This window comes from Pseudomonas sp. Marseille-Q0931 (genome assembly GCF_940789645.1).
Taxonomy (GTDB): Bacteria; Pseudomonadota; Gammaproteobacteria; order Pseudomonadales; family Pseudomonadaceae; genus Aquipseudomonas.
Map to the genome: position 1 here is coordinate 1 of NZ_CALNWT010000017.1, position 54,566 is coordinate 54,566.

The 54,566-nt window shown below is 62.7% G+C and carries 60 protein-coding genes (1 of these 60 running past the window's edge); 43 read left to right on the forward strand and 17 right to left on the reverse strand.

All coding sequences use genetic code 11. The features are described 5' to 3' along the window. Positions 1-15: 15 nt before the first annotated feature. Positions 16-735, forward strand: coding sequence for a DNA-3-methyladenine glycosylase (locus P3C50_RS21340; protein WP_275547615.1), 720 nt, complete (start codon positions 16-18; stop codon positions 733-735). After that, positions 732-2,048, forward strand: coding sequence for a bifunctional DedA family/phosphatase PAP2 family protein (locus P3C50_RS21345; protein ID WP_275547519.1), 1,317 nt, complete (start codon positions 732-734; stop codon positions 2,046-2,048). The genes P3C50_RS21340 and P3C50_RS21345 overlap by 4 nt, the downstream gene beginning before the upstream one ends. A 9-nt stretch (positions 2,049-2,057) precedes the next feature. Here P3C50_RS21345 and P3C50_RS21350 read toward each other — a convergent pair whose 3' ends face one another. The 3 genes from P3C50_RS21350 to P3C50_RS21360 form a co-directional block, all read right to left on the reverse strand. Then, positions 2,058-2,642, reverse strand: a complete 585-nt coding sequence (locus P3C50_RS21350) for an LON peptidase substrate-binding domain-containing protein (RefSeq protein ID WP_275547520.1) — start codon at positions 2,640-2,642, stop codon at positions 2,058-2,060. Between the two features lie 61 nt (positions 2,643-2,703). Further along, complete coding sequence (locus tag P3C50_RS21355; RefSeq protein ID WP_197855514.1) at positions 2,704-3,420, reverse strand: LrgB family protein; 717 nt, start codon at positions 3,418-3,420, stop codon at positions 2,704-2,706. Next, on the reverse strand, positions 3,417-3,776 hold the full coding sequence (locus tag P3C50_RS21360) for a CidA/LrgA family protein (protein ID WP_197855515.1): 360 nt from the start codon (positions 3,774-3,776) through the stop codon (positions 3,417-3,419). The genes P3C50_RS21355 and P3C50_RS21360 overlap by 4 nt, the downstream gene beginning before the upstream one ends. A gap of 387 nt (positions 3,777-4,163) precedes the next feature. Between P3C50_RS21360 and P3C50_RS21365 the strand changes: the two genes are divergently transcribed. The 6 genes from P3C50_RS21365 to P3C50_RS21390 all read left to right on the forward strand — a co-directional run bounded on the left by P3C50_RS21365 (position 4,164) and on the right by P3C50_RS21390 (position 9,971). After that, positions 4,164-4,619: a MaoC family dehydratase gene (locus P3C50_RS21365; RefSeq protein WP_197855516.1), complete on the forward strand. Its 456-nt coding sequence runs from the start codon at positions 4,164-4,166 to the stop codon at positions 4,617-4,619. 136 nt (positions 4,620-4,755) lie between these two features. Further along, entirely contained in the window at positions 4,756-6,480 is a 1,725-nt protein-coding gene (locus P3C50_RS21370) for a C13 family peptidase (protein WP_275547521.1), read from the forward strand. Between the two features lie 30 nt (positions 6,481-6,510). Further along, positions 6,511-7,152, forward strand: a complete 642-nt coding sequence (locus P3C50_RS21375) for an oxidoreductase (protein WP_275547522.1) — start codon at positions 6,511-6,513, stop codon at positions 7,150-7,152. A gap of 16 nt (positions 7,153-7,168) precedes the next feature. Beyond that, complete coding sequence (locus tag P3C50_RS21380) at positions 7,169-7,513, forward strand: DUF5629 family protein (RefSeq protein ID WP_275547523.1); 345 nt, start codon at positions 7,169-7,171, stop codon at positions 7,511-7,513. A gap of 3 nt (positions 7,514-7,516) precedes the next feature. Further along, complete coding sequence (locus P3C50_RS21385; protein WP_275547524.1) at positions 7,517-8,128, forward strand: class I SAM-dependent methyltransferase; 612 nt, start codon at positions 7,517-7,519, stop codon at positions 8,126-8,128. A gap of 70 nt (positions 8,129-8,198) precedes the next feature. After that, positions 8,199-9,971, forward strand: a complete 1,773-nt coding sequence (locus P3C50_RS21390) for an acyl-CoA dehydrogenase C-terminal domain-containing protein (RefSeq protein WP_275547525.1) — start codon at positions 8,199-8,201, stop codon at positions 9,969-9,971. A 161-nt stretch (positions 9,972-10,132) separates the two neighbouring features. On the opposite strand, the gene P3C50_RS21395 is transcribed toward P3C50_RS21390, so the two are convergent. Beyond that, complete coding sequence (locus tag P3C50_RS21395; RefSeq protein WP_275547526.1) at positions 10,133-10,288, reverse strand: hypothetical protein; 156 nt, start codon at positions 10,286-10,288, stop codon at positions 10,133-10,135. Between P3C50_RS21395 and P3C50_RS21400 the strand changes: the two genes are divergently transcribed. Beyond that, positions 10,287-10,766, forward strand: coding sequence for a YbaK/EbsC family protein (locus P3C50_RS21400; RefSeq protein ID WP_275547527.1), 480 nt, complete (start codon positions 10,287-10,289; stop codon positions 10,764-10,766). The two genes, P3C50_RS21395 and P3C50_RS21400, sit on opposite strands and share 2 nt — an antisense overlap. A 444-nt stretch (positions 10,767-11,210) precedes the next feature. On the opposite strand, the gene P3C50_RS21405 is transcribed toward P3C50_RS21400, so the two are convergent. From P3C50_RS21405 to mpl, 4 genes are all read right to left on the reverse strand, one after another. Next, positions 11,211-11,498 (reverse strand): YceK/YidQ family lipoprotein, encoded by a 288-nt coding sequence (locus P3C50_RS21405; RefSeq protein ID WP_275547528.1) that lies wholly within the window; start codon positions 11,496-11,498, stop codon positions 11,211-11,213. Continuing rightward, on the reverse strand, positions 11,495-11,785 hold the full coding sequence (locus P3C50_RS21410) for a DUF2845 domain-containing protein (protein ID WP_275547529.1): 291 nt from the start codon (positions 11,783-11,785) through the stop codon (positions 11,495-11,497). The genes P3C50_RS21405 and P3C50_RS21410 overlap by 4 nt, the downstream gene beginning before the upstream one ends. An 8-nt stretch (positions 11,786-11,793) precedes the next feature. Next, on the reverse strand, positions 11,794-12,423 hold the full coding sequence (gene ubiX / locus P3C50_RS21415; RefSeq protein ID WP_148119056.1) for a flavin prenyltransferase UbiX: 630 nt from the start codon (positions 12,421-12,423) through the stop codon (positions 11,794-11,796). A 120-nt stretch (positions 12,424-12,543) separates the two neighbouring features. Further along, positions 12,544-13,896 (reverse strand): UDP-N-acetylmuramate:L-alanyl-gamma-D-glutamyl-meso-diaminopimelate ligase, encoded by a 1,353-nt coding sequence (gene mpl / locus P3C50_RS21420; RefSeq protein WP_275547530.1) that lies wholly within the window; start codon positions 13,894-13,896, stop codon positions 12,544-12,546. Positions 13,897-14,142: 246 nt separating this feature from the next. Here mpl and P3C50_RS21425 point away from each other — a divergent pair, with 246 nt between their 5' ends. The 21 genes from P3C50_RS21425 (at position 14,143) to P3C50_RS21525 (ending at position 31,204) form a co-directional block, all read left to right on the forward strand. Continuing rightward, a complete protein-coding gene (locus tag P3C50_RS21425; protein ID WP_275547531.1) occupies positions 14,143-14,598 on the forward strand; it encodes a GNAT family N-acetyltransferase in 456 nt (151 codons plus the stop codon). A 90-nt stretch (positions 14,599-14,688) separates the two neighbouring features. After that, on the forward strand, positions 14,689-15,516 hold the full coding sequence (locus tag P3C50_RS21430) for a zinc-dependent peptidase (RefSeq protein ID WP_275547532.1): 828 nt from the start codon (positions 14,689-14,691) through the stop codon (positions 15,514-15,516). Positions 15,517-15,593: 77 nt separating this feature from the next. Then, positions 15,594-16,121 (forward strand): inorganic diphosphatase, encoded by a 528-nt coding sequence (gene ppa, locus P3C50_RS21435; RefSeq protein WP_197855527.1) that lies wholly within the window; start codon positions 15,594-15,596, stop codon positions 16,119-16,121. Between the two features lie 216 nt (positions 16,122-16,337). Beyond that, on the forward strand, positions 16,338-17,588 hold the full coding sequence (locus tag P3C50_RS21440; protein WP_275547533.1) for a phage integrase central domain-containing protein: 1,251 nt from the start codon (positions 16,338-16,340) through the stop codon (positions 17,586-17,588). 46 nt (positions 17,589-17,634) lie between these two features. Then, positions 17,635-18,360 (forward strand): hypothetical protein, encoded by a 726-nt coding sequence (locus tag P3C50_RS21445; RefSeq protein WP_275547534.1) that lies wholly within the window; start codon positions 17,635-17,637, stop codon positions 18,358-18,360. Positions 18,361-18,490: 130 nt separating this feature from the next. After that, complete coding sequence (locus P3C50_RS21450; protein ID WP_275547535.1) at positions 18,491-18,694, forward strand: AlpA family phage regulatory protein; 204 nt, start codon at positions 18,491-18,493, stop codon at positions 18,692-18,694. 441 nt (positions 18,695-19,135) lie between these two features. Continuing rightward, positions 19,136-19,396, forward strand: coding sequence for a hypothetical protein (locus P3C50_RS21455; protein ID WP_275547536.1), 261 nt, complete (start codon positions 19,136-19,138; stop codon positions 19,394-19,396). Next, positions 19,389-19,694, forward strand: coding sequence for a hypothetical protein (locus P3C50_RS21460; protein ID WP_275547537.1), 306 nt, complete (start codon positions 19,389-19,391; stop codon positions 19,692-19,694). Before P3C50_RS21455 ends, P3C50_RS21460 begins: the two co-directional genes overlap by 8 nt. Next, positions 19,687-19,941: a hypothetical protein gene (locus P3C50_RS21465; RefSeq protein ID WP_275547538.1), complete on the forward strand. Its 255-nt coding sequence runs from the start codon at positions 19,687-19,689 to the stop codon at positions 19,939-19,941. The genes P3C50_RS21460 and P3C50_RS21465 overlap by 8 nt, the downstream gene beginning before the upstream one ends. After that, on the forward strand, positions 19,934-20,212 hold the full coding sequence (locus tag P3C50_RS21470; protein ID WP_275547539.1) for a hypothetical protein: 279 nt from the start codon (positions 19,934-19,936) through the stop codon (positions 20,210-20,212). The genes P3C50_RS21465 and P3C50_RS21470 overlap by 8 nt, the downstream gene beginning before the upstream one ends. Positions 20,213-20,217: 5 nt before the next feature. Further along, the gene (locus P3C50_RS21475) at positions 20,218-20,643 is read left to right on the forward strand and encodes a virulence-associated protein E (RefSeq protein ID WP_275547540.1); all 426 of its coding nucleotides are present in this window, start codon (positions 20,218-20,220) and stop codon (positions 20,641-20,643) included. Further along, positions 20,627-21,889 carry an ATP-binding protein gene (locus P3C50_RS21480; protein WP_275547541.1) on the forward strand — a complete coding sequence of 421 codons (1,263 nt, stop codon included), beginning with the start codon at positions 20,627-20,629 and terminating at the stop codon, positions 21,887-21,889. Before P3C50_RS21475 ends, P3C50_RS21480 begins: the two co-directional genes overlap by 17 nt. Further along, positions 21,889-22,191, forward strand: a complete 303-nt coding sequence (locus P3C50_RS21485; RefSeq protein ID WP_275547542.1) for a hypothetical protein — start codon at positions 21,889-21,891, stop codon at positions 22,189-22,191. Before P3C50_RS21480 ends, P3C50_RS21485 begins: the two co-directional genes overlap by 1 nt. Next, positions 22,188-22,811: a hypothetical protein gene (locus tag P3C50_RS21490; RefSeq protein WP_275547543.1), complete on the forward strand. Its 624-nt coding sequence runs from the start codon at positions 22,188-22,190 to the stop codon at positions 22,809-22,811. Before P3C50_RS21485 ends, P3C50_RS21490 begins: the two co-directional genes overlap by 4 nt. Positions 22,812-22,856: 45 nt before the next feature. Further along, positions 22,857-23,123, forward strand: a complete 267-nt coding sequence (locus P3C50_RS21495; protein ID WP_275547544.1) for an excisionase — start codon at positions 22,857-22,859, stop codon at positions 23,121-23,123. Between the two features lie 1,197 nt (positions 23,124-24,320). After that, positions 24,321-25,238, forward strand: a complete 918-nt coding sequence (locus P3C50_RS21500) for a hypothetical protein (RefSeq protein ID WP_275547545.1) — start codon at positions 24,321-24,323, stop codon at positions 25,236-25,238. A 29-nt stretch (positions 25,239-25,267) separates the two neighbouring features. Then, on the forward strand, positions 25,268-26,737 hold the full coding sequence (locus P3C50_RS21505; RefSeq protein WP_275547546.1) for a phage portal protein: 1,470 nt from the start codon (positions 25,268-25,270) through the stop codon (positions 26,735-26,737). Continuing rightward, complete coding sequence (locus tag P3C50_RS21510; protein WP_275547547.1) at positions 26,734-27,054, forward strand: hypothetical protein; 321 nt, start codon at positions 26,734-26,736, stop codon at positions 27,052-27,054. The genes P3C50_RS21505 and P3C50_RS21510 overlap by 4 nt, the downstream gene beginning before the upstream one ends. Before the next feature lie 108 nt (positions 27,055-27,162). Next, positions 27,163-29,943 (forward strand): tape measure protein, encoded by a 2,781-nt coding sequence (locus P3C50_RS21515; protein ID WP_275547548.1) that lies wholly within the window; start codon positions 27,163-27,165, stop codon positions 29,941-29,943. Positions 29,944-29,946: 3 nt separating this feature from the next. After that, positions 29,947-30,525: a hypothetical protein gene (locus P3C50_RS21520; protein ID WP_275547549.1), complete on the forward strand. Its 579-nt coding sequence runs from the start codon at positions 29,947-29,949 to the stop codon at positions 30,523-30,525. A 115-nt stretch (positions 30,526-30,640) separates the two neighbouring features. Then, entirely contained in the window at positions 30,641-31,204 is a 564-nt protein-coding gene (locus tag P3C50_RS21525; protein ID WP_275547550.1) for a DUF4124 domain-containing protein, read from the forward strand. A gap of 587 nt (positions 31,205-31,791) precedes the next feature. Here P3C50_RS21525 and P3C50_RS21530 read toward each other — a convergent pair. Further along, positions 31,792-32,739 carry a hypothetical protein gene (locus P3C50_RS21530; protein ID WP_275547551.1) on the reverse strand — a complete coding sequence of 316 codons (948 nt, stop codon included), beginning with the start codon at positions 32,737-32,739 and terminating at the stop codon, positions 31,792-31,794. A gap of 227 nt (positions 32,740-32,966) precedes the next feature. Between P3C50_RS21530 and P3C50_RS21535 the strand changes: the two genes are divergently transcribed. Next, on the forward strand, positions 32,967-33,188 hold the full coding sequence (locus P3C50_RS21535; RefSeq protein WP_275547552.1) for a hypothetical protein: 222 nt from the start codon (positions 32,967-32,969) through the stop codon (positions 33,186-33,188). 55 nt (positions 33,189-33,243) lie between these two features. On the opposite strand, the gene P3C50_RS21540 is transcribed toward P3C50_RS21535, so the two are convergent. After that, on the reverse strand, positions 33,244-33,468 hold the full coding sequence (locus P3C50_RS21540) for a hypothetical protein (protein ID WP_275547553.1): 225 nt from the start codon (positions 33,466-33,468) through the stop codon (positions 33,244-33,246). A 604-nt stretch (positions 33,469-34,072) separates the two neighbouring features. On the opposite strand from P3C50_RS21540, the gene aroQ reads away from it, so the two are divergent. Together aroQ and P3C50_RS21550 are read left to right on the forward strand one after the other, a co-directional pair. Next, positions 34,073-34,513 (forward strand): type II 3-dehydroquinate dehydratase, encoded by a 441-nt coding sequence (aroQ, locus tag P3C50_RS21545; RefSeq protein WP_275547554.1) that lies wholly within the window; start codon positions 34,073-34,075, stop codon positions 34,511-34,513. 4 nt (positions 34,514-34,517) lie between these two features. Further along, positions 34,518-35,369, forward strand: coding sequence for a shikimate dehydrogenase (locus P3C50_RS21550; RefSeq protein ID WP_275547555.1), 852 nt, complete (start codon positions 34,518-34,520; stop codon positions 35,367-35,369). A 61-nt stretch (positions 35,370-35,430) separates the two neighbouring features. Here the strand turns inward: P3C50_RS21550 and P3C50_RS21555 are convergent, their stop codons facing one another. The 6 genes from P3C50_RS21555 to P3C50_RS21580 all read right to left on the reverse strand — a co-directional run bounded on the left by P3C50_RS21555 (position 35,431) and on the right by P3C50_RS21580 (position 42,268). Then, a complete protein-coding gene (locus P3C50_RS21555; RefSeq protein WP_197855530.1) occupies positions 35,431-36,102 on the reverse strand; it encodes a TetR/AcrR family transcriptional regulator in 672 nt (223 codons plus the stop codon). A 97-nt stretch (positions 36,103-36,199) separates the two neighbouring features. Next, positions 36,200-38,107, reverse strand: a complete 1,908-nt coding sequence (gene quiC / locus P3C50_RS21560) for a 3-dehydroshikimate dehydratase QuiC (protein ID WP_275547556.1) — start codon at positions 38,105-38,107, stop codon at positions 36,200-36,202. Between the two features lie 191 nt (positions 38,108-38,298). Continuing rightward, positions 38,299-39,183: a DMT family transporter gene (locus tag P3C50_RS21565; RefSeq protein ID WP_275547557.1), complete on the reverse strand. Its 885-nt coding sequence runs from the start codon at positions 39,181-39,183 to the stop codon at positions 38,299-38,301. Between the two features lie 105 nt (positions 39,184-39,288). After that, positions 39,289-40,107, reverse strand: a complete 819-nt coding sequence (locus P3C50_RS21570; RefSeq protein WP_275547558.1) for a sugar phosphate isomerase/epimerase family protein — start codon at positions 40,105-40,107, stop codon at positions 39,289-39,291. Positions 40,108-40,120: 13 nt separating this feature from the next. Further along, positions 40,121-41,170, reverse strand: coding sequence for a Gfo/Idh/MocA family protein (locus P3C50_RS21575; protein ID WP_275547559.1), 1,050 nt, complete (start codon positions 41,168-41,170; stop codon positions 40,121-40,123). A gap of 321 nt (positions 41,171-41,491) precedes the next feature. Beyond that, the gene (locus tag P3C50_RS21580; RefSeq protein ID WP_197855535.1) at positions 41,492-42,268 is read right to left on the reverse strand and encodes an IclR family transcriptional regulator; all 777 of its coding nucleotides are present in this window, start codon (positions 42,266-42,268) and stop codon (positions 41,492-41,494) included. A gap of 297 nt (positions 42,269-42,565) precedes the next feature. On the opposite strand from P3C50_RS21580, the gene P3C50_RS21585 reads away from it, so the two are divergent. From P3C50_RS21585 to P3C50_RS21600, 4 genes are all read left to right on the forward strand, one after another. Continuing rightward, positions 42,566-42,769, forward strand: a complete 204-nt coding sequence (locus P3C50_RS21585) for a hypothetical protein (RefSeq protein ID WP_275547560.1) — start codon at positions 42,566-42,568, stop codon at positions 42,767-42,769. Between the two features lie 35 nt (positions 42,770-42,804). Then, positions 42,805-43,275, forward strand: coding sequence for a tripartite tricarboxylate transporter TctB family protein (locus P3C50_RS21590; RefSeq protein WP_275547561.1), 471 nt, complete (start codon positions 42,805-42,807; stop codon positions 43,273-43,275). A 13-nt stretch (positions 43,276-43,288) separates the two neighbouring features. Next, positions 43,289-44,803 (forward strand): tripartite tricarboxylate transporter permease, encoded by a 1,515-nt coding sequence (locus tag P3C50_RS21595; RefSeq protein ID WP_275547562.1) that lies wholly within the window; start codon positions 43,289-43,291, stop codon positions 44,801-44,803. Positions 44,804-44,870: 67 nt separating this feature from the next. Further along, positions 44,871-45,872 carry a tripartite tricarboxylate transporter substrate binding protein gene (locus P3C50_RS21600; RefSeq protein ID WP_197855539.1) on the forward strand — a complete coding sequence of 334 codons (1,002 nt, stop codon included), beginning with the start codon at positions 44,871-44,873 and terminating at the stop codon, positions 45,870-45,872. 93 nt (positions 45,873-45,965) lie between these two features. Here the strand turns inward: P3C50_RS21600 and P3C50_RS21605 are convergent, their stop codons facing one another. Next, positions 45,966-46,835, reverse strand: a complete 870-nt coding sequence (locus P3C50_RS21605; protein ID WP_275547563.1) for a helix-turn-helix domain-containing protein — start codon at positions 46,833-46,835, stop codon at positions 45,966-45,968. A gap of 118 nt (positions 46,836-46,953) precedes the next feature. Between P3C50_RS21605 and pobA the strand changes: the two genes are divergently transcribed. From pobA to P3C50_RS21635, 6 genes are all read left to right on the forward strand, one after another. Then, entirely contained in the window at positions 46,954-48,144 is a 1,191-nt protein-coding gene (gene pobA, locus P3C50_RS21610) for a 4-hydroxybenzoate 3-monooxygenase (protein WP_275547564.1), read from the forward strand. 205 nt (positions 48,145-48,349) lie between these two features. Further along, on the forward strand, positions 48,350-49,402 hold the full coding sequence (locus P3C50_RS21615; RefSeq protein ID WP_275547565.1) for a TRAP transporter substrate-binding protein: 1,053 nt from the start codon (positions 48,350-48,352) through the stop codon (positions 49,400-49,402). A gap of 58 nt (positions 49,403-49,460) precedes the next feature. After that, a complete protein-coding gene (locus P3C50_RS21620; RefSeq protein WP_197855543.1) occupies positions 49,461-49,991 on the forward strand; it encodes a TRAP transporter small permease in 531 nt (176 codons plus the stop codon). Next, a complete protein-coding gene (locus P3C50_RS21625) occupies positions 49,988-51,310 on the forward strand; it encodes a TRAP transporter large permease (protein WP_197855544.1) in 1,323 nt (440 codons plus the stop codon). The genes P3C50_RS21620 and P3C50_RS21625 overlap by 4 nt, the downstream gene beginning before the upstream one ends. Before the next feature lie 123 nt (positions 51,311-51,433). Next, a complete protein-coding gene (locus P3C50_RS21630) occupies positions 51,434-52,705 on the forward strand; it encodes an OprD family porin (protein ID WP_275547566.1) in 1,272 nt (423 codons plus the stop codon). A 107-nt stretch (positions 52,706-52,812) separates the two neighbouring features. Beyond that, positions 52,813-54,566, forward strand: partial view of a methyl-accepting chemotaxis protein gene (locus P3C50_RS21635; protein WP_275547567.1) — the 5' portion only. 172 nt of this gene lie beyond the right edge of the window; 1,754 of the gene's 1,926 nt are visible here — the first part of the coding sequence; it begins with the start codon at positions 52,813-52,815; its stop codon lies off the right edge, out of view.

Genomic DNA, 54,566 nt, shown 5'->3' on the forward strand with positions numbered 1-54,566 from the left:
AGCCCGATGCGACAGATGACGCCCGCCGCCCCCACCCTCAGTTTGCCCTGGCCGGATGCCAGGCCACTGCCCGACACCTTCTTCGACCGCGACGCGCAGTTGCTGGCGCGCGAGTTGCTGGGCAAGGTGATCCGCCACCGCATCGGCGCGCTTTGGCTGAGCGCACGGATCATCGAGACCGAGGCCTACTACCTGGTGGACAAGGGCAGCCACGCCTCGCTCGGCTACACCGAGAAGCGCAAGGCGCTGTTCGCCGATGGCGGGCACATCTATATGTACTACGCACGCGGCGGCGACTCGCTGAACTTCAGCGCGCATGGCCCTGGCAACGCGGTGCTGATCAAATCCGCCCACCCCTGGCTCGATGCGGTCAGCGGCGCCGACTCGCTCGCCGCGATGCAGCGCAACAATCCCGACAGCCTTGGCCAGCCGCGCACGCCCGAACGCCTGTGCGCCGGGCAGACGCTGCTGTGCAAGGCGCTCGGTCTGAAAGTAACGGACTGGGATGCGCGCCGCTTCGATCTGCAGCGATTGTTCGTCGAGGATGTCGGCGAACAGCCGCACTCGATCATCCAGTGCGCGCGCCTGGGCATTCCCAAGGGCCGCGACGAGCATCTGCCGTATCGCTTCGTCGACGCGCTGTACGCACGCCATTGCACGCGCAACCCTTTGCGCCGTGGACAGGTCGAAGGGCGTGACTATCGATTGTTGAGCGTTTCGGGAGCAGAAGGATGAGTGTCTGGCTGGATAACCTTTCCACCTGGCTGAGCGGCAACCCGCAATGGCTGGGCCTGGCGATCTTTCTCATCGCCCTGCTCGAATGCCTGGCCCTGGTGGGCATCGTGCTGCCCGGCGTGGTGATGCTGTTCAGCGTCGCCCTGCTCGCCGGCAGCGGCGTGCTGACGCTGTGGCAGACGCTGCTGCTGGCCTATGCCGGCGCGCTTTGCGGGGACATGATGTCCTACGCCCTGGGCAGAGGTTTCAAGCACAACATCAGCCGCTTGCCGGTACTGCGCCATCATCCGCAGTGGATCATGCGCGCCGAGCTCTACTTCCGTCATTACGGCGTGGCCAGTCTGCTGGTCGGTCGCTTCATCGGCCCACTGCGGCCCATGCTGCCGATGGTGGCCGGCATGCTCAACATGCCGTTGCCGCGCTTCATCCTGGTCAGCCTGGTGGCAGCGGCCGGCTGGGCGGTGGCCTATCTGTTACCGGGCTGGGCCACCGGCGCAGCCCTGCGCCTGCCGATGGCCGAAGGTTTCTGGACCGAGGCGGCGGTGCTGTTGGGCGGTATCGGCATCATCCTGCTGCTGACCGTTCAGGCCAGCCTGGCGGAAAAACCGCGGGCCACTCTACTGGGCGGCGGGCTCAGCCTGGCGCTGCTGGGGGCCATCGTCATCGGCTGGCCGCATCTCGATGCGCTGGACCAGGGTTTGATGACCCTCGTGCAGGAGCAGCGTCAGGCACATCTGGACCAATGGATCGGCACCCTGACCCGGCTGGGCGACTTCCATATTCAGTTTGTCGCGGCTGCGGTGCTGTGCACCCTGCTGTTCCTCGCGCGCCGTTGGCGCCACTTGCTGTTCGCCGGCTCGACACTGCTGGTCACGGCCCTCGGCAACACCACGCTCAAGCACGGCTTCGCCCGGGCACGCCCGGACGTGCTGAGCGAACCGCTGACCACCTTCAGTTTTCCCAGCGGCCACAGCTCGGCAGCCTTTGCTTTCTTCCTGGTGCTGGGGGTACTGGCCGGGCGCGGGCAATCGGCGCGCCTGCGCCTGGCCTGGCTGGTGGTGGCAAGTCTGCCGGCATTGGCGATCGCCTTGTCACGGGTCTACCTGGGCGTGCACTGGCCCAGCGACATCATCGCCGGCGCCTTGCTGGCCTCGGCCGTATGCGGCCTGAGCCTGAGTTTGTGCCAGCGCCAGGAGGTGCTGCCGGCACTGCCGGCGCGCCTGTGGTGGATCATCCTGCCGGCCTGTCTCGCGGTACTGGGGGGGATGGCGACCTGGCAGCTGTCCAACGCGCTGCTGCGCTACGCTTACTGACGCGTCGCTTCAGGCATCGCCCTGGAGCATTTCCAGCATGGCGTGCAGCTGTTCCAGGCACAGGGCTGGATCGTCGAGCTGAAGCAGCTGCAGCTTCTGCGCCGGTTCCAGCGGCAACAGGTAGGCCAGCTGATTGGCCAGTTGCTGCTGGCTGGTGACCACGCCCGGCATGGCCAGGCCCGCCACTAGCGGATGCTCGGCCAGCGCAGCGTGCAAAGCGGCAAGGTCGGCGTGCTCGGCCTGCAGCGGGCTATCTGGCGGCTCCTCCAGCCACTGCACGTCGGCGACGGTCAGCTGGTCAGGCAGAACCTGGGCGCGCTCGACGCGAAAGCGCCGCCCGCCTTCGACGCGAATACCCAGCAATCCGTTGCTGCGCTGTTGAAAGTCGCGCACCAGCGCCTCACAGCCGATGGCGGCGAAACGGCTGGCGGCTTCGCCCACCTCCTCGCCCTCGACGATGCACACCACGCCGAACCCCTCGCCCTGCTTCATGCAGCGGCCGATCATGTCCAGATAGCGCGCCTCGAATATCTGCAGGTCGAGCACGCAGCCGGGAAACAGTACGGTGTTGAGCGGAAACAGCGGGAGTTTCATGGTTTCACGGCCTGTTATCTACGCAAGGCTGCCGGGGCATCAGGGATGGTCAGGCAGGCTCTCACAGGAGCATGACAATCGCCAGAGGCAACAGCACGGCGGTGATCACCCCCATCAGGCTCATCGCCAGCGCGGCGAAGGCACCGCACTCGTCGCTCTCCTGCAGCGCGCGCGCCGTACCCACGGCGTGTGCGGTGATGCCCAGCGCCATGCCCTGCGCCGCCGGGTGGCGGACCCGGCACAGACGCAGAATGGATGGCCCGACAATGGCGCCGATGACCCCGGTGATCATCACGAACACCGCAGCCAACGCCGCGATACCGCCGATCTGATCGGCCACCAGCATGGCGATCGGCGAGGTCACCGACTTCGGTGCCATGCTCATCAGCATCAGTCGTTCGGCGCCGAACAACCAGGCCAGCCCTGCGCCAAGCACGGTGGCGAAGGTGCCGGCGACCAGCAGGGTGAGGATGATCGGCCAGAACAGCTGGCGAATCCGCCGCAGGTTGAGATACAGCGGCACGGCCAGGGCCACGGTGGCCGGACCGAGCAGCAGGGTCAGCGCCGCGACGCTGTTGCGATATTCGGCGAAACTCAGGCCACACAGCAGCAGAATGCCGATCACCGTGAGCATCGACACCAGCACTGGCTGCAGGAATACCCAGCGAGTGCGCTCGTAGGCTGCCATCGCCAGTTGATAGGCGCCCAGGGTAATGCCGATGCCGAACAGCGGGTGATGAGTCAGCGCCTGCCAGGCGCCCTGCCAATCCGGACTCATGCGTCCTCCCGGCGCTGCTGGCGCTCGATCAGTTTCTGCATCAGCCAGCCGGCGAAGGCCAGCGACACCAGCAGCGACAGCACCAGCGCACCGACCACGGCCCAGAAATCGGCGGCGATATCACTGGCATAGGCCATCACGCCCACTGCGGGCGGTACCAGAATCAGCGGCAGGTACTTGAGCAGGCTGCTGGAGGCGACGCTCAACGGCTCGCCTACTTCGCCACGCACGATGAGAAAGGCGAACAACAGCAGCATGCCGATGATCGGCCCCGGCAGCATCGGCAGCAGCAGGACGTTGAGAACGGTACCGAGCAACTGGCACAGCACCAGCCATGAAAGGCCGCGAAGCAGCATGTTTAAGGTCTCCAGAAGACGAGCGATGGCCGCACTTCCGCTCGCGAGTAGGCCGTTGAAAAACGTAGGCGAGGCAGTCAGTGCAAGGCAAAAACAGGCGAAAAAGCGGAGTTTACGAGCTGTAAATGAGCATTTTGAACCTGTTTTTAACGCAGCAATGACCACGCAGGTAGTTTTTCAGCGGCCTACTAGAGGGGATTCCGGGCATCTATTGGGGTATGTCGGCCATTATAGGCCGGCTGACCTCTGGATTGCTGCGTCAGGCTGGCCTATGCCGCGTCATTCAGTACCCGAGGCAGGCTTGACCTGCTGCTGCCCCCCATGCTGATCTAGACCTCAACGGTTTTACGCAAACAAAAACAACACACGCGTCCTCAAGGAGGAACTATGCCGTTCGTACCCGTAGCAGAGCTCAAGGACTATGTTGGCAAGGAACTCGGCAAGTCCGAGTGGCTGACCATCGACCAGGAGCGCATCAATCAGTTCGCCGAGTGTACCGGCGACCATCAGTTCATCCACGTTGACCCGGAAAAGGCCAAACAGACCCCCTTCGGCACCACCATCGCCCACGGTTTCCTCTCGCTGTCGCTGGTGCCGATGCTGATGGAAAAGATCATGATCATGCCGCAGGGGCTGAAGATGGCAGTGAACTACGGTCTCGACAGCGTGCGCTTCATTCAGCCGGTCAAGGTCAACTCCAAGGTGCGCCTGACAGTGACGCTGACTGACGCCACCGAGAAGAACCCCGGCCAGTGGCTACTCAAGGCCCGAGCTGTTCTGGAAATCGAAGGCCAGGAAAAACCGGCCTACATTGCTGAGCCGCTGAGCCTCTGCTTCGTCTGATCACCGCCTGCTCCCGTTTCCGGCCCTCCTCGCCGGAACGGGAACCCTATCGCGTCAGCAATGCGTGCGATGCGACAGCGCAAGCCTTCTGGCTTGCGGCATACTGCGGACCAAAGCACCGACCTGGACGTCCGCCATGAATCCCCTTGCCCTGCGCCTGCTGCCTCTTTGCCTGTCCCTGCTGATCGCCGGTTGCGAGGAAGCACGTCCGCTATTGCCGGCCAATGCCACCCTGCCCGACGGCGGCCAGTATCGCGGCGAGATCGTCGACGGGCTGCTACAAGGCCCGGGCCGCCTGGACTATCGCAATGGCAGCTGGTTCGTCGGCCAATTCCAGGACGGCATGCTCGAAGGCCGCGGCGAGTGGCAAGGCCCCGGTGGCGAACATTATCTGGGCGAGTTTCATCAGGGCATGTTCCACGGCCAGGGCACCCTCACCTACAGTGACGGTAGCCGCTACGAAGGCGGGTTCGAACGCAATAGATTCAGCGGCGTCGGCCTGCTCGAACAGGGCGGCCAGCGTTACCAGGGCGAATTTCTCAACGACCGCTTCCATGGCCTGGGCAAACTGGAAACGGCCGACGGCAGCAGCTTCCAGGGCCAGTTCGTCAAAGGGCAGCCGGAGGGCCAGGGCGTACGCATCGACGGCTACGGCAATCAGTTCAGCGGCGTCTTCGCCCAGGGCCTGCTCAGCGGCCAGGGCAGCTACCAGAACGCCGATGGCGACAACTACAGCGGCGGTTTCAAGAACGACGAGTTTCACGGCAAGGGCCGCTACCAGAGCGCCGCAGGCGAGACCTGGGCCGGAGAGTTCGTCGAGGGTGTGATGCAGGGGCCCGGCGAATACACCGATGGTGAAGGCACCCGCTACCTCGGCGAATTCGCCGACTGGCAGTACGAAGGCGAAGGCCTGCTCACCCTGCCAGACGGCAGCGCCTACCGTGGCCATTTCTCCGGCGGTGAATACAGTGGCGAGGGCACCCTGACTTTGGCCGATGGCAGCCGTCAGTCGGGCATTTGGCAAAGCGGGCGCCTGGTACGTGACGAACAGGGCCAGGCGTTGCCCGACAGCCTGGAGCTGGGCCTGTTGCGACAGGGACAGCTGCTCGATGAAGCCATCGCCGCAATTCCCGCCTCGACACCGGCACGCGAGCTCTATGCGCTGACCCTGGCGGGCGACGGCAAGCAGAGCGTATTCATGCGCGAGGCCGATTATGTCAGCAGGCTGATGCGCGATCGCTTTGGCGCTCACGGCAGCATCAGCCTGATCAATCACCGCGACCATCTCGCCGACCGCCCATTGGCCACGCGCGAAAACCTCACCCGGGTGGTGCAGGCGCTGGCCGAGCGCAGCGGCGAGGAAGACCTGATCTTCGTCTACCTGACCAGCCACGGCTCGCGTCGCCATGAACTCAACCTCGACCAGCCGCGCCTGCAGTTGGCCGACCTGCCGGCCAGCGAGCTGGCGGCAGTGCTCGCCCCGCTCAAGCAACGCAATAAGGTGGTAGTGGTTTCGGCCTGTTATTCCGGCGGTTTCATCCCACCGTTGAAAGATGAAAAGACCCTGGTGATGACCGCCGCACGCGCTGACCGGGTGTCGTTCGGCTGCAGCGAAGAGAACGACTTCACCTATTTCGGCCGCGCCCTGTTCGCCGAGGCGCTGGGCGAAACCGACAATCTCGAACGGGCCTTCGAACTGGCCAAGGAACGCGTTGCCGAACGTGAACAGAGCGACGGTTTCGAACCTTCCGAACCGCAGATCTGGGCGCCACGCGGCGTGCTCCAGCACTGGCGCGATCTGCGTCAGAGTCAGGCCGAGCGTGCGCTCGGTGCCGTGGCCAGCGGTCCGGCAAAGGACTAAGCTGAACTGTAACGGACAAGAGAGCACTGCATGTACCTGACCCCGCAGCACATTCTTATCGCTGGCGCCACCGGACTTACCGGTGAGCACCTGCTCGACCGCCTGCTCAGCGAGCCGACGGTGGCCCGCGTGCTGGCGCCGACCCGACGACCACTGGCTGCCCATCCGCACCTGGAAAACCCGGTGGGTGATCTGCAGGCGCTGCTGCCGCAACTGTCCGGCCAGGTCGATACCGCCTTCTGCTGCCTGGGCACCACCATCAAGCAGGCCGGCTCGCAGCAGGCCTTCCGCGCTGTCGACCACGATCTCGTGCTGGCTTTCGCACACCGCGCTCGCGAGCTCGGCGCACGCCATCTGGTGGTAATCAGCGCCTTGGGCGCCAACCCCGGCTCAAAGGTGTTCTACAACCGCGTCAAGGGAGAAACCGAAGAGGCGCTGAAAGCCATGGACTGGCCGCAACTGACCATCGCCCGTCCGTCGCTACTGCTCGGGGCACGCCATGAGTTTCGTCTTGGCGAGCGCCTCGCGGCACCGCTGCTGCGCTGGCTGCCGGGCACGTACCGTGGCATCGATGCCTGCGCCCTGGCTCGCGCCCTCTGGCGCCTGGCCCTGGAAGAGGAAGACGGCGTGCGCGTGATAGAGTCTGCCGACCTGCGCCGCCTGGGGCGCTGATGCCGTGGATGAAGCGATGAAACCGACAAGCCTGATCGAAGCCTTGCAAGACGCCGATATGCTCGAGATCGACGGCCTGTATGCCTGGCAGTTCGACCTCGACACCGAATTGCTGGCGCAGATCAGCGCCGGCACGGCAGGCAGCGACAGCGCTGCCAAACCCCTGCTGCAGGTGCACTGCATCGATGGTCGCGAGCGCCGCCTGTGGAAATTCTCCCTGGCTTCGGTGCAGGCCGCGCGCTACAGCGAAACGGACGACAGCTGGCTGATCGAAGGCAGCGAGGTCAGCCACACCCTCAAGTGTTTCGCCGCCTTTCGCGGCGACAACGATGAGGACGATGAAGGGCACGGCGAAGCCTGAACCATGGGCCTGTATGACCGCCATGTCCTGCCGCACCTGATCGATTTCGCCTGCGGCATGGGCGCGGTGATGAAGGCGCGCTCGCAGATCGTGCCGCTGGCTCGCGGACGCGTGCTGGAGATCGGCATCGGCAGCGGTCTCAACCTGAGCTTCTATGACCCGCAGCAGGTCGAAGTGGTGGTCGGCGTCGACCCATCCGCCGAGATGCAACGCCTGGCCCGCGAACGCGCCGCACGTTGCCAGGTGCCGGTGGAGATGATCGCCCTGGAACTGGGGCAGATTCAGGCGGCAGATGCCAGCTTCGACGACATCGTATGCACCTTCACCCTGTGCACCATCCCCGATGCGGTCGCCGCCCTGCGCGAGATGCGCCGTGTACTCAAGCCTGGCGGGCGCCTGCTCTACTGCGAGCACGGCCTGGCGCCGGATCTGCCGGTGGTGCGCTGGCAGAAGCGCCTGACGCCGCTGTGGAAACCGCTGGCCGGCGGCTGCCATCTGGATCGCGACATACCAGCACTGATCAACGCTGGCGGCTTTCATATCCGTGAGCTGAGCACCTGTTATCTCAAGGGGCCAAGGCCGATGACCCACGTCTATCGCGGCTGGGCAGACTGAGACGAGCGCGGTGGGCAGGCGCGGCCAGACCATCTACCCTTGAAAGTCAGCTCTCCCCACGAGGTGTCCGATGCCCGAGTACAACGCTCCCCTGCGCGACATGCGCTTCGTCCTCCATGATGTGTTCCAGGCGCCGAGCCTGTGGGCACGCCTGCCGGCCCTGGCGCAAACCGTCGATGCCGACACCGCCGACGCCATCCTCGAAGAAGCGGCCAAGGTCACCGGCAGCCTGATCGCCCCGCTCAACCGCAGCGGCGACGAGGAAGGTGCCCAGTGGATCGGTGGCGACGTGCGCACTCCGACCGGTTTCCGCGAAGCCTATGCCACCTACACCGAAGGCGGTTGGGTGGGCCTTGCCGGCAACCCGCAGTACGGCGGCATGGGTATGCCCAAGATGCTCGCCGTCGCCTTCGAGGAAATGCTCTACGCCGCCGGCTCAAGCTTCGCGCTATATTCGGCGCTGAGTTCCGGCGCCTGCCTGGCCATCGACGCCCATGCCAGCGAGGAATTGAAGTCCACTTACCTGCCGCCGATGTACGAGGGTCGCTGGGCCGGCTCCATGTGCCTGACCGAGGCCCATGCCGGCACCGATCTGGGCATCATCAGAACCCGCGCAGAGCCGCAGGCGGACGGTAGCTACAAGGTCACCGGCAGCAAGATTTTCATCACCGGCGGCGAGCAGGATCTGACCGAGAACATCATCCACCTGGTGCTGGCCAAGTTGCCCGACGCACCGGCCGGGCCGAAAGGCATCTCGCTGCTGCTGGTGCCCAAGGTGATGGTCAATGCCGACGGCAGCCTCGGCGCGCGCAACGCGGTGAGCTGCGGCTCCATCGAGCACAAGATGGGCATCAAGGCTTCGGCCACCTGCGTGCTCAACTTCGACGGCGCAACCGGCTACCTGATCGGTGAGATCAACAAGGGCCTGGCGGCCATGTTCACCATGATGAACTACGAGCGCCTGTCCATCGGCATCCAGGGCATCGGTTGCGCCGAGGCGTCCTACCAGTCGGCGGTCAGCTACGCCCGCGAGCGCATCCAGAGCCGCGCCGCCACCGGCCCGGTCAATCACGACAAGATCGCCGACCCGATCATCGTCCACGCCGACGTGCGCCGCATGCTGCTGACCATGAAGGCGCTCAACGAGGGCGGCCGGGCGTTTGCCTGCTACGTCGGCCAGCAGCTGGATCTGGCCAAGTACGCCGAGGACACAGACGAGCGGCACAACGCTGAAGCCCTGGTTGCCCTGCTCACCCCGGTGGCCAAGGCCTTCTTTACCGACACCGGGCTGGAAAGCTGCGTGCACGGCCAGCAGGTATTCGGCGGCCATGGCTATATCCGCGAATGGGGCCAGGAGCAGCTGGTGCGCGACGTACGTATTGCGCAGATCTACGAAGGCACCAACGGCATCCAGGCGCTCGACCTGCTCGGGCGCAAGGTGGTAGCCAACGGTGGCGCCGGGCTGCGCCTGTTCGCCGGCGAAGTACGCGACTTCGCCCATGCCCATGAGTCGCCCTTCGGTGATCGCCTGGTCGAGGCCCTGGAGCGCCTGGAGGCGGTCAGCGGCTGGCTGCTGGAACAGGCCAGGCTCGACCCTAACTCGGTGGGCGCCGCCTCGGTGGAATACCTGCATCTTTTCGGCTATGTCGCCTACGCCTACATGTGGGCGCGCATGGCGGCCGTGGCGCAGGGCAGGCAGGGCGAAGACGAGGCCTTTTATGGCGGCAAGCTGGCCACCGCCGAGTTCTTCTTCGCCCGTCTGCTGCCACGCACCCTGAGCCTGGAGGCGAGCATCCGCGCCGGTAGCCAGTCGCTGTATGGTCTGGCCGCAGAACAGTTCTAACCGTCGCTGATCGGGCGCCCCTGGCAATGCGAGAACGCCGTGCTGTAGTGCCTTTTACTTCAAATAGTGACGGGGCCAACAGCCTCGAAGCGGGACGAAAAAGCCCGCTACGGGCTCGATGAGGCGGTAAAAGCGGCCCATCTGCTGGCAAACTGACGCCATCAGGCCTTGACGTGCCGGCCATGCAGCGCGAGCATGGCCGCTTGTTTTTCGCCGTGGTCACGACCACACCAGCGCCCCGGGAAGGGGCTGCGCCTGGTCAGCATCAGACTGGCCAGCGTGTCGTGCCCACCTCGACACCCTGGGAACCGCTTCATGAGCCTGGCCTCTGTACGCGCCTTCTTCGCCGCCAAGGCGCCTGACATCGCGATCATCGAACTGCAGTCCAGCACCGCTACCGTGGCGCTGGCGGCCGAAGCGCATGGCGTGACGCCGGGCCAGATCGCCAAAACCCTGGCCTTTCGCATCGCCGAACGCGACGTGCTGATCGTCGCCCGTGGCGACGCGCGGATCGACAACCGCAAGATGAAGGAATGCTTCGGCGCCAAGGCGCGCATGCTCGACGCGCAGACGGTGATCGAGCTGACCAGCCACCCGGTGGGCGGTGTTTGCCCGTTCGGCCTGGCCACGCCGCTCAGCGTCTACTGCGACCGTTCGCTACTGGCCTTCGACGAAGTGCTGCCGGCCGCCGGCGCTACTCACAGCGCCGTGCGCATCGCCCCGCAGCGCATGGCCGAGCTGGTCGATGCCGAATGGATAGACGTGTGCCAGGAAGTGGAGACCGAGACCTGCTGAACCGCGCGCCCTCCCGTAGGCTGCGCCACGCGCGCCGGAGCTTCCGATGTTTTCATCCCGGCGCTCCATGCGCACTGTCACGGAGCTTCGGTGCGCACAGCGCACCCTACGGCACTGCGCCGCGCCGTAGCCCTGGATTGCATCCCGGTTATCTGTCCGCGAATTTTGCGCTGGTTCTGAGGCCTCGGGATGCTCATCTCCGTCCCCCCCTCATCCCCCGACAGGAAGCTCGCCACTCATTGGCCCACCGCGCGCGGACTCCCGGATTGCATCCGGGCTACGGACTGAACCGCGCGCAATACCCGTAGGGTGCGCCGCGCACCGGCTTTGCGGATACCTTCCAGATTGCGGCCCGATCACGCGCCATGCGCGCAGTCGCGGAGCTTCGGTGCGCACAGCGCACCCTACGGAGTGATCGCAACGGCCCCGCGGATTACATCCGATCTACAACCCGCCGCTGACACCCAGATTCACGCCCAGCGCGGTCGCCAGCGAGAACGGCAGCAGCAAGGTATCGAGCAGCGCACTGCCGGGCAGATCCAACCCCGCATAACGCGGCGCCTCGGCACCGAACCGGTCCAGCGGGCAGCAACCGCCATTGATCGTGTACCAGTCCAGCCGCGTGCCGGCGTAGACCACCGGCGCACCTGGCTTGGCTGCGTCCAATGTGCGCACGGTGGCGCAGCCGCTCAGGCTCAGCAGCGCCAGGCCTGCGACCAGCCCTCGCCTCATCCGCGCGCGACCCGAATCTCGACCAACTTGCCGTCGAGAAAGCGCAGGTAACGATACATGCCGTTGCTTGGCCCGTAGACCCACTGCTCCACCGTTACCCCACCACCCTGCGGGCTGCTGGGTGGGATCACCTCGCGGTGGTCGGGCTCGCCGCATTTGCGTCGGACGTCCACCGTCAGATCGCCCTCGCTTATCAGCGTAGTGCCGCAGCGCATCGACGCCTGCGCAGCAGGCATCAGCGACAGGGCCAACAGGCAGCCCAGCAGGTAACGATTGGCCATGGACATCGATCTCCCTATTCGTCCGACACCATATGATGCTCGCCCCAACGGGGCAGCATGTCCTGGGGTATGCCCAGGCAGTTGAGGATACGCGCAACCACGAAATCCACCAGATCATCCAGGGTCTGCGGCTGGTGATAGAAACCGGGAGATGCCGGCAAGATGGTCACGCCGAGGTTGGACAGCTTGAGCATGTTCTCCAGATGGATACTCGAATACGGCGCTTCGCGTGGCACGAGGATCAGCTGACGACGCTCCTTCAGTGCCACGTCGGCGGCGCGTTCAATCAGGTTGTTGCAGGCGCCGGTGGCGATGGCGGACAAGGTGCCGGTGCTGCACGGCACCACCACCATGGCAGTGGGCGCGCCGGAGCCGGAGGCGGCTGGCGCCATCCAGTCTTCCTTGCCATAGACGCGGATCTGCCCAGGCGCTGCGCCGGTGTATTCGGTGAGGAACTGCGCCATGGCCTGCGGCTTGGCGGGCAGTGCCACGTCGGTTTCGGTGGCCATGACCAGTTGCGCGGCCTTGGAAATCAGGAAGTGCACTTCGCGCTCCTCCTGCACCAGGCAATCGAGCAGGCGCAGGCCATATTGCGCGCCCGAGGCGCCGGTCATGGCCAGGGTGATGCGTTCAGGGCCGCTCATAAATTCACTCTCAAAGCTGCTGTGCTTGCTTGTGCTGCGTTGCGCGACTTCGACTGCGTAGGGCGGGAGCAACCCGCCGGTTTTCATGCCTGGCGGGTTTCACCCGCCCTACGGCCAGCGTCAGGCCAGGGCCTGGGCCAGCTTGCCATGCAGGCCGCCGAAGCCACCGTTGCTCATGATCACCACCTGGGTGCCGGGGCGCGCCAGGGCCTTCACCCCATCGATGATCGACTCCAGCGAGTCGCACACACGCGTCGGGGTGCGCGCCTGCGCCACGGTGGCCGCCAGGTCCCAGCCGAGATTGGGCGGAGCGTACCAGAACACGGCATCGGCCTGTTCGGCCGACTCGGCCAGGCCGTCTCGATGGGCACCGAGCTTCATCGAATTGGAGCGCGGCTCGATCACGGCAATCACCTGAGTATCGTCGCCGACGCGCTTGCGCAGGCCATCGAGCGTGGTGGCGATGGCCGTGGGGTGATGGGCGAAATCGTCGAAGAGAGTCACACCACCGACCTCGGCGACCTTCTCCATGCGCCGCTTGGCGTTGATGAACTGGCCCAGCGCCTCGATGCCCAGCGCCGGCACCACGCCGACATGGCGCGCCGCCGCGAGCACGGCCAAGGCATTGGCAACGTTGTGCTGGCCGGTCAGGTTCCACTCCACGGTACCTTCGACCTTGCCGTCGAAGCTCACCTCGAAGCGCGAGCCATCGGCGCTGAGCAGGCGCGCCTGCCATTGGCCGCCTTCGCCGGTGGTCTGCACGGGCGTCCAGCAGCCCATCTCGATCACCCGCGCCAGTGCGGTTTCGCTGGCCGGATGGATGACCAGGCCTTCGCTCGGGATGATGCGCACCAGGTGATGAAACTGCCGCTCGATCGCCGCCAGGTCCGGGAAGATGTCCGCGTGGTCGAATTCCAGATTGTTGAGGATGGCCGTGCGCGGGCGGTAGTGGACGAACTTGCTCCGCTTGTCGAAGAAGGCGCTGTCGTACTCGTCAGCCTCGACCACGAAGAACGGCGTGTCGCCCAGGCGCGCGGAAATGCCGAAGTTCTGCGGCACGCCGCCGATCAAAAAACCCGGCGCCATGCCAGCGTGCTCGAGCACCCAGGCCAGCATGCTCGAGCTGCTGGTCTTGCCGTGAGTACCGGCTACCGCCATCACCCAGCGGCCCTGCAGTACATGGTCGGCCAGCCACTGCGGGCCGGACACGTAGGGCAGCCCCTTGTTGAGTACATACTCCACCGCCGGGTTGCCGCGGCTCATGGCATTGCCGACCACCACCAGGTCAGGCGCCGGCTGCAGGTGCGCCGGATCGAAGCCCTGCATCAGTTCGATGCCCTGAGCTTCGAGCTGGGTGCTCATGGGTGGGTAGACATTGGCGTCGGAGCCGGTGACGCGGTGGCCGAGTTCCTTGGCCAGCACCGCGAGCGAGCCCATGAAGGTGCCGCAGATGCCGAGAATATGGATGTGCATTGATGACCTCTTAAGGAGCCCTACTCATAGGGCTTAAAGCGATGGCCGCAGGTTAGCACAGCGCCCACCGGGCGGCTGCTGCGCCCTGTTCAGACAAAGGCGCGCAGACCAAGTTGCCCGAGCACGAAATCAAACGCTTGCTTGGATTGCACTTTCAACTGGCTTTGAGGCAGCATCAACCGACCCGCTGGCACAACAGCTGCATCGCCACTTCTGCCCCACTACACAGAGAAGCCGAGGCCCACCATGCGCATCGTCCAAGCCACCCTGGAGCACCTGGACCTGTTGACCCCGCTGTTCGTCAAATACCGCGAGTTCTACAACGAGCTGTCCTACCCCGAGTCGTCGCGCAAATTCCTTGAGAAGCGCCTGCGGCGCAAGGAATCGGTGATCTACCTGGCCCTGGCCGACGATGAAGACAAGCTGCTTGGCTTCTGCCAGCTCTATCCCAGCTATTCCTCGCTGTCGCTCAAGCGCGTGTGGATTCTCAACGACATCTATGTGGCCGAGGATGCCCGCCGCCAGCTGGTCGCCGACCGCCTGCTGCATACCGCCAAGCAGATGGCCCGCGAAACCAATGCCGTGCGCATGCGCGTCGCCACCAACCGCGACAACGAGGTGGCGCAGAAGGTCTACGAGTCCATCGGCTTCGTCGAGGACGAGCAGTTCAAGAATTACGTGCTACCCATCAACTCGGACTGATCGCGCTGGGGCGCCCCCTATGCGCGACCGACTTGTGGCGAGAAGCACGCGCCCTTATCGTGACGCAGTCTTCCCAACGAGCCTCCATGCATGTGGTCCTTCAAGGCCTGGCGCCGCCGTCGCACCCTCGAACGTAACCCTGTCGACCCCAATCATTGGGCCGAAGTGCGCAGGCGTCTGCCGATCCTCGATGGCCTCGACCAGTGCGAAGAGCAGCAGCTGCGCGAACGCGCCGTACTGTTCCTGCATGACAAGCACCTGACGGCCCTGCCTGGCCTGCAGCTCGGCCAGGTCGAACACCTGCTGCTGGCCGCCCAGGCGCAACTGCCGCTGCTGCACCTGGGCGATTTGGACTGGTACCAGGGCTTTCACGAGATCGTGCTCTACCCGGACGATTTCCTTAGCCCACAGCGCCACCGCGACGCCAGCGGCATCGAGCACGAGTGGGACGACGCGCGCAGCGGCGAAGCCTGGCATCAAGGCCCGGTGATCCTGGCCTGGCCCGGCGTCGAGACCAGCGGCGGCTGGGAAGGCTACAACCTGGTGATCCACGAGCTGGCGCACAAGCTGGACATGCTCGAAGGCAGTGCCAACGGCCTGCCGCCGCTACACCGCGACATGCGTGTGCAGGACTGGGCCCACGCCATGCAGAGCGCCTATGACGCGCTCAACGCCGAATTGGATGCCAACCCCGAGGCGGAAACCGCCATCGACCCGTACGCCGCCGAAGACCCGGCGGAATTCTTCGCCGTGACCAGCGAATATTTCTTCAGCGCCCCGGATCTGCTGGCCGCTGCCTTTCCTGAAGTCTACCGGCAACTGGCGTTGTTTTACCGCCAGGACACCCTCGCCCGGTTGCAGCGGCTGCAGGCGGAACACCCCGACTACCGGACGGTCGAAACCGCGACCAATGGCTGATTCACGCGGCGTAGTAACGCCATGCGAATACGCCTATAATGCGCCCCACTTTTTTGGCCCTCCCTGGGAGTTCACCCATGAGCTACAGCAAGATCCCGGCTGGCAAAGACCTGCCGAACGACATCTACGTCGCCATCGAAATCCCGGCCAACCATGCGCCGATCAAATACGAGATCGACCATGACACCGATTGCCTGATGGTCGACCGTTTCATGGCCACCCCGATGTTCTACCCGGCCAACTACGGTTTCATCCCGCACACCCTGGCTGACGACGGTGACCCCCTCGACGTGCTGGTCGTGACCCCTTATCCGGTCGCGCCGGGTTCGGTGATCCGCGCCCGTCCGGTCGGCGTACTGCACATGAGTGACGAAGCCGGCGGCGATGCCAAGCTGGTAGCGGTTCCGCACGACAAGCTGACCGTTCTGTACAAGGACGTTCAGGAATACACCGACCTGCCCGCGCTGCTGATCGAGCAGATCAAGCATTTCTTCGAGAACTACAAGGATCTCGAGAAGGGCAAGTGGGTCAAGGTAGAAGGCTGGGGCGGCGCTGAAGACGCCCGCGGCCTGATCAACAAGGCAGTCGCGGCATACCAGAAGTAAGCCCTGACACCTCCGAAAAGCCGGCCACAAGCCGGCTTTTTTATTGTCCGTAGTTTTTCGCCGCCCTCCTCCAAAGCCTATGAAATACGGGGCTTTGCGCCTATCATCTGTCCGTACCAATCCGCAAAAGATCGCCGCAAGCCCGCTCCTGGGTATGGGTCAAATCATGGGTCGAGCGGTATGGGTCAGGGTATGGGCCAGCCGTAGGAGGCGAAAATGGGCAAGCTCACAGACAAGACGCTTCAGTCCCTCACAAAGGCCGGGATACCTGGCAAGACCAACGATGGCGCCGGGCTCTACTTCCAGATCAGCAAAGCCGGCTCAACAAGCTGGATTTTTCGATACAAGCGAGACAACAGGGTGAGAGATATGGGCCTTGGTCCATATCCGACCGTCACCCTTGCCGCCGCCAGGCTGCTCGCCGCCGAGCAGCGTCGAGTGCTTGCCGCCGGCAGCGACCCCCTGGGCACCCGTGACGCCGAGCGGGAAGCAAGGCGTGAAGCGCAGCGACAACTCGAGGCTCGGCGTGTCACCTTCGAGCAGATCGCTATCGACTACCTGGAAGCACACGGCCTGAGCTGGTCAGCCAATTGGTACAGGGGCTGGCTGCGCAAGCTGGAGCTGTACGCCTTCCCCATCATCGGCAAGCTGTCAGCCGGTGAAATCGAAACGGCTCACATCCTCAAGGTGCTGCAGCCGATTTGGTCGACCAAGACCAGGACAGCCGACGAAGTACGCGGCCAGATCGAGCAGGTGCTGGATGCTGCAAAGGTTCGACGTCTGCGCGATGGTGACAATCCAGCCCGCTGGCGCGGCCACCTGGAAAACCTGCTGAGCAAGGCCGAGAAGAAGAAAGCTCGCAAGCGCCAGCACTTCCCGGCGATGAACTGGCGCGATATCCCTACCCTCATGGCCGAACTGGAAAAGATCGAATCACCGGCGTCCACTGCTACGCGCCTGTTGATCCTGACGGGTGCCCGGTCTCACATGGTGAGGTTTGCCGCATGGCGTGAGTTCGATCTGCAGGCCGGCACCTGGGCGCTGCCGGCCGAACGCATGAAGATGCGCCAGGCATTCGCGGTTCCTCTTGCACCTGAAGTGGTGAGGATGCTTGAGGCGTTGCCACGCATCGAGGGTAGTCCCTATCTGTTCCCTGGGCGCGGTAAGTCAGGCGTCATGCATGCCAACGCAGTGCGCAATCTGCTGCATGACCTGGGGCACACCGACATTACTCGGCATGGCTTCCGCTCAAGCTTTCGTGACTGGGCAAGCGAGCGCACCCACTATCCCCGGGAGGTGTGCGAGCTGGCGTTGGCACACGATGAACGCAGCCAGACAGAGGCCGCTTATTCGCGCTCCGACTTCATCGAGAAACGACGGGCCTTGATGGCGGACTGGGCTCGATACGCAACAAGCCCGCCGACGCCGAATGTCGTGCAAGTAGGGTTCGGCAAGCCGCATCGATGATCATTTTTGCTCTATCTCCACCATGTAACACCTGGGAGGGTGCTGGATGCTTTGCTACTACCTGCGGTACATCGACCTGCATGCGATCTATGAGCAGCTCCCGGCCTATGAGCCTGGCCATGTCACCCCAGCGCTCGCCAACATCCCGCCGGCGCTGTGCGATACGCTGGCGTTGTATTTCGATGACTTGGGCTATTGCCTGTCCGAAGATATTGAAGAGTGGCGCGATCACCCAGCGCTCGATATCGCCGCTCTCGCAGGAGATTTAATCGAGGCAGATATTGAAGGCATCGAGCACAGTACAGGCTGCCCAGCACCAACCGCTGAAGACGAGCTGACGCCGCACACGCTGGAGTCACTACTTCGCTTCGCTTCCGAGGGCCGGAGCAACGAGAAGGACGATTACGGTGCCCTGCACTCTCTGCTGATATACCAATACGACGCTCTATGCTCGCTTCACTCCAGCAGCCGCTTGGACGACTCTCTTGCGCTGTTCGAGTCGATCGCCAGCACGCGAGAGGTCATGATGCATTGCCATCGCGAGCTCATCGGCAAGGAAACCATCTCAAGACAGGCCCGGGCCCGGGCAGCGCTCGCGCACAGAGAAACCAATGCACACCGCGCCACAGCCATAGAGCGTTGGCATGCAGAGGGGCACCAGTTCAGCTCAATGCGAGCTTTTGCGCGGAGCACCTTTAGGGACTTTGGCGTCACCGACTTCATGACGGTCTATAACTGGCTTCGCGAAGCGCGCAAGGGCTCGAATAGATAAGCGAATGACCGTGTATGGTCTGCTGGCTGACTATACAGCCAGCCCGCAAACCCCACTGTAGCACGCTCATTTAGCGACATACCTTCTACATCGTCCGCCCCGCGACGGGGCAAGCCTTAGAGGTCCGACGATGGAAGCAACCAACACCACCCGCCGCATTTTGCGACTGCCGGCAGTGAAAACTGCGACCGGCCTTGGTCGCACCAAAATTTATGCCCTTATGAAAGAGGGACGCTTCCCCCGCTCTCGCCAGATCGCTGGCGCGCACGCTGTTGGTTGGGACTCCCTGGAAGTTGAGGCATGGATTGCCAGCCAACTCGGTGCGGGCGCATGAATATGCTTGCGCTCACGAAGCGCTGGCGCTATTGTTTTTCCGTCGCTGCAAATTCAGCGGCACAGGTTTGGCGACCTGGAAATGAAATTGGCGCACAAGCGCCCCATCCGACAGCAGGCGCTTTTTTTGTGCCCGCAGTTCCGTGTTATGGCGGCTGTGCGTGGGAGACCTTCGGGTCTGCCGGGTTCCAATTTCCCCGGTTCGCCAACCCGCGCACAGCTGCCACCCATTATCGTTTGGCGACGATTCGTGGCAGCTCCGACAACGAAATTGGAGCTACACCTATGCACCCTGTCCGTAATCTGTCCGCATCGCATGCGGACGCATGGAAGGCTCGCGCCCTTGCGGCCCTCCGCAGCAACTCATCCCTGTCCGTCCGCCTGGCTCGCTACAACGCAGCCATGACCAAGGCTCGCTCCCTGGAAGCTCAGGAGGTGCGCCATGCGTAACCAACTGATCACCAGCACCAGCACCAGCAGCATCACCGGACTCGTATATGCCGCAGAGGGCAAGCTGGACAACCATGCTGTTTCGCTGCACGCCTGGGATCAAGGCCGCCTCACGCTCGAGTTCGGCCCCTGCTGCCTTTCACTCTCCGCAGAAGCAATGATTGAGCTGATCATCCACCTGAGCAGCGCTATGGATGGCGTCGTGGACTCCCTGGCCAATCAAGCCAAACAACCGGGGGTGGATCATGAGTAATCAACAGGCCATCCGACCCGTCAACGCTCCAGGGCTGGCCGCAAGCGCCGCGGTACCGAAAGCGCTCAAGGCGCGCAGTCTCTCTCCTACCGACATCATTGAGAGGAACCTCGAGAACATCCGCAATGCTCATCCCGCCCTGGTGAGCTTGATGGAAGATCGCGCCGAGGGCGCGCTGCAGGCCCTTTGCAGCCTTGGGCTGATCGATGGCGACACCTACCTGAAAGCTGGCCTATCTGCCTTCGAAGCTGCCAAAAGCCGGAGCAGTCGTCACGCCCAAGGGGTGAGCCATGCGTAAGCAGATAAAGCAAGAGATGCAGGAGCAGGCCAAAGCCTTGGCGGACGAGCTGGAGTTGAAGATCGACACTTCAACGGTGCTGGCAGAGATCACGCTGGACAACGCTGTGAGCGGCGAGTGCGCCGAAGGCTCCTATCTCAACAACCGTCGAGCCCAGTCGCTGATGCAGGCCCAGATCTACCTCTCGCAGTCCATTGCCGAAGATTTCTTCAAGCTCATGGAGCTGTTGGAGGCGCCCCATGCCTAAAGCAACTGAACTCAGCCAACTGGCGGCCGCTGCTGACGATGCTGTTCAGCAAATCACTTGCCGCGTCACGTACGGCAAGTGGCTGGACGCCTTGGCCAACTCCATCCATTGCGCGCTGGAGGGCGGGGAAGCCTGTCTCGACAGCCGTATTGAGCGCGCCGTGGCGCTGGCCAGCCTGGCGCAGTTCCTGGCCCACGACTTGACCCAGGATCTGCAGCGGGACGCCTCCGAGCTGCAGGCTGCGGTCGACTCCGCCCAAGCCAAGGAGTAACCACCATGACTCAGAAAAACGGCGCCTGTGCGCCGACGGGATCGGCTTGCCTGGAGAAAGTGCTTGGCCGCTTGGACAAGGTGAAGGCGGCAGGTTCCGGACGCTGGAAAGCCTGCTGCCCTGCCCACGATGACAGGGACCCTAGCCTAAGCATCCGCGAGGCCGAGGACGGCAAGGTACTGATGCACTGCTGGGCCGGCTGCACCACCCGCGACATTCTCGCGGCGATCGGGCTGGAGCTGCGCGACCTGTTCCCCGGCGACAAGCCGGCGCGCCGGGGGCCGAGCCGGGCCGCAATCGAGCATGAGCGTACCGTCTACCAGATCGGCCTATCTATGCAGCAGACCGGCTGCCGGCTGAGTGCCGACGACCTGCAGCGCTTCGAGTTGGCCAAACAGCGCCTGGGGGTGGCCAATGACCGCGCCCAGTGATCGTTTCGCCAAGGAGTGGGAAGGCGTCAGTACTCTGCCCAAGCCTGCTGGCGCGTCAGCCTGGCGCGCCAACCTTGTGTCGGCCGCGACCATCACCCCGAAGGCAGCGCAGTGGCTTTGGCCGCAGTGGTTGCCCAGGGGCATGCTCACCATCCTGGCCGGTGCAGGCGGTGATGGGAAAACCACCCTTACCCTGGGCCTGATCGCCACCATGACCAGCGGTGGCCGCTGGCCAGACGGTACTCACTGCAGCGAGAAGCAAAACGCGGTGATCTTCTCCAGCGAAGACTCCGCTGAGCACACGATCATCCCCCGACTGATCGCCGCGGGCGCCGACCTTACTCGCGTGTTCATCATGCAGGGCCGTATCAACGACCTGGGCGAACAGGAGCCGTTCGACCCGTCTCGCGATTGCGACCTGCTGGCGCGAGAGATGGAGCGTATCGGTGGCGCTGGCCTGATCATGATCGACCCCATCGTGGCGGCGGTGAGCGGCGACATGCACCGAGCCAACGACGTGCGCCGGTCGTTGCAGCCTCTGGTGAACCTGGCGGAGCAGCATGGCGCCGCCGTGCTGGGTATCTCGCACTTCTCCAAAGGTAGCCAGGCCAGCAGCCCAGCCGAGCGGGTATTGGGCAGCCAGGCATTCACCGCGCTGGCGCGCATGGTGCTGGTCAGTGCCAAACGCGAAGGCGAAGAAGACCGGGTGCTGGCGCGGGCCAAGTCGAACATCAGCGCCGACGACGGCGGCTGCACCTACATGATCGAACCAACCACCATCGACGGTGGGATCGCGACTGTGCGTGCAACCTGGGGCGACGTGATCGACGGCAGCGCCAGGGAGATCCTGGCAGACGTTGAACAGCTCCACCTCAATGACGAACCCGATGAGGACGATCCGGCCGAGGTGCTGCGACGTGTTCTGAGTGCTGGCCGGCTAGACGGGAAAGAGGCAAAGCGGGTGATGGCCAACAATGGCTTTTCGGCCAAGCAGGTACGCACCGCCCGCGAAAAACTCGCCGTCGAAATCGTCCGCGAGGGCTTCGGAAAGGAGATCGTTTCTTACTGGTCGCTGCCTGCATTCCTGCCCAAATCTCCATTCGTGCCCTCTGAAACCCATTCGTGCCCGCTCTCAGGAGAGGGCACGAATGGGGAAAAAGGGCACGAATGGGCAGGTGAGCCACCTCCGCTGATCAGCAGCCATACCCCACCGACCTTCGATGAGTCAGACGCGGAGGTGCTGTGATGGCTGCCATCGACTACCTCACCGAAAAGGGCTTTTCGGCCAAGGTCTCCGGCAAGCGTCTGGTCGTTTCCCCGGCCAGCAGGCTGACAGACGACGTGCGCAAGTACATCAAGGCGCATCGACTGGAGTTGATCGCAGAGTTGGCCGCGAATGATGGCCAGGAGCGCCGCGGCCACTGGAGGGTGAAACTCCCAGGCCTGCCACCATTCGTCATGATCAGCGAGCCCATCACACACGCTGAGGCGCTTGCTGACGTTCGCAGTCGCTGGCCAGACGCCAACCTTGTGGAGTCGCCGAAATGACCATTCTTGAGACGGGCGACCTCGCGACAAAAACGGGCACCACCAGCCCCACCGTTCTGGACATCATCGGGAGTGTGCTGCGCATAACCTGCCAGGTTGGCTTCGAGCGACTGGCCGACATGCTGAGCATCTACCCCGCACACAGAGGGCAGGCCATTCGGGCGTTGTCGAAATCTTCGCCCTCCTTGCGCGCGGCGCACCGTTGTGAAGAACGCCAATGGCTACAGAGGAAACGCCCAATAGCCCCAAATATGCGCTTCCTGCACTTCTACGATATTCGCTGCCACCAACAATGGCGCGGCCTCCGGCGATTTCTTGCATTTCTCTCTGGCGAGGGTGCAGGAAGCAGCAAAGGGCGGGATATCCCCGCCATTTCTCTGCGGCAGAGTCATTTCTGCTCAGCAGCAGAGTTGACAGCGCCACATGCCACCGCCGCCGCGGTCAAACCGACTATTCCCAGCTTGGTACGCAAAGCAGGAAATCCTGCTTTGGCAAACCCCGGAACTGGTGTATGGGCTCTGCCACCGATGTATTGCGAGGCGGGAACCGACATTCCCGGTTTTCCGGGTATGTATGCTGGCGAACCGATGAGATTGGCAAAGCGGGAATTCCTGCTTTGAAAGCTGCATGCCCCCAATTACCACAAACCCAAGGATGCTCAATCTATGAAACTGGTGACCCTGGCGCGCTGGGCAGAGCTGACCTTTGAAACACCGCCTTCAGCCGCAACACTGAGGATGTGGGCACGTAGCGGCAGATTTGATCCTCCAGCCCAGAAGGTCGGGCGCTCCTACTACGTAGCCAATGACGCTCGCTACAGGGAGCTGACGCCTCCCGAGATACTTCCGCAAGATGACTCATTGATCAGTCGCATGATCAGGTCAAACGCTGGGGACCATCGTCGCCCGAGAAGACAGAAGAAAGCCCCGTGAAGACCCTCGACCACACACTGGGGTCGGCGCCACAGACCGCTGGGATACGCCAACCGAGCACCCGCCCAGGTAGACCGAACCACGGCATAGAGCCTGGCATTCCGGCTACCCCAACTGCGGCACGCCGGAGGGGTCCCTGGCCTACCCCCGGCCCCCACGGGGAAGGCGTTGAGCCGCGCGGTAGTCGACAATTTTTCGGTTTTCTAGTGCTCCACCACAAGGCTCCATTCGTGGCTCTGGAGGGCCCGTAGATACTGAGGTCTGGCCGATACAGGGCATTGGGAGACTTGTACATTTCCAGCCGCCATGAGGCTGCTCAGATGTACAAGCCGGGCCATTGGGAGCGCACAGCGATTTCAGATGTGAGGTATTGACGATGCCATGTGCTTGGCCAGAGTTTGCGGCAGCCGTTCCGCTCCAAGAGGCAGCAAGTTTGCTGGGTATATCCAGCGGCCTGGTGCGCGAGTTAGTGGCACAAGGTGCGCTTGCTGTTTGCACGCGAAAACCACTCCCCGAGGGCTATTGGGGGGCGTTGGGAATTGACGCCATAACGGCAATAACCCAACGCCGTCCATTCAGCGGGAAAACACTCGCAAGACTCACCCCGGATGATGCGCGGGCCTGCATCACCGCTGGAACAGCCATCATCCGAAAAGCACTACTGGAGCCGTCACCTGGTAACAGCGATAACTCCGAGGCCACCTACTCGCTTCTCAGCAGCGCAGAGGGAACGGCAATCACGATCGATGACCTACTCGTTAGCCGAGCTGAGTTCGAGCGCGCCGCCGCAATGCTCGGCATCGAGTTGAGTAAGTTGCAGCTACTCAGTAACTCAGATGCCGCACTCGGGGCTGCGACCAGGCAGCACATGCAAAGCCTTGCTCTGCGTCCACGAGATGGATCCGCCGAGCGGGAGGCTGAGTACCAACGATGGCGCGACTGTGCATCCGAGATACAGGCCGGCCGGCTCTATCCAGCCAGCAAGCGCCAGCTAGCACCAATGGTCAAAGCTGCACTCGGTCTTCCAGACTCGGATCGAACGATACGTGCTCACCTATAAGCTCTGATAGGCCAAAGGTTGTACTCACTACCTGGCGCACGATCCGATGGGCAGTGGGCTGGGCACGTAGGTGCCGCCCAGCCCTAGCCAATAGGCTTAATGCATCGACAACGGCAACCAGTAGAGGCCGACAGAGCATGAGCCGGATCAAAAAGAGCAAGCCCGACCAATTCCGCAGTGACGCAATCAAAGCCAAGCTCGAAGAGCTGCGGCTGGAGTTACAGACACTTCAGGCAGAGCAACCGCAACTGCAAGAACAGCTTCAGGCAGCCCGTAAAGCCGGTTCGAGGGCTCGCGCCCCGGCCGGCACAGCTTCTGAGAGCAGTATCAACAGCCCGGCCCGGGAGATTCATGGCCGTCTGTCTCTGGTTAATTCGCGAATTTCCGACTTGCCACGCGAGATTGCTCAGTTGGAGGCGGAGCTCTCTATGCTCGAGCAAGCCTTTAACGCTGATCAGGTGATCGCTGCATCGACTGCCAAGGCAATCGAGTTTGGAAAACAAGCCGCAACCCTTCAGGCCAATCAAGATCAACTTTCCCGCCGCATCGCCGAGACTCAGAACGAGATCAGCTCTTCCCTGGCCATAGCCGCACAAGCAGAGCAAGGCGCCGCCCAAGCTATCGCGGGTGCAACTTGCGAGGAAGAAAAACAAGCCGCCTCCCTGCAAATGGAGAAGGCAGTCGAACTCTCTGTCGCGAAGGAATCCAGCAACCGCATCAAGCAGCGCGCTATAGACGCGATGGTCGCCGAAGCGGCCAATCTCACGAAGGCCATTGATGAATTGGAGCGCCAGATTCAGGAAGAAGAGATCAAGGCAGCCGAGGCCGCCCTGCTGAAGCTCGGAGAGCAATGGAACCAGAAAGCAGCCGAGCTCAGTGAGTTGGGCGCCCTCATTGCTTCAGTGGACATGATGCAAGGAGGGCGACTGCACATGCTTGACGGACTGGCATTGCCACTGCTTGCCACCAAGTCACGACACACCATTGATCGTTACTGCCTCCTGGAAAAAGCCGAAGACCGCAGCCTTACGATTCATGACCTGGCTTCGGTTTGAACAGGCTTAAGTGCCAGGGAGAAACCTTGATGGAACTTAAGACCTTGGGCAGCCTCGGCTTCGTGATTGACGGCATGCCATTGGCCCAGGCCACTTACGATGCAGCAAGCCAGGGCCGCCGCCTGAAAGGTTGGGCGCCAGGCGCTGCCGGCCCAACTCGATCCGTAGTCGGCCAGCTCAGCACCGTGCGGGCTCGCTCGCGCGATGCCGCTCGCAACAATGGCTGGATCGCCAACGGCATTGGCAACTGGGTAAGCAACGAGATCGGCACCGGCATCAAGCCACGCAGCAAGGCCAAGGACAGAGCCTTCGCGATGGCCGCCAATGCGCTATGGGAAGAAGAGTTCGCCAAGACTGCCGATCATGACGGCGTGCTGGACGTATACGGGCTGATGGCTCTGGCTGTGCGCTCGCGTAAGGAAGCCGGTGAAGTATTCGTGCGCATCCATCGCATGCCGCTGAATGCCGGCCTGCCGGTACCGCTGCAGTTTCAGCTGATAGAAGCCGACCAGTGCCCTCATACCCATAACGAACAGCGCTCGGATCGCCAGGTAGTTGCAGGCGTTGAGTTCGCTAATGGCAAGCGCACTCGGTACTGGATGTATGCGCGGCACCCAGGCGAGCCTGGTCTTGGTAATACACAGTTGGTCCCGATTGATGCTCGGGACATCATTCACCACTTCGCTCCGATGCGGCCTGGCCAGGTGCGTGGCATGGCTGAAACCGTGCAGGCACTGGTCAAGGCTCGCGACTTCGACGAGTACGACGACGCCGAGCTGACCCGCAAGAAAACGAGAGCCAACTACACCGGCGCAATCAAGCGTCAGGGCTACGACGAAGAAGATTTCAAGTTTGATCCGTTCACCGGCGACCCGATTGACTCCAGTAGCGGCGTCCCAGTCGTAAGCCTGGAGCCGGGCACCTTCCCGGCGCTGCTGCCAGGCGAAGAAATCCAGTTGTTCGACGGTGATCAGGGCGGCGGCTACGGCGACTTCATGCGGCAGCAACTGATGGGGGTCGCGGCAGCGCTGGGCATCCCCTATGAACTGCTGTCGGGTGACATGCGCAACGTAAACGACCGCATCCTGCGGGCGTTGCTGAACGAGTACCGCCGCCACATCGAGCAGTACCAGTGGCTTTACACCATTCCGCAGCTCTGCCAGCGGATGTGGGAGGCCTTCATTGATGCCGCTGTGCTGGCTGGGCGCCTGCGTGCGCCGGACTACGCCACGCGCCGCCGTGAATACCTGGCCTGCGACTGGCGCCCGCAAGCCTGGCGCTACCTGCATCCGGTGCAGGACGCCCAGGGCGAACTGATGCTGATCAAGGGCGGCCTGAGTTCCCGGGCCGACGCCGCCGCCGAGCGCGGATACGACGTTGAGGAGATCGACCAGAAGAACCAAGCGGATGCAGCGAGGGCCAAGAAGCTTGGCCTCTCCTACAGCCATGACCCAGTACCAGACCAACCTTCCGAAGACGCTCCGGAGAAACGACCATGACCCAGAACATCACCAACAGCAAAGAACTGCAGCTAGGCAGCATCTCGGTAACCGTGCGCGAACTGAGCGTATTGCAGGTTCGTTCCTGGTTGACCGAGCTGCTCAATCCCCAGCCCCAACGCGATCTGGTGGACGAAGCTTTTTTCACAGAGTGCTCCATCAGCGATCTACTACGCATGACCAGCCTGACGCGCGACCAGGTGGACGAACTGCGCCCCTCCCAACTGCAGGAGGTGATCGCGCTCTGCAAGGAGCTGAACCCCGATTTTTTCGCGTTCATGGGGCGTCTAGTGAAGCCGGCGGCGCCCACAGCTTGAGAGAGCTGGATCGGTGTATCACGGCCATGGTGCAGCTAGGGCACTCCAGCGCCCCTTTCTATGGATGGTCGTTCTTTCTCGCGTCACTGAATGCCACAGGAGGCACCAATGACAGACGTTGAGCTCAAGTTAACAGCCGACGCCGGCCAAGCCACGAAAGAGGTGGCCGGTTTTCGCCGCGAGTATGCAGAACTGGTGCGCAGCATTGAGAAGCCGCTACGCCAGATCGATGCCTTGAAGGAAACTCAACAGAACGCTAAAGCAGCAAGTAGCGCTTACTTCGAAGCAAGGCGCCGGGTTGACGAGCTGAAACGGGCCATAGAGCAGGCTGGTCAGCCAGTGCGCCAGCTCGATCACGCCTATACCCAGGCGCAGCGCACTTTGGCCAACGCTACCCGTGAGTTTGATCGGCAGAAAGCCAAGGTGCGCGAGCAGCGCGCCGAACTACAAGCCGCAGGGGTAGATACCCGGAACCTGGCCGCGGAGCAGCAACGGCTCCAAAGCACGCTGGCCAAGGGGCTCACATCTGGTCGCAATGATCAGGCCATCAGGGCGGCAGTTCAGGATCTGGGCGTTGGTCGCTATCGCGCGGCCCAAGTCGAGGTGGAGCGCCTGCGTGGTCAGTACCAGCTACTGCGCAACAGCGGCACCCTTACGGCCCGTGAACTGGCTGTGGCTCAGCAGGCGCTGACTCAGCGGGTGCGCGAAACGCAGCAGGCTATGCGCGGCGTCAATGCCGAGCAGCAGCAGTCACGCCTTGGTGGTGGAGCTGCCACCCTGGCGGCTCAGTTCGGCGGAGCATACGGCGCCCTTCGCGGCCTGCAGGGCGTTATCCGCATTGCAGACAACTGGGTGGAGTTGACCGACCGTATCAAGCTCGCCAGTGGCAGCCAGGAAGAGTATGCGCAGGGCATGGAACGGTTGCGCGAGGTTTCAGACCGCACATTCACGGATATGCGGGGTAACGCTGAAAACTTCGTGAACGCCCTGGCGCCTCTGCGTGACCGCGGTTTCAGCAATGATGAGGTGCTGAGCTTTGTCGAGGCAGTTGGTCTTGGCCTGGTGGCCAGTGCCGCCCGGGGCGAGCGTGCCGCCGCTGCATTGCAACAGTTCAGCAATGCCCTGCAGGACGGAAAGCTGCAGGGCGATGCGTTCAAGGCCATGATCCGCACGACGCCGGCCCTGGCCGATGCCCTTACCCGGTCACTCGGTGTAACTCGTGAAGAGCTGGCGAAGATGGCTAGCGCAGGGCAACTCACCACGGACGTTTGGGTGCCGGCGGTGATTGGCCAGATCGATTCTCTCGGCGGCGCAGTCGATGGCATGAGCGTCCTGGTTAGCGATGCGCTCACCCGGCTCAATAACGCCTGGCAAGACGCCATCGGCAAAGCCGACACCAAGCCCTTAGTTGCAGCAATCGAGGATCTGACCAAGACCATCGGTGATCCACTGATCGTCGAGAACCTGGTCAAGATCGCGTCCGCCATGGTGTACCTGGCGAGCGTTGCGGTATCGGCTGCGAGCGGCTTCGCCGAACTGGGCGACAACATTGGCTATGCGGCAGCCAAGGCAAGCGGCAACGTCGACAAGCTGACCAAGCTGGAAAAGACCTTGAAAGAGGTCAATAACGCGATCACTGGTGACAGTTTCATCGGCTCCAATACCGTGGCCGTGCTCATGAAGCAATTCGACCCGGAAGGGTTGGTGCGGTGGCGCAAGGAACTGGAAGAGGAAATCGCCAAGGTCGGCGCCGAGCTTTCCGGTATGAGCCTGGAGGCCTACAAGGCGCAACAGGAAGCAGCCCGCCAGCAACGCGAGGCCGAACGCCAGGCGCTCGATGAGCAGAAGAAGCTCGATCAGCAGGAGGTGGACTCCAAGCGCGAGAAGTTCAGCGAGCTGGCAAAGCTGCGTGACGCCGAAGTTAAGGCTTCGGCCGATACGGTAAAAGCTCGCGCGAAGGCCGAGCAGGAAGCGCTCAAGGAACTGGAAAAGGCCAAGCAGGCACAGCTCGACACCGAAACGCGCTACAAGGACGCACTCGACCGCCTTCGTTCTGGCGGCACTGGGCAGGCCAGCTTCGCCGGCGTAATGGATTTACGGATGGAAGCACGGCAGGCTCTGGAAGCGAAAGACTTCGATGGAGCGAAGAAGAACGCCCAAGCGGCCTTGAAAATGCTGATGGAGCTGGCGGATGCCGGGGCAAACAGTTATGGCTTCGCAGGCATCATCGAAAGCCTGAAAGGCATCGAAGTTCAGGCCGACAAGGTCAACCTCGACAATGCCCAGAGCAGCTTCGATCAGGCTCAGAAGCAGGTAGTAGACCTCAAGGGCCTGCTCGATGAACTGAAGGACACCACCATCACCGTCACGATGGATCAAACGGCACTGGACAAGGTATACGGCCAGCTTGCGCAGTTGGCGCAACGCTTCAAGCGGGAGCTGGTCATTCCGGTTACGCCAGTGGCTGGGCAAGCCGGCGCCGCCCCTGCCGGCCAAGTTGATGGCTACGCCGACGGTGGGCTGATCCGTGGACCGGGTACCGGCACCAGTGACAGCATTCTGGCCAGGCTCTCCAATGGGGAGTTCGTTATGCGCGCGGATGCCGTGAGGCACTATGGCTCCGCGCTGCTGCAGCGACTCAACAGCCGCCAATTGCCCAGGTTCGCCGATGGTGGGTTGGTGAGTAGTGCCCTGGTGCCCAGCGTGCCGATTGCAGCGCAGCAGATAGAACGCACGGTCGAGGCTTCACGTGGGCCGGATCTGAGCGACTACGGTTATCTTGGGCTCGACTTGGGTGGTGGGCAAACCCATGAGGTAATCGTTCACAAGTCAACTGAGCTCGATCTGAAGCTGCTTCGGTTGAAGTTTGGTCGCGCGCATAGGAGATAGCCCATGGCTAATCAATGGAACCGCAATGGCGGTCGACTGCTTTGCTACTACCTGTCTACACACCATCCGGTGTTCAAGTTCCCCAGCGGGCTCGGCCCTTTTCCCACTGCGGCAGAGGCCGGCGAGGCCATGGACATGCTCCTGGCGCGCTACCCGGATTTGCACATTCGGTTGGATCGGTTGCCCAACAGCTCTGAGCTTATGAGCCTCCCCGATGAGACTCTGGATGAGCGGCTTGGCACCTCCCAATGGTGGCTCGAAAGGCTACTGCAGGCGCCCTTCAGCGTTGTTGAAACGGTAGAGCCATCCCCTAATGAAGTAACCGCCGAGCATGCCAGGCAGATCGCTGCTCGGCTCGGCTGTTCGCCTTCAGACATCGCCGTGTTTCAAGGCGCTACCACTGCCGATATCCAGGAGCCGCTCTGGATCGTTTTTCGCCTTCACCTGCAAACCGAAGACGCTGCAAAGGCCAAAACCAAAGTGCTTTGGTTGAGGCGTGAGCGCGAGCAAAAAGACCTTGATACCGCAGGCGTGATAGCTACCACGCTCGCGCTCTACTACCCAGCCACAGACCTGGTTTGATCATCACAGCCCCAGCGTCACGCGCGCGGGGCTACTCCTCTCCCAGCCCGTCGAAGTTTTGTGTGGTGGCACAACGATGGTAAATTGCCAAAGCAAGCCGCAGGGAGGGAACCCCATGACCAGATCAGTTTTCTTGATGTGCCTGCTCGCTGGAGCCATGCCAGCAGCTCAAGCTGCGAGCGTATTCAAATGCGTCGATGCCAAGGGCAAGGTGACATTCACCCAGCAAAACTGTCCCGATAACCACGCTCTTGATGACGTGGTATCAGCACGCAACCAAGCCCCAAGCGGTACCAGCGCACCGACGAAAATGGCGGAGCCCGCTAGCCGGGCGACAGCGCAGCAATATCCCTCTGCCCAGCGTTATACACAGCAACCAGCCCAACAGACCAGTAGTGGAACATCAGTAACCGTTGTTGGCGGGTCTGCTGAGCGTTCGCCATGCAGTACTGGTCTGTCTGATCGCGATTTACGTACCGCCAAAGTGCGCGGAGAGATCGTGCCTGGCATGTCCCGCAAGGACGTTGAATCGATGTATGGCGCGCCCAATCGTGACGGCCATGCTCGAGGTGCCGGCGCAAGCACGTACTGGAACGACAAGTATCTGGATCAAACCTCTGTCGGCTATGACAGTAACGGATGCGTGCACGGCAGCTACCAATCGGGGCACCGAAACTGACCGGAAGGGCCAGCAGCACGCTCAGCCAGATTAACAGCAGCAGATTCCCTGCATTGCAGGCTTTCTCGTGCATGGCGCAGATTTGCGCCATCGCCTGCGTAACCAGCCCCCAAAATCCCACTGTGCAGTGGAATTTTCTCACTTTGAGGAAATTCGGTTCATCCGCCATTGGCGGTCGAGATATTCCCCCAGTGGGGGTGAACGAATCGTTCATCCTCAAATCCAGGATGAACCCGCCATGTGTCGGGTCAGGGGAGAAATCCTCCCGTAACCCTAAGTACCGTGTTCCTGCGCTTCTGCCAAATCCCGCTACGCCTAAGGCGACCGCCGCTTACGGCCTATCCAGCATTTCTACGGGGAGAGAGGATGAAGGAACGCGAAAAGTTAGCCAAAACCGCCTCTGCATGTGATGTTCGATCACCTGTAGGCCAGGCCCAAAGCTGTCTCAGCAACAGGGCTAATTCTGATCAGCAGCAGGGTTGGGCCGGGCAGGCAATGCTGCGAGTCAAGCCTTGGAAAAGCCAACATTGGAACATGGTCGTCAGCTAAAACATCAAAAGCCCTGGAGCAGATAGCATATCTGCCCTCTACTTTTTCCTTTTCGACTTCAATTTGAAAGCCCACCGATTTAGCCATGTATAAATATTGCCTACAACATGCGTCATAAAAAAGCCATAATGAGGAACATCCACATCTGCATAACTTTCAAAATCCTTAAACTCATAATTAACAGATTCCACAGAGAAGCCCCAAGTCATCAACCCAGAGGAGGCTAAAATTCTCTCCAACTGAGACGCCCCCTCAATATCATCCGCACTAACAGTCACACCTCCTATCGTGTAATTACCACCGCTATATAGGCGATGCTCTTTCTCCTCTCCGACGGATGTCTTTTCCATAACAATAAATTTCAGCGTATCAGCATAGTACTGGCCATTATGAATCTTCTTCACCGGCCTTACAGGTATTATGAAATTGTTCCGCAGAGATTCAAAATAGACGTTCCAATACGTCTTGTACTTCCGCACGACAGATAAACCGCTGGGCGTTGCCACCACCAAAGACTTAGGGATTTTGTGATCGAGCAGCATCTTGCCTATGCTCGCCTTATAGGTTGACGCAATATATCCAGAAACACCCTCATGAAAGCTCAGCTTAATTGTTTCAAAAGGACTTAACACGCGCGGCGAATGAGTATAGTCCACCAGCTCCAAATAAATATTACTATCCACCCTCAAGTATATCGTGCTAACCGCCACCGCTTTATCTTTAAAGTTTTCAATAACAACCTCACTCACATACGGCTGATTACTCCAAGCGCTACTAGAAACCTGGAACAGTCCGTGAAACTCCACGCCTCTTTTTGAAAAGTGCTGGTATGCAGCATAAAAAAGAACAATCAACGCAATGGCAAATGAAAAGAACGCCACAACCAAGGACGATGCCGATATGAGCAGACTAATGAATGTATTGCCATCCATAGCTGCGATATCTACTTCGCCAGTCTTGATTAGAAACTCTTCAACAAACGACATTCTGCACTCCATGTCTGACTAGTGGCTGGCGAATCTTACACCGTCCTTCCTGCCACCTGCGAAGGAGGATCGATAGAGCGGGCGAAAAGTATGGAGGCGACAAGCGCCCGAACGACGGGGGGAGCCAAATTTTCATACCCGCGAAAAATGAAACTCAAAATCCAGGCAGATCCGGCGCCGCAGATTCGCTCTGCTGGCACAATGAGGCGTGTTAGAACGCGGGGGTAATGAGAGTGAGCGCGATCGATTGCGACTACCTGGATGACTACGACCGCCGCCGGCAGCCTCAGGGCATTCCGTCAGATCTGGCAGCGCTGATCGCCCTCAAGGCTGCGGCAATGGCTGCTGAATTTGAGGCTCGTGCGCAGGAAGAGCTGAAGAACGCAGCTCGCCGCCACCTGAGGGCCGGGCAGACGATCAAGCATATCGCCTGGCAGTTGGGCCTCTGACTTGGTGTCGAACGCTCAGGCGGGGTGAGGTATATGCGCGCCGCTCAATCACTGCCTATCGCCTGAGTCGCGGCCGCCCCGTCTTCACCGCTCGGTGTTCGCCCGCCTCATAGTCACGTAAGAACTGCCGAACACTCTCCAGTCGCCAACAGAGACGCGATCCCTGCTTGAAGTAAGGTGGAAGCCAATCGGCGCGCGACTGGATTGCGCTCCTAATAGACGACTCAGTGCGCCCTAAGAGCTTTGCCAGCTCCGGCACGTGGATAATTTCAGGATCCATAGTTCAAGCCTACATCACCTCAACGTCCCGAAGCACCATTGCCACGAGCTCGTTACGATTGCCGGCCTGGTAGGCAATCCAGCCGACGCACCGCAATTTACTGATCTGTTCACCGGGGTGGTGCCATTCGATCGCAAGGCTGCGGTGATTGCAGCTGAGTTTGATGCACGCTGCACAACGGCCTGACAGTATCGCCTGACCGATAGGGCTATGATTTACTTAACGGCAAGCGAGCTGCAGGGTATGGGTCAAATCATGGGTTGCACCGAACACTAATCGCGCCAACCAGATAAATCAGGCCTCTCAGCTACTAAATAGCCGGCCACAAGCCGGCTTTTTTATTGCCTTTCGCCAGGCAACCGCAATCAGGTGGTGCAGGGTGGCGAGCGCAGCTGACCAGGCAACAACCGAACCAGCCGGCCGATAACCGCCCACTTTTCCTCCTTTCATCGCCCCCTGCGTAGCCCGCGTATCTGCTGACGTTGACGCCCTGCCGGGGGGCGTGACGCGGCGCTGCGCCCAGGGTGAGCGCACCCTCCCGATTGACTGAATTAACCAGTTAGTACATTTTTCACGGCGCCCCTCACAACAACAAGAGACAGCCATGACGCCCTGCATTCTCGTTCTCAACGGCCCCAACCTGAACATGCTCGGAACGCGCGAACCGGCCACCTACGGGCACGAAACCCTCGCCGATATTTCCCAGCTTTGCGCCGACACCGCTGCCGAACATGGCCTGGCAATCGAGTTTCGCCAGACCAATCATGAAGGCGAGCTGCTCGACTGGATTCATGCCGCGCGCGGACGCTGCGCCGGCATCCTGATCAACCCGGCGGCCTGGACTCACACCTCGGTGGCGATTCGCGATGCGCTGGTGGCCAGCGAGCTGCCGGTTATCGAAGTGCACCTGTCCAACGTGCACAAACGCGAGCCGTTCCGTCATCACTCCTTCGTCTCGCAGATCGCCGTGGGTGTCATCTGCGGGCTCGGCAATCAGGGTTACCGGCTGGGCCTGCAGTACTTCGCTCAATCGCTCAAGGGTTAAGACCATGTCATCCGTTACCAGCGGCATCCTTGCCGGCCTCATCGGCAAAGGCATTCAGGCCTCGCGCACGCCCGCCATGCACGAGCGCGAAGGCGATGCGCAGGGCCTGCGCTATCTCTATCGGCTGATCGACCTCGATCAGCTGGGCCTGGATATCGATGCCCTGCCGAACCTGCTCGAGGCCGCCCAGCACATGGGCTTTACCGGCCTCAACATCACCTTTCCGGCCAAACAGGCAATCATTCCGCTGCTCGACGAGCTGTCGGACGAAGCCCGGGGCATTGGTGCGGTGAATACCGTGGTGCTCAAGGACGGCAAGCGCGTCGGCCACAACACCGACTGCCTGGGCTTCGCCGAAGGTTTTCGACGTGGCCTGCCCAATGTGGCCCGCCGGCGCGTGGTGCAGATGGGCGCTGGTGGCGCTGGTGCCGCCGTGGCGCATGCCCTACTTGCCGAAGGTGTCGAGCGCCTGTGCATTTTCGAGGTGGAGCCAGGCCGCGCCCAGGCCCTGGCGGACAATCTCAACGCACACTTTGGTGCCGAGCGCGCTTTCGCGGGTGACCACCTGGCCGGTGAAGTCGCCGCAGCCGACGGCCTGGTCAACACCACGCCGGTGGGCATGGCCAAGCTGCCGGGCACGCCACTGCCAAGCGAATTGCTGCATGCCGGATTATGGGTTGCGGAGATCATCTACTTCCCGCTGGAGACCGAGTTGCTGCGCCACGCCCGCGCCCTCGGCTGCCGCACGCTGGATGGCGGCACCATGGCGGTGTTCCAGGCGGTCAAGGCGTTCGAACTATTCAGCGGCCGCCCGGCCGATGCCGAACGCATGCAGGCGCACTTCGCCAGCTTCTGAGCCTACGCATGCAAAAAGCCCCTGGCAGCGACAACTCTGCCAGGGGCTTTTTCATATCTGCTCAGCCCTGGATATAGCGCAGCACGGCGTCGCAGATCATCGTCTTGTGGCGCTGCTTGACCTGTTCGTCAGGCAGGTCGATCTGGAAGATTTCGCCGAAGGTGTGACGGTTGGATACCCGGTAGAAGCAGAAGGAACTGATCAGCAGGTGCACGTCGAGCACATCGATACCAGGTCGGAAAATACCCTCCTCCTCGCCGCGACGCAGGGTCTTGCCGAGGGTGTCGAGCACCACGTTACTCATCTGGCGGATGGCCGGCGACTGCTTGACGTACTCACCGTAGTGAATGTTCTCGATGCTGACGATACGCACGAAGTCGACGTTGCGGTCGTGGTGATCGAAGGTGAACTCCACCAGTCGGCGGATCGCCAGTACCGGCGGCAGCGAGGCCAGGTCGAGGCGACTCTCGGTACCGCGGATATCGCCGTAGACTTTGACCAGCACCTCGAGGTAGAGCTGCTCCTTGCTGCCAAAGTAGTAGTAGATCATCCGCTTCGAGGTCGCGGTACGCTCGGCTATGGCATCCACACGAGCCCCGGACAGGCCCTGCTGGACGAACTCCGTGATGGCGGCCTGGAGAATGCTCTCGCGGGTCTTCTCCGGGTTGTTCTTACGTACCTTGCGCACCACCTCGGTAGGTTGGCTGGCCAGGTTGGCAACGGCTTCGGTCATACGGCGATGTCTTTTTTATAGGTATTGGTAGTGCGGATTATGGCAGGCCGGACAGCCGCCAGGCAGCGGCAACCGAGCGGTTGCCGCATCGCCCGGCTTACAGCCGGGGCCGCTTCAAGCCACCGCTGCGCGCCTTGGCCATGGCCGCCAGACGTACCGCGACGTTGGCGGCGCCGTAGCCCACGTAGCCGCCCTTGCGCTGAATGATCTCGAAGAAGAAGCGTTCCTCGAACGGCTCGGTGTAGACGTGGAAAAGCTCGCCGCCCTGGGCATCGCGGTCGTACAGCACGTTGTAGTAGGCCAGCTCGCTGAGGAACTCGTCGTCGAAATCGAAGCGCGCGGCCAGGTCGTCGTAGTAGTTCAGCGGAATCTCCAGCAGCGGCACGCCGGCCTCCTTGGCCCGCGCCACCTGGGCGAAGATGTCGTCGCAGGAGAAGGCGATGTGATGCACGCCGGAGCCCTGATAGCTGGACAGCGCATGGGCGATGGCGGTGTTGCGGTTCTCCGAGATGTTCAGCGGCAGGCGAATCGAGCTGCAGCGGCTGCGGATCGCACGGCTTTTCACCAGGCCGTAGGGATCGGGCAGCACCACTTCGTCGTCGGCCTCGAAATCCAGCAGGCTCTTGTAGAACAGCACCCAGCTGTCGAGCGAGTCGGCCGGCAGCGCCAGGGCCATGTGATCGATGCGTTGCAGCCCGCCGCTGGCCTGGGCCTTGGCATCGAGGCTGAAATCGGTGTCGTAGATGGTCTGCCCTTCTCCGCCCTGCTCTACCAGATAGATCAGGCTACCGTCCGGTGCGCGCACGGCTGGGATTTCCCGCTCGTTGGGCCCGACCAGGCCACGATAGGGCTGGCCGCGGTAGTCGCAGGCACGCTGCAGTGCCTGCGCGCCGTTCCTTACCCGCAGCGCGGTGGCGCAGAGCGAAGGGCCGTGCGACTCGAAGAAGTTGTGCGCGAAGGAATAGGGCTCGGCATTGAGCACGATGTTGATATCGCCCTGACGCAGCAGGCTGACATCCTTGGAGCGGTGCTGGCCGGCGTGGGCGAAGCCCAGGCGCTCCAGCCAGCCGGAGAGACGCGCGCCGACGGCCTCGTCGACGGCGAACTCGAGAAATTCCACGCCGTCGTAGCGGTGCGCCGCAGGCGGGGTGAAGAGCACGCCCGGCTCGATCTGATAGCCCTCTTTCTCCAGACGCTTGTGGGTCTTCTCCTCCAGATAGAGCAGCGAGCGCAGGCCGTCGGCCGCGTTCTGCCGGGGCGGTGCGGCGCGGAAGCCATCGTTGAAGATCTCCAGCGACAGCGGGCCGCGATAACCGCTACGCAGGATTGGCGCGAGGAAACCCGCCAGATCGAACTCGCCCTGCCCAGGGAAGCAGCGGAAGTGACGGCTCCACTCCAGCACGTCCATCGCCAGAATCGGCGCATCAGCCATCTGCACGAAGAAGATCTTGTCGCCGGGAATATCGGCGATGGCTGCCGGGTCGCCCTTGAGCGACAGCGTATGGAAACTGTCGAGAATCATCCCGACGGCCGGATGGTCGGCCTGGCGCACCAGGTCCCATACCTGCTGGTAGGTGTTGACGTGACGCCCCCAGGCCAGCGCTTCATAACCGATACGCAGGCCACGCGCGCCGGCACGCTCGCCGAGCAGGCGCAGGTCGTCGATAAGGATTTCGTCATCGCCCAGCGAGTCGGCGGCGACGTTGCTGCACACCAGCACCAGGTCGGTGCCCAGCTCCTGCATCAGGTCGAACTTGCGATCGGCACGGTCGATGTTGCGCTGCAGGCGGTCGCGGCGACAGCCCTCGAAATCACGAAACGGCTGGAACAGGGTGATGGCCAGGCCAAGGTCGGCGCAGCGCTTGCGAATCTCGCCGGGGCTGCCGTCGTAGTAGAGCAGGTCGTTCTCGAAGATTTCCACGCCGTCGAAGCCGGCGGCGGCAATGGCTTCGAGCTTCTCGGGCAGGGTACCGCTGAGGGAAACGGTGGCAATTGAACGCTGCATAGACGGCTCCGGGCTGAGGCGGCGCCGTAGCGGGCGGAGTGGAGGGATCGAGACGTGCTCATGAGCCCTCACTCGGCCGGTTGGTCGGCGCTCATGGATTGTTCGTAGCCTGGATTATTGGCAGGGCTGGGGAGATCAGCAATTCAAAATGAACGAACTGGTTAGTTTTCCGTTCGATAATCGAACACTGATCATTTGCGAGACCGCTGCCGGCTCTGCCAGGCCGCAGCCAGGCCACTGAGGCAGATGATGAGGATGCCGATCAACGCCGTGGTATCGGGTGTGTGCTGGAATACCAGCAGACCCAGCAGGCCGGCGAAGACGATCTGCACGTAGCCGAACGGCGCCAGCAAGGCGGGCGCCGCGTGGCGGAAGGCGTGGGTCAGCATCAGGTGGGCAGCCATGCCACAACCGCCCAGCGCCAGCATCATCAGGCCGTGCGTGACGCTCGGTACATGCCAGAAGAACGGCACCAGCAGGCTCATCACCAGGGTGTTGACCAGGCCGGCGAAGAAGTTGCTGGTGGTCGCACTGTCCACTTCGCTCAAACGCCGAGTGAGGATCTGGTAGACGCTGAAACACAACGCGGCGCTCAGCGGCAGCAGCACCGCCGGCGTGAACAGGCTGCCGCCCGGATGCACGATGATCAGCACGCCGATAAAGCCGATGATCACCGCGGCCCACTGCCCCGCGCTGACACGCTCGCCGAGTAGTGGCACCGACAGCGCGGTCACCAGCAACGGCGCGAGAAAGATCACCGAGGTCGCCTCGGCCAGCGGAATGAACATCAGGCCGGTGGTGAACAGCAGGCTCACACCCAACAGACACAGCGCACGCAGTACCTGCAGGCCAGGACGCTTGGTGCGCAGCACGCGTAGCCCGGATTGCGGCAGGAAGATGCCCGCCATCAGCAGGGTGTGCACCAGATAGCGCGCCCAGACGATGAGGATGATCGGGTAGAAACCCGACAGGTATTTGGACATGGCATCGTGACTGGCGAACAGGAAGGTCGCCAGCACCATCAGGCCGATCCCCTTGAGCGGATGATTGGCGCCGGACAATGCAGTGGTGCTCATGAAATACCCGGAAAGCGGACGCGCCGCAAAAAGATAGCAAGACAACTAACTATACAGGCCGCAACCGAGCAGCGCCTATCTCGGCTGCGGCAACGGCTGGCGGGATTACGACTGACGGTCAAGCACCTGCCGTGTCTTCTCCAGCGCCATGCTGGCCCGCTGCAACGCACTGACGCCCTGCTCCAGCAACTGCCGGGTGGGAATCTCCAGGCTCAGCGGGATGTTCGCCGGCAGGGTTCGCAGCAGGCCCGGCAGGTCGCAATCGCCCTCGCCGGGGAAACGCCGCTCGTTGCGCGCCTGGCGCAGGATCTCGTCCATGTCATCCGGGCGCGGCCCGGCCACGTCGCACAATTGAGCGTAGCGCAGGCGCTCGGCGGGCATCGTCGCCAGGTCCTGCAGACGCGAGGCCGAACGGTCGAAGTGAAAGGCATCGACCAGTACGCAACCATTGCTGCGCCCCGCCGCGTCGACGATACGTGCCGCCTGGGGCAGGTCGCGAGCGTCGGTCCAGGGCATGAACTCCAGATGCGGATGCAGGCCGTACTGCGCGGACAGGTCACAGAGTGCGGCGAAGCTGTCGGTCAGGCGCGCCTCGTCCGGGTCGTTGCCAGCCACCAGCAGTTCGCTGGCGCCGCATTCGGCCCCCACGGCGAGAATGGCCTCGAAATCGCTGACACGGGTGTCCGGCTTCAGGCGCAGGATCTCCACATCCAGCACCCGGATGCCGGTATCGCGCAGGCGCTGAAGGGTCTGCGCGCGCAGCGCGGCATCGGCGACCAGCGGGAAGTGATGCTCCTGTGGCGTGGCCGGCACCAGACGCAAGCCAACATGGCTGTAGCCGGCGCGCGCCGCGACTTCGACCATTTCCGGAGGTGACAGCTCGAGTACGGTCAGGGCGGCCAGGGACAGAATGCGTTCGCTCATGATGACTCTCTGCTCAGATGGTTTCGGGAGTGCAGGCGCGGCCCATTTCCGCCGCCTGGCGAATGGCCTCGACCAGCGCCAGGGTACGACCGGCATCGGCAGCGCTGACCAGCGGCTGCGCCTGGCCGCGGGCGACTTCGATGAAATGCAGGAGCTGACGGCGCAAGGTTTCGTCGGCGTCGAAGCGCTCCTGCACCTGCTGCAGCGGCTGATGCCAACCGGCGCCGGCCTCGGCGTAGTGCCAGCATTTGAGCTGCGGAATGCTCAGGGCCCCGCACGTACCGGCGAGCAGGTAGCAGGGCTGGTCGGCTTGGCGCGGGTAGACCGGGTTCTCGCCCGATGTCAGCTCCCAGCTCCAGGGCGCGGCGGCGGCATCAGAACCGGTCAGGCTGCCCAGCGCACCGCCTTCGAACTGCAGCAGCACCGCCGCGCTGTCTTCGTTGGCGAAGCCGCGCACGCCGTTGCTGGTGATCGCCTGCACCTGGCGCACCTCGCCGCACAGGTGACGCAGCAGATCGAGATCGTGGATCAGGTTGGTCAGCAGCATCCCAGCACCGGCCTCGCGGCGCCAGGGAATGTCGTAATAGCTGTCGGGCTTCTGCACCTGCCACAGCGCGGTCACCGTGGTCAGGTGGCCCAGCGTGCCTTGCTCGATCAACTGGCGGGCGCGGGCGATCAGCGGATTGTGCCGACGATGATGGCCGACCAGCACCGGCACGCCGCTGCGCTCGCTGGCAGCGACCAGCTCGCGCACCTCGTCCAGATGCACGCCGACCGGCTTCTCCAGCAACACCGGTACACCGGCCGCGATGCAGTCGAGTGCGGTGCCGACATGCAGGGCGTTGGGGTTGGCAACGATCACGGCCTCGGGCCGAACCTGCTCCAGCATCTGCCGGTGGTCGGCGAAATATGCCACGCCGCACTCGTTGGCAAACGCCTCGGCCTGCGGACCAGGGTCGGCGATGGCGCACAGCTGCGCTTCGGCCAGGTTCTGCAGGTGCTGATAGTGCTGACGCCCCATGATGCCGGCACCGATCAGGGCAATACGCAGGGGAACGGTCACGCGGTGATCCTCTTGTTTGTCGTGCTCGCGTGGGTGCGCCGGATGCAGTAGGCGCTTTTTTAATATTTAGAACTTAGTTCCAAAAATTACGCAAGACGAAAATGCGAGGCGTGCGACAGCACCCAGGAGCCGGTGTAGTGGGTTCATTGCGCGAGGCCCCGCCGCAACGTCAAATCGTGATTAACAACACGTGGGAGGGGCTTTAGCCGCGAGCCTTTGTCGCGGCTAAAGCCCCTCCCACGTTTTTTGTGCTGATCAGTGCGTGGCTCAGGAGTTTCGCGGCTGAAGCCGCTCCTACGACAGGGTGGGGGGATTAGCCGATCAGGCGAACAACTCGGAGGCGGGGCTGGCGGCGGACAGCTCGGCGGCGGCGGCCAGCAGTTCGGGCGCCAGCTGCTCGATGCGCATCAACGGCAAACGGGCGCTGGGCCCGGCAATGCTCAGCACACCGATCACCCGCCCTTCGACGGGGTGGCGGACCACGGCTGCCAGGGCTGCGGTGCCCAGCGACGAGCTTTCCATGACCCAGGCGTACCCTTGCTGACGCGCCAAAGCCAGACGCTGCAAGAGTTCCTGCTCGCTGCGCGGCGCGTTGGGACCGAGTTCGGCAGGATCGGCGATGCCCTGCCGGGCGACCAGCCCCAAGGCCTCGGCATCGCTCATGCTGGCCAGCCAGGCATGCCCCGAGGCGGTGTAGAACAGCGGCGCGTCACGGCCCATGTCGGGGTCGTAGCGCAGGCCGGAGCGAGCCCCCTGGCTCTTGGCGATCCAGGTCTGACGCTCGCCTTCGATCACGCCCAGACGCACCAGCTCGCCGCTGCTCTGCGCCAGACCGTCGAGGATCGGCTGCAGCACATCGGCGCCGCTACCCGCCAGGTAGCGAAAGCCCAGCGCCACCAGCTTGGTCGTCAGCCGATAGCGACTGGTCAGCGCATCCTGGCGCACGTAGCCCAGGCGGCTCAGCTCGGCGAGCATGCGATGCGTAGCACTCTTGGGAATGCCCAACTCATCGGCCAGCGCCTGCATCGGCACGCCACGGGCGTCGCGAGTGAGACTTTCGAGAAGGCTGAGCGCACGTTCGATCTGACTGCCGGCCATGGGAGGATCCTGGAAAATTTGCGCCGATTCTAAGAGACAAGCGCCCGCCGATGCGAGCCAGACGGGCGCGAACCTCTGGATGCTGAGCCGCTGACGCGCGATACTGCCGGCGCACCGCATAATGTACTAACCGGTTCGTTCTTGTTCGGTTATCGAACAAAACTCCGTTTGGCGAATTGAAATGGCCGGTATGGTCGGCCCACTATTCCAACCACGCCTGAAAACGAAGTGATCTTCTGCCTGTGCATCACGCTTCGAAAGTTTCAGCAGCCAATAAATATAAGAAGGTCAATTGTCATGTCACAGCCTTTTCACCTGCGTGCCCCGACCGCCCGGATCGCTCCTCGCCCGGCTCCCAGCTCGTCGCTCGACGACTGGTCATCGCTGTCCACTCTGGCCATGCCCATCCTCACTCCCGCCTGTCATGACATGCCCAGGGTTTCCTGGCTGCGCCCGATCAGCACGCTGATTGCCAAGCTGCCGCCTGCGCGCAAAGCCTGACTCGGCCCTTACCTCCCCACTGTCGGAGCGATTGCATGAACAAGACAGAAAAGATGCTGGTAGGCGAGCGCACATTCTGTGTCCTGCTGCTGGTTTTCAGCCTGGCGATCTTCTACCTGGCCTATCAGATTTCCGGTTTTTCCTCGGTCAACTCGCCAGGGGCATTTCCTCTCGGCGTCGCACTGGTGATGATCCTCTCCGCGCTCAAGATCGCCGGCGAGCTGATCGGCAAGACCAAGCCCGATTGCAGTGGCTGGCTGGATGCGTTCCGGCAGTTTCGCGTCACCCATTTCCCCCGCCGTACGCTGGTCTTCGGTCTGCTGGCCGTGTTGTACCTAGCGGCGATCCAGTGGGTCAGTTTCTACGTCAGCACCTTCCTTTTCCTGGTGCTTTCGATCGTTTACCTGCGCAGTGGCCGCGTCCTCAACGCAATTCTGATCGCGGCGATGTTGCTGGTGCTGATCTACCTGCTGTTCAGCCTGGCCTTCAGCGTTTACCTGCCATAACGAGGCACCCGAGATGAGCGATACCCTTTCCTACCTGCTGATGGCCTGGAGTGACCCGCAGCTGCTGATGCTGACTGCGCTGGGCACCTTCGCCGGCATCTACATCGGCGCCATCCCGGGCCTGTCGGTGACCATGGCAGTGTCCATCCTGGTGTCCTTCACCTTCGCCTGGGACGTCAACGACGCGCTGGCGCTGATCGTCGGCATCTTCATCGGCGGCGTCTACGGTGGCTCGCGCAGCGCCATCCTGCTGAACATCCCCGGCGCCCCTTCCTCGGTGGCGACGGCCTTTGACGGCTACCCGCTGGCGCAACAGGGCGAAGCCGGGCGCGCGATCGGCCTGAGCACCGTGATGTCGGTGGTCGGCGGTATCGTCGGCACCCTGATGCTGGCCAGCGCCGCACCGCTGATCGGCGACCTGGCCCTGCGCTTCGCCCCACGCGACTACTTCCTGGTCGCCGCCATCGGCCTGTTGCTGGTCGGCAGCCTGGCCGAAGGCTCGCTGGCCAAGGGCATCTTCGCCGCCGCCCTCGGCGCGGTCATTGGCCTGGTGGGCATGGACCCGGTCACTGCCGAAGGTCGCTTCACCCTGGGCCAGGTCGAGCTGATGGGAGGCATCCACTACGTGGTGCTGATGATCGGCCTGTTCGGCGTCGCCGAGGCCTTCTATCAACTGCACAACCTCGACAACCCGGTGATCCGCCAGAAGGTGGACAAGATCCTGCCCTCCTTCGCCATGGTGCTGAAGTTCCTGCCGCTGTCGATCCGCACGTCGGTCATTGGCGTCATCGTCGGCGTGCTGCCGGGTGTCGGCGGCGACATCGCCGCGCTGATGGCCTACGACCATGCCAAGCGCACCGTGAAGAACCCGACCAAGCCGTTCGGCAAGGGCGCCTACGAGGGCCTGGTGGCGCCGGAAACCGCCAACAGCGCAGCGGTCGGTGGCGCCTACGTGCCGATGCTGACCCTGGGCATGCCTGGGGACGCGGTCACCGCGGTGATCATCGGCGCCCTGGTGGTGCATGGCCTGAATCCCGGCCCGATGCTGATGGTGGAAAACCCGCACATCTTCTACTTCACCGTCGGCAACCTGCTGCTGGCCAACGTGTTCCTGATGATCTTCGGCCTGATGGGCATCAAGCTCTTCGCCAAGTTCGTGGAGATGCCCAAGGCCGTGCTGATTCCGCTGATCCTGGTGCTGTGCGTGGTCGGTACCTACTCGATCAACAGCAGCATGACCGAGGTGTACTGGATGCTCGGCTTCGGAATACTCGGCTACCTGTTGAAGATCTTCGGTTTCCAGATGGGCCCGATCATCCTCGGCGCCATCCTCGGCCCGCTGATGGACACCTCGTACCGCCAGGCCATGTCCTCGGCCGGCGACAACCCGGTGGAGCTGCTGCAGGGCCTGATCAGCAGTCCGCTGTCGCTGATTCTCACCGCCGCGGTGGTGCTGATCCTGCTGGGCAACACCCCGCTATTGAAGAAGATCAAGAGCAAGTTCAGCCCGGCTTCGGCCCGCGGCTGATACCGGTTTCACCAGGCGTGCCCCGGCCTACTGGGGCTCACAACAACAACCGATGGAGAGTCTCCACATGTTCAAATCGCTACTGACTGGCGCCGCTCTCGGACTCAGCGCCCTCACCATGGCTCTGCCAGCCCACGCCGAATACCCCGAGCGCAGCATCCAGGCGGTCATTCCCTGGGGCGCGGGCGGCGCCACCGACAACGTCATGCGCAGCCTGACCCCGTACGTGGAGAAGGAGCTGGGCGGCAAGTTCATCCTCAACAACCGCCCGGGCGGCACCGCCGTGATCGGCAGCACCTTCGTCAAGACCCAGCGCCCCGATGGCTACACCGTCCTGCTCGGCGCGGAAAACCCGCAGCTGTATAAGGTGCTGAAACTGGCCGACTTCGACTATGCCGACTTCTACCCGGTCAGCATCATCGGCCAGAACGTCGTGGTGATCGCCGCCAACGCCGATGCGCCGTTCAACAACATGGCCGAGCTGCTGGCTGCCGCCAAGGCCAACCCGGACACCCTGCGCATGGGTTCCACCGGCGCCGGCGGCCTGCCGAGCACCGTCAGCGCGATGATCAACGCGGTGGACGAACTGAAAGTGCGTGAAGTGACCTTCGGCGGCGACGGCCCCGGCATCACCGCACTGATGGGCAAGCACATCGACTTCATGCCGCTGAGCCTGGCCGCCGCGCGCGAGCTGGTACGCAGCGGCAAGCTCAAGGCCCTGGCCGTGTTCGCCACCGAGGAAACCCCGGAGCTGCCGGGCGTGGAGCCGATCACCAAGTCGCTGCCAGCGATTGCCGAGTACCTGCCGTGGGGTCCGTTCTGGGGCGCCTTCGTACGCAAGGACACCCCGGATGACGTCAAGCAGAAGCTGGTCGATGCCTATGCCAAGGCCGTGGCCAACCCCGAGTTCCAGGGCTTTCTGAAGAACTTCGGCGCGCAGAGCCTGAACCTCAACGGCGCCGAAGCCGAGGAGTTCCTCAAGCGCTGGCAGTCGGTCACCACCTGGTCGATGTACAAGGCCAAGGCCATCGAGGTCGCCCCGGACTCGGTCGGCATTCCCAAGCCGTGATCCTTGCCTGAGCCGAAAGGCTCGTGGCAAAAGCCGCTGCCACGGTAATCGTGGCAGCGGCTTTTTGCATTTTGCTCCACGCCTGCTCCGTGCTCAGCGCTGAATGCGGAATACCTTGGGCGACACCCCCACCTCGCGCTTGAAGAACCGCGAGAAATAGGCCGGCTCGGAAAACCCCAGGCTGTCCGACACCTGATTTACCGTCATCACCGTGTAGACCAGACAGCGCTTGGCCTCCAGCACCAGCCGCTGGTTGATCATGCGCAGCGCCGACTGCCCGGCCAGACGCCGACACAAGGCATTGAGATGCGCCGCGCTGATGCCGATCGCCTCGGCATAGCGCTCGATGGTCCAGTGCTCGCGAAAGTGCATTTCCAGCAACCGTGCGAACGCCGCGATGTGCTCGCGCCCGCGATCCTGGGTCGATTCACGAGCGCTCGACACGGCCAGCCAGCGGCGATTGACCGACACCAGCAAGACGCTGATCAGCGACTGCAGCATCAGGTCGCGCCCCGGCGCCTGGCGGCCGTACTCCTGAGAGATCGACTCGAACAGCGCATCCAGGTGACGCACCTCATCGCCCAGCGCATAGCAGATCGGCATTCGCGTCACCTGACTGTCCAGGGTGCCGCTGAGCTGCTCCACCAGCGGCAGCGCCATGCTCAGCACATAACCGCGGATGTCCTGGGAGAAGCGAAAGCCGTGCACGCTCATCGCCGGAATCAGCTGCAGCGACGGCCGCTCCACGCAGTGCACGTGGCCCTCTACCTCAAGCTCGGCGCGACCAGCCTGTACGTACAGCAACTGCACCAGATCGCCATGCCGGTGCGGGCGGATTTCCCAGCCATGCAAGCGGCTGCGCTCGGGGATCGACTCGCAATGGATGAGATCCGGCGTCGGCCAGGCAGCGGTCTCGCCATAGAGTTTGAAGACCGGTACCGCCACCTCGGGGGATTTCAGCACGCCGCCCTCCAAAACCATGAAAAGTCCAAGAAACGATACCGATAGTGCCTTCAAAGCCCTGCCCTATCCACAAAAAATACAGGCACGGCGCCCAGGCTCCGTCGACAGGAGAACAATAATGAAGACACAAGTCGCCATCATCGGCGCCGGCCCTTCCGGGCTGCTACTTGGCCAACTGCTGCACAACGCCGGCATCGACAACGTCATTGTCGAGCGCCAGAGCCCGGACTATGTACTCGGCCGCATCCGCGCCGGCGTGCTCGAGCAGGGCATGGTCGATCTTTTGCGCGAGGCCGGCGTGGCCGCCCGTATGGAGCGCGAAGGCCTGCCGCACGACGGTTTCCAGCTGGCCTTCGATGGCCGCTGCGAACGCATCGATCTCAAAAGCCTGACCGGCGGCAAAGGCGTGATGGTCTATGGCCAGACCGAAGTCACCCGCGATCTGATGGAGGCCCGCCAGGCCAGCGGCGCCGTCACCCTGTACAACATCAGCCAGGTCAGGCTGCACGAACTCAAGGGCGAGCGCCCTCATCTGACCTTCGAGCACGAAGGCCGCGTGCAGCGTCTGGAGTGCGACTACATCGCAGGCTGCGACGGCTTCCATGGCGTATCCCGGCAATCCATACCGGCTGGTGTGCTTAAGGAATTCGAGCGGGTGTACCCGTTCGGCTGGCTGGGCATCCTCGCCGACACGCCACCGGTGCATGAAGAGCTGATCTACGCCAATCATGAGCGCGGCTTCGCCCTGTGCAGCATGCGCTCACCGACACGCACGCGTTATTACGTGCAGGTCGCCGCCGAAGAGAAGGTCGAGGACTGGCCCGACGAACGCTTCTGGGACGAGCTCAAGCGGCGCCTGCCGGAGCCGGTTGCCAGCCAGCTGATCACTGGCCCCTCGATCGAAAAGAGCATCGCGCCACTGCGCAGCTTCGTTGTCGAACCAATGCAGTATGGCCGCCTGTTCCTGCTCGGCGATGCCGCGCACATCGTGCCGCCAACCGGCGCCAAGGGCTTGAACCTGGCCGCCAGCGACGTCAGCACGCTGTACCGCATCCTGCTCAAGGTTTACCGCGAAGGCCGTAGCGATCTACTCGAACGTTACTCGGCGATCTGCCTGCGGCGTATCTGGAAGGCCGAGCGCTTCTCCTGGTGGATGACCTCGATGCTGCATCGCTTCCCTGACACCGACGCCTTCAGCCGCCGCATGCAGGAGACCGAGCTGGACTACTTCGTCAGCTCCGAAGCTGGCCGCAGAACCATCGCCGAAAACTACGTCGGCCTGCCCTACGAACCCATAGAACAGGAGTAATGAGCGCTATTCGCCCGGCACGTTCATCAGCGCGCCGAGCCCATGCAATTCGTTCGTTTATCGCACACTAAGTCGTTAATCGAATTGAATAGCCCCTCGCTAACTCGCACCATGCGAACAGCGAATCCTAGCGGCGGCAGTATTGCAGCCGAATTTGGCTGTACCTGAGTCGCCTACTAACAATGAATAAGAAAGGACATTTGCGATGCACAAGCTTTCCAAGGCTTTGCTGACGCTGCTTGCCACCAGCGTCATGACCTGGGCCAACGCCGACGAGGCCGAGGTCACCCTCAAGGTTCACCACTTCCTGCCCGCCCACTCGGTGACCCAGGCCGACTTTCTCAAACCCTGGGCAGAGAAAATCACCGCCGAATCCAATGGCCGCATCCAGTTTCAGTTCTACCCGTCCATGCAGCTGGGCGGCACCCCGCCGCAACTGATCGACCAGGCGCGTGATGGCGTCGCCGACATCGTCTGGACCCTGCCTGGCTATACCAGCGGCCGCTTCCCTCTGGCATCGGCATTCGAGATGCCTTTCATGAGCCGCTCTTCCGAAGCCAGCAGCCAGGCCATGTGGGATTTCCTCGAAGCCCATGGGCAGAAGGAGTTTGCCGACGTCCATCTGCTCGCCACTCACCTGACCGACGGTGCGCTGCTGCACACGGCGAAAAAACCGGTGCGCAGCCTAGCCGACTTCCGCGGTCTGAAACTGCGCTCGGCCAACCGCGTGTCTACCAAGCTGATCTCCATGCTTGGCGCCACCCCGGTGGCCATGCCGGTGCCGCAGGTGCCGGAAGCGCTGTCCAAGGGCGTGGTCGATGGCGCCGTGCTGCCCTGGGACGTGGTCCCGGCTCTGAAACTGCAGGAGCTGGTCAAGTACCACACCGAAATGGCCCCGGGCCAGCCGGCGCTGATGCACACCGCCCTGGTGCTGGCGATGAACCCGGCCAAGTACGCCAGCCTGCCCGATGACCTGCGCAAGATCATCGACGACAACAGCGGCCGCGAACTGTCACGCCAGGCCGGGCATATCTGGGACACCAACGTGATCGAGACCGGACACAAACTGGCCGAATCGCGTGGCAACGAGATCTACGTGCTGCCCGCCGACGAGCAGGCCAAGTGGATGGCCATCGGCCGCAAGCTGGACAACGACTGGATCAAGGAAGTCGAGAGCAAGGGCAACGAAAACGGCGCCGCGCTGCTGCAAGAAGTGCGCGACCTGATCGAAAGCTACAACGCCAAGCTGTCGAACTGATCGCCAACCCTCGTTGTCCTGGCCGGCATCTCGGGTGCCGGCCTTGCGGAGTCCGCTCATGATCGAAAACCCTGCCTTGCCTGGGCAGCCCCAGCGCACGCGCCCATTCGGCCAGTTGCTCGACACGCTGGCATGCTGGCTAGCGATGGCCGGTGGCCTGGTACTGGTCGCCATTACCCTGCTGTCGGCCTACAGCATCACCATGCGCAGCCTGTTCGATGCACCACTGCTCGGTGACGTCGAGCTGGTGCAGATGGGCTGCGGCATCGCCGTGGTGAGTTTCCTGCCGCTGTGCCAGCTGCGTCGCAACAATGTCATCGTCGATGCGTTCACCCTGCGTGCGCCGGCTGCACTGCGCCGCCATCTCGACACCCTCGGCTGCCTGTTGATGGCCGCCTGCGCGGCACTGCTGGCCTGGCGCTCGGTGATCGGCACCCTGGACACCTACCGTAACGGTGAAGAGTCGATCATCATGGGTATCCCGATGTGGTGGTCGATGACCCCCTTCGCCCCGTCCTTCGCCCTGCTGGCCATCGTTTCCCTGTACACCGCCTGGCTCGACCAGCGTGGCGAAGGGGGCCAGCAATGAGCAGCGTCGCACTGGGCGGGCTGTTTCTCGCCTTCCTCCTGGTTCTGCTGGCCATCCGTATTCCGATCGCCATCGCCATGCTGCTGACCGGTATCGCCGGTTACGTCTCGATCAGCGGCTGGGACCCGCTGCTCAATTATCTGAAGACGGTGGCCTACGCCCGTTACACCGTGTACGACCTGTCGGTGATCCCGCTGTTTTTGCTGATGGGCCAGTTCGCCTCGCGCGGCGGCCTGGCTACGGGCCTGTTCCGCGCTGCGGCCGCCATGGTCGGACACTGGCGCGGCGGCCTGGCGATCTCCGCCATCGGCTCGTGCGCCGCCTTCGGCGCGGTCTGCGGTTCATCGGTGGCGACCGCGGCGACCATGGGCCAGGTGGCCCTGCCGGAGCTGCGTCGCTACAAGTACTCCAACTCGCTGGCCGTGGGTTGCCTGGCAGCGGGCGGCACCCTGGGCATTCTCATCCCGCCCTCGGTGGTGCTGGTGATCTACGCCATCCTCGCCCAGCAGAACATCTCCACGCTGTTCATGGCAGCCTTCGTGCCGGGCATCCTTGCCGTCATCGGCTACATGATCGCCGTGGCCATCTACGTGCGCCTGTTCCCCGACTCGGGGCCTGCTCAGGAACGCTCGAGCTGGAAACAGCGGCTGCAGGCGCAACAGGGCGTCTGGCCGGTGCTGCTGATTTTCCTGGTCGTGCTCGGTGGCATCTATGGCGGTTGGTTCACCCCGACCGAGGCAGCGGCCATCGGTACCGTGGGCACGGGTTTCTTCGCCTTCACCCTGGGCAAGATGCGCCTGGCCGAACTCAAGGAAGTGTTGCTGGGCACCGGCGTGACCACCGCGATGATCTTCATGATCCTGCTCGGCGCCGATGTGATGAATGCCTTCCTGGCCATCTCGCAACTGCCCAACTTCATCGCCGAAGCCATTAGCGGAGCAGGTCTGCCGCCGTTTCTGGTGCTGGCCGGGATTCTCATCCTTTACCTGATCCTCGGCTGCGTGATGGACACCATGTCGATGATCCTGCTGACCATCCCGATCTTCTTCCCGGTGATCATGGGGTTGGACTTCTATGGCCTGGACCAGACGGAGAAAGCCATCTGGTTCGGCATCCTGGCCCTGATGGTGGTGGAGATCGGCATGGTCACCCCGCCGCTGGGCATGAACGTGTACGTGATCGCCGGCATGGCACGCGACATTCCCATGCGGGACGCCTTCAGAGGCATCGTGCCGTTCCTGATTTCGGACATCGTGCGCGTGGTCATCCTCGTGCTCTTCCCATCGATCACCCTGTGCCTGGTGCGCTGGCTGACCTGACAGAGGACCCGCAATGCATTCAGACAGATGCCACTGACCCCGAATAACTGCCAACACCCCCGATGTAGAGGCGTATTCGCCGTTGCGGAGGGGTTCTTAACCTTGCAAAAGGAAGCGATAACAATGAAAAAAGCTCTGTACCTCGCGCCCAGCGCAATCGCCGTTGCCGTCATGGCCTCCAGCCTCTCGGTCGGCGTTCAGGCCGCCGGCTTCGTCGAAGACGCCAAGGTCACCCTCGGCCTGCGCAATTACTACTTCAACCGTAACTACCTCAACGGCACCGACCCTATCGTCAACGGCGAGCGCCAGGGCCAGGCCGAAGGCTGGACGCAGAGCTTCATCCTCGATGCCCGCTCCGGCTACACCCAGGGCACCGTAGGCTTCGGTCTCGATGTGCTCGGCCTGTACAGCATCAAGCTCGACGGCAACCGTGGCGCTGCCAACACCCAGCTGATGCCGATCCATGACGACGGCCAGGCCGCTGATGACTTCGGTCGCACTGCCGTGGCGGCCAAGGCCAAGATCTCCAAGACCGAGCTGAAAGTCGGCGAGTGGATGGCCGTGCTGCCGATCCTGCGTGCCGACGACGGCCGCTCCCTGCCGCAAACCTTCCAGGGTGCGCAGCTCACCTCCAGCGAAATCGACGGCCTGACCCTGTACGGCGGTCAGTTCTGGAAGAACAGCCAGCGTAATGATGCCAGTCGCGAAGACATGTCGTTCACCGTCAACGGCGCCACGCACAACGGCGACGACTTCAACTTCGGCGGCGGTGAGTACCGCTTCAACGGCAACAACACCCTGGTCGGCGTCTGGCATGCCCGCCTGGAGAACGTCTACCAGCAGAGCTACGCGCAACTGACCCATAGCCAGCCGGTCGGCGACTGGGTGCTGGGCGCCAACCTCGGCTACGTCACCGGCAAGGAAGAAGGCTCGGCCAAGGCCGGCAACCTCGACAACAAGGTGTACCAGGGCGCATTCAGCGCCAAGCGCGGCAACAACACCTTCATGGTGGCCTACCAGCGTCTGAGCGGCGATACCAAGTTCATGCGGATCGACGGCGCCAGCGGCGGCACCCTGGTCAACGACGGCTTCACCAACAGCTACGACAACCCGGAAGAGCGTTCCTGGCAGGTTCGTCACGACTACAACTTCGCCGGTATGGGCATTCCGGGCCTGACCCTGATGAACCGCTACGTCAGCGGCTCCAATATCCATGCCGGCGGTCGTACCGACGCCGAGGAGTGGGGGCGTGAATCGGAGCTGGCCTACACCATCCAGGAAGGCTCGCTGAAGAACCTGAGCATTCGCTGGCGTAACTCCGATGTGCGCCGCGACGTAGGCCAGGATCTGCACGAGAACCGTCTGATCATCAACTACCCGCTGTCGATTCTGTAAGCACCACGCAACATCGCTGCACAAGTGACTCCTAGTGTTACGGCACGTTCAGCCCGTCCTCGTGACGGGCTTTTTTTTGATGTGCAACTGTTCGAGGAAGTACCACCATGCGCTGGATTATCGAACGCTGCGCCGACCTCAAGGTCGGGCACAAGCTTCTGCTGGGCTTTTCACTGGTCATGCTGCTGACCCTGGCGGTGGCCCTGGGTGGCTGGCGCACCGCCAGCGACATACTCGAGCATGCCGGCCAATCGCTTCAGGTGGCGGACCTGAAACAACAGATCCTGCGGCTGCGCCTGCTGGAGAAGGATTACCTGCTGGCACCGCTGGCTGGCCATGAAGCGGCCATTGCCGATCAGCATGCCGGCATCGCCGACCAATTGGCCGCCCTTTCTTCGCATACCGAGCAACTGCTGCAAGGCAACGACGCTTATCTGCAGCAGTTCACCCAACTGCGTGCGACACAGTCGCAAGCCAGCACCGCACAGACCGGAATGGCGATCCGCGCCGACGAAGCGCTGATCCAGTTCGAGATGGTCGCTCAGGACCAGTTCAACCTGATTCGTGACCAACTGTTCGAAGGCCAGGCAGGCACGCAGAGCGGTGTCGATCAGGCCGAGGCAGCGGCACGCCTGAGCCAGAACCTGCTGCAGCTGCGCCTGGCGGAAAGCCAGTTCATCCTTAGCGCAGACAATGCCGATGCCGACCTCTGGCAAATACGCTTCACCAGCATGACCGAGGCGGCGCAGCAACTGCGCGCACAACTCGCAGCGCTGCAGCAGGCATCGCTGGACGAAGCCCTGCGCGCGCTCGACAGCTATCGCGAATCCTTCGAGCACTATCGCCAAAGCCGCGAGGCTGAACAGCACAGCCGCAACCGGCTGACCGAACTGGCGCAAGCCATGCTGCAACATGGCGACGCTCTGCAACAGCGCCAGCAGCTCACCATGCAGGAGGGCAACCGCCAATCCCTGCAAACCCTGGCCCTGCTGACCACCGCAGCGCTGGTGCTGGCGCTGCTCGCCAGCTGGCTGATCCGCCGTCTGATCGTCGGCCCGCTACGGAATTGCCTGCTGCTGGCCCAACAGGTGGCGGCCGGTGATCTCAGCGGTTCTCGCACGGCCATTGGCCGCGACGAGGTCGGTCAGCTGCTGGGGGCGCTGCAAAGCATGCGCGACCACCTACGCGAACTGATCGGGCAGATCGGCGGTAGCGCGACACAGATCGCCGCCGCGGCCGAGCAGCTGTCGGCGGTCAGCGAACAGACCCGCGCCGGTGTGCGCGAACAGAGCGAAGAATCCAGTCAGACCGCCTGCACCATGCAGCAGATGGTCGCCAGCGTGCAACAGGTGGCCGGCGATGCGGAGCAGGCATCGCAAGCGGCACAGCAGGCAGAACTGCAGGCCCGCGATGGTGACCGGCAGGTGCGCCAGGTCATCGAGCAGATCGAGCGCCTGGCCAGTGAGGTCGCACAGACCGGCCAGACCGTCGATCAGGTGCAGGGCGAGAGCCAGCGCATCGGCACGGTGCTGGACGTGATCAAGGCAGTCGCCGAGCAGACCAACCTGCTCGCACTCAATGCAGCCATCGAGGCGGCCCGTGCCGGTGAACAAGGCCGCGGCTTCGCCGTGGTCGCCGATGAAGTTCGCGCACTGGCGCGCCGTACTCAGGATTCCACCAGCGAGATCGAGGCACTGATCACCAGCCTGCAAAACCGCGTGCACAAGGCCGTGGCCCAAACCCAGGCCAGCCAGAGCCTGAGCCAGGACGCGGTGAGCAGCGTCGAACTAACCGGTCAGAGCCTGGTGCACATCAATCAGGCGGTTGCGTTGATCGAACGAATGAACCAGCAGATCGCCAG

What these genes read in the sequence shown, in the direction of transcription:
- P3C50_RS21440 (WP_275547533.1), top strand. Translation starts at nt 16,338, where the DNA reads ATGGGCAAGCTCACAGACAAGACGCTTCAGTCCCTCACAAAGGCCGGG.
- P3C50_RS21585 (WP_275547560.1), top strand. Translation starts at nt 42,566, where the DNA reads ATGTCACAGCCTTTTCACCTGCGTGCCCCGACCGCCCGGATCGCTCCT.
- pobA (WP_275547564.1), top strand. Translation starts at nt 46,954, where the DNA reads ATGAAGACACAAGTCGCCATCATCGGCGCCGGCCCTTCCGGGCTGCTA.
- P3C50_RS21345 (WP_275547519.1), top strand. Translation starts at nt 732, where the DNA reads ATGAGTGTCTGGCTGGATAACCTTTCCACCTGGCTGAGCGGCAACCCG.
- ubiX (WP_148119056.1), bottom strand. Translation starts at nt 12,423, where the DNA reads ATGAGCGGCCCTGAACGCATCACCCTGGCCATGACCGGCGCCTCGGGC.
- P3C50_RS21370 (WP_275547521.1), top strand. Translation starts at nt 4,756, where the DNA reads ATGAATCCCCTTGCCCTGCGCCTGCTGCCTCTTTGCCTGTCCCTGCTG.
- P3C50_RS21490 (WP_275547543.1), top strand. Translation starts at nt 22,188, where the DNA reads ATGACCATTCTTGAGACGGGCGACCTCGCGACAAAAACGGGCACCACC.
- P3C50_RS21615 (WP_275547565.1), top strand. Translation starts at nt 48,350, where the DNA reads ATGCACAAGCTTTCCAAGGCTTTGCTGACGCTGCTTGCCACCAGCGTC.
- mpl (WP_275547530.1), bottom strand. Translation starts at nt 13,896, where the DNA reads ATGCACATCCATATTCTCGGCATCTGCGGCACCTTCATGGGCTCGCTC.
- P3C50_RS21405 (WP_275547528.1), bottom strand. Translation starts at nt 11,498, where the DNA reads ATGAGGCGAGGGCTGGTCGCAGGCCTGGCGCTGCTGAGCCTGAGCGGC.
- P3C50_RS21525 (WP_275547550.1), top strand. Translation starts at nt 30,641, where the DNA reads ATGACCAGATCAGTTTTCTTGATGTGCCTGCTCGCTGGAGCCATGCCA.
- P3C50_RS21475 (WP_275547540.1), top strand. Translation starts at nt 20,218, where the DNA reads ATGACTCAGAAAAACGGCGCCTGTGCGCCGACGGGATCGGCTTGCCTG.
- P3C50_RS21510 (WP_275547547.1), top strand. Translation starts at nt 26,734, where the DNA reads ATGACCCAGAACATCACCAACAGCAAAGAACTGCAGCTAGGCAGCATC.
- P3C50_RS21350 (WP_275547520.1), bottom strand. Translation starts at nt 2,642, where the DNA reads ATGAAACTCCCGCTGTTTCCGCTCAACACCGTACTGTTTCCCGGCTGC.
- P3C50_RS21595 (WP_275547562.1), top strand. Translation starts at nt 43,289, where the DNA reads ATGAGCGATACCCTTTCCTACCTGCTGATGGCCTGGAGTGACCCGCAG.
- P3C50_RS21535 (WP_275547552.1), top strand. Translation starts at nt 32,967, where the DNA reads ATGAGAGTGAGCGCGATCGATTGCGACTACCTGGATGACTACGACCGC.
- P3C50_RS21425 (WP_275547531.1), top strand. Translation starts at nt 14,143, where the DNA reads ATGCGCATCGTCCAAGCCACCCTGGAGCACCTGGACCTGTTGACCCCG.
- P3C50_RS21505 (WP_275547546.1), top strand. Translation starts at nt 25,268, where the DNA reads ATGGAACTTAAGACCTTGGGCAGCCTCGGCTTCGTGATTGACGGCATG.
- P3C50_RS21630 (WP_275547566.1), top strand. Translation starts at nt 51,434, where the DNA reads ATGAAAAAAGCTCTGTACCTCGCGCCCAGCGCAATCGCCGTTGCCGTC.
- P3C50_RS21485 (WP_275547542.1), top strand. Translation starts at nt 21,889, where the DNA reads ATGGCTGCCATCGACTACCTCACCGAAAAGGGCTTTTCGGCCAAGGTC.
- P3C50_RS21520 (WP_275547549.1), top strand. Translation starts at nt 29,947, where the DNA reads ATGGCTAATCAATGGAACCGCAATGGCGGTCGACTGCTTTGCTACTAC.
- P3C50_RS21390 (WP_275547525.1), top strand. Translation starts at nt 8,199, where the DNA reads ATGCCCGAGTACAACGCTCCCCTGCGCGACATGCGCTTCGTCCTCCAT.
- P3C50_RS21455 (WP_275547536.1), top strand. Translation starts at nt 19,136, where the DNA reads ATGCGTAACCAACTGATCACCAGCACCAGCACCAGCAGCATCACCGGA.
- P3C50_RS21500 (WP_275547545.1), top strand. Translation starts at nt 24,321, where the DNA reads ATGAGCCGGATCAAAAAGAGCAAGCCCGACCAATTCCGCAGTGACGCA.
- P3C50_RS21355 (WP_197855514.1), bottom strand. Translation starts at nt 3,420, where the DNA reads ATGAGTCCGGATTGGCAGGGCGCCTGGCAGGCGCTGACTCATCACCCG.
- P3C50_RS21480 (WP_275547541.1), top strand. Translation starts at nt 20,627, where the DNA reads ATGACCGCGCCCAGTGATCGTTTCGCCAAGGAGTGGGAAGGCGTCAGT.
- P3C50_RS21565 (WP_275547557.1), bottom strand. Translation starts at nt 39,183, where the DNA reads ATGAGCACCACTGCATTGTCCGGCGCCAATCATCCGCTCAAGGGGATC.
- P3C50_RS21620 (WP_197855543.1), top strand. Translation starts at nt 49,461, where the DNA reads ATGATCGAAAACCCTGCCTTGCCTGGGCAGCCCCAGCGCACGCGCCCA.
- P3C50_RS21380 (WP_275547523.1), top strand. Translation starts at nt 7,169, where the DNA reads ATGAAACCGACAAGCCTGATCGAAGCCTTGCAAGACGCCGATATGCTC.
- P3C50_RS21400 (WP_275547527.1), top strand. Translation starts at nt 10,287, where the DNA reads ATGAGCCTGGCCTCTGTACGCGCCTTCTTCGCCGCCAAGGCGCCTGAC.
- P3C50_RS21460 (WP_275547537.1), top strand. Translation starts at nt 19,389, where the DNA reads ATGAGTAATCAACAGGCCATCCGACCCGTCAACGCTCCAGGGCTGGCC.
- P3C50_RS21360 (WP_197855515.1), bottom strand. Translation starts at nt 3,776, where the DNA reads ATGCTGCTTCGCGGCCTTTCATGGCTGGTGCTGTGCCAGTTGCTCGGT.
- P3C50_RS21555 (WP_197855530.1), bottom strand. Translation starts at nt 36,102, where the DNA reads ATGACCGAAGCCGTTGCCAACCTGGCCAGCCAACCTACCGAGGTGGTG.
- P3C50_RS21600 (WP_197855539.1), top strand. Translation starts at nt 44,871, where the DNA reads ATGTTCAAATCGCTACTGACTGGCGCCGCTCTCGGACTCAGCGCCCTC.
- P3C50_RS21465 (WP_275547538.1), top strand. Translation starts at nt 19,687, where the DNA reads ATGCGTAAGCAGATAAAGCAAGAGATGCAGGAGCAGGCCAAAGCCTTG.
- P3C50_RS21445 (WP_275547534.1), top strand. Translation starts at nt 17,635, where the DNA reads ATGCTTTGCTACTACCTGCGGTACATCGACCTGCATGCGATCTATGAG.
- P3C50_RS21590 (WP_275547561.1), top strand. Translation starts at nt 42,805, where the DNA reads ATGAACAAGACAGAAAAGATGCTGGTAGGCGAGCGCACATTCTGTGTC.
- P3C50_RS21340 (WP_275547615.1), top strand. Translation starts at nt 16, where the DNA reads ATGACGCCCGCCGCCCCCACCCTCAGTTTGCCCTGGCCGGATGCCAGG.
- P3C50_RS21470 (WP_275547539.1), top strand. Translation starts at nt 19,934, where the DNA reads ATGCCTAAAGCAACTGAACTCAGCCAACTGGCGGCCGCTGCTGACGAT.
- P3C50_RS21530 (WP_275547551.1), bottom strand. Translation starts at nt 32,739, where the DNA reads ATGTCGTTTGTTGAAGAGTTTCTAATCAAGACTGGCGAAGTAGATATC.
- P3C50_RS21540 (WP_275547553.1), bottom strand. Translation starts at nt 33,468, where the DNA reads ATGGATCCTGAAATTATCCACGTGCCGGAGCTGGCAAAGCTCTTAGGG.
- P3C50_RS21580 (WP_197855535.1), bottom strand. Translation starts at nt 42,268, where the DNA reads ATGGCCGGCAGTCAGATCGAACGTGCGCTCAGCCTTCTCGAAAGTCTC.
- P3C50_RS21515 (WP_275547548.1), top strand. Translation starts at nt 27,163, where the DNA reads ATGACAGACGTTGAGCTCAAGTTAACAGCCGACGCCGGCCAAGCCACG.
- P3C50_RS21495 (WP_275547544.1), top strand. Translation starts at nt 22,857, where the DNA reads ATGAAACTGGTGACCCTGGCGCGCTGGGCAGAGCTGACCTTTGAAACA.
- aroQ (WP_275547554.1), top strand. Translation starts at nt 34,073, where the DNA reads ATGACGCCCTGCATTCTCGTTCTCAACGGCCCCAACCTGAACATGCTC.
- quiC (WP_275547556.1), bottom strand. Translation starts at nt 38,107, where the DNA reads ATGCAGCGTTCAATTGCCACCGTTTCCCTCAGCGGTACCCTGCCCGAG.
- P3C50_RS21625 (WP_197855544.1), top strand. Translation starts at nt 49,988, where the DNA reads ATGAGCAGCGTCGCACTGGGCGGGCTGTTTCTCGCCTTCCTCCTGGTT.
- P3C50_RS21385 (WP_275547524.1), top strand. Translation starts at nt 7,517, where the DNA reads ATGGGCCTGTATGACCGCCATGTCCTGCCGCACCTGATCGATTTCGCC.
- ppa (WP_197855527.1), top strand. Translation starts at nt 15,594, where the DNA reads ATGAGCTACAGCAAGATCCCGGCTGGCAAAGACCTGCCGAACGACATC.
- P3C50_RS21430 (WP_275547532.1), top strand. Translation starts at nt 14,689, where the DNA reads ATGTGGTCCTTCAAGGCCTGGCGCCGCCGTCGCACCCTCGAACGTAAC.
- P3C50_RS21365 (WP_197855516.1), top strand. Translation starts at nt 4,164, where the DNA reads ATGCCGTTCGTACCCGTAGCAGAGCTCAAGGACTATGTTGGCAAGGAA.
- P3C50_RS21550 (WP_275547555.1), top strand. Translation starts at nt 34,518, where the DNA reads ATGTCATCCGTTACCAGCGGCATCCTTGCCGGCCTCATCGGCAAAGGC.
- P3C50_RS21570 (WP_275547558.1), bottom strand. Translation starts at nt 40,107, where the DNA reads ATGAGCGAACGCATTCTGTCCCTGGCCGCCCTGACCGTACTCGAGCTG.
- P3C50_RS21410 (WP_275547529.1), bottom strand. Translation starts at nt 11,785, where the DNA reads ATGTCCATGGCCAATCGTTACCTGCTGGGCTGCCTGTTGGCCCTGTCG.
- P3C50_RS21375 (WP_275547522.1), top strand. Translation starts at nt 6,511, where the DNA reads ATGTACCTGACCCCGCAGCACATTCTTATCGCTGGCGCCACCGGACTT.
- P3C50_RS21395 (WP_275547526.1), bottom strand. Translation starts at nt 10,288, where the DNA reads ATGAAGCGGTTCCCAGGGTGTCGAGGTGGGCACGACACGCTGGCCAGT.
- P3C50_RS21450 (WP_275547535.1), top strand. Translation starts at nt 18,491, where the DNA reads ATGGAAGCAACCAACACCACCCGCCGCATTTTGCGACTGCCGGCAGTG.